The organism is Desulfonatronum parangueonense (assembly GCF_054656975.1).
In genome coordinates this window covers 226805-284475 of the sequence record NZ_BAAHXH010000003.1, presented here as the reverse complement: position 1 = coordinate 284475, position 57671 = coordinate 226805, and the positions used below count along the sequence as shown (strand labels likewise).

Below are 57671 nucleotides of genomic sequence, written 5' to 3'. Positions count from 1 at the left end.
ATTGAGGCCTTCCGCCATCTGGGCGTGCTCTTCGAAGAATTTGGCGACCGGGGTCTCACCCAAACGGAACCCCTCCTCTGTGGCCCTCTTGAGGAGTTTTATGGTGGCGTCGTGGTCCGATGCGAGCTTGAAGCGATCATCCGTCTCCATCAGTCGGCTAAGCACCTGGGTCGGGTAGCTCAGGCGCACCTTGCGCGCCATGTCTTCGGTGTATGCGTGGAGGCGGACTTCAGCTTTTTCGGCGGCATAGGCGGGCGGAATCAGGCCGTCGATCTTTTCTTTGTCCGCCTCGCTCAGTTCATCCCGCCGGTCCGCATCAATCCCGGCCTGCTTGAGCACGTCCGGGCGCCAGGTCTTAGCCAGATGATAGTCCTGTTCTACCAGTCGCACGGGATCATCAATCTCGTTTTTCAGCAGCATTTCGGTCATTTCCGCGCTGTAGCCGGTGAGAAAGGCCAACTTGCCGTGTAGTTGCAGTCTGCCGATCTGGTCTTCGGTCAAACCGGCCTGACGAGCCTTCTCCCACAACCGGCCAGCATCACCGCGGTGATTGAAATAGATGGGAACAAACTTGTCTAGCGCGTCCCGGGGCAGGCCGGCCGCTTTAAGCAGTTTTCCATAGGTTGAACGTGATCCCGGGGCGGCAATGTTCAGGCGAACCTTATGGCTGAATGTGCTAAAAAGCTTCTTGAACTCACCGATCTTTGCGTCATTATAATCGACAATGCCCGCGTTACGCACCTTCTTTAGCGCTTGTTCGACCACATCCGGATCGACCATTGCAAGCAACTGCTTGTCCGAAGGCAAACCGGCACGGAGCAGGCCGTACACTGCTTCTTCCGGTAACTTCAAATCTTCATCGCTGCTGAGACGCTGGCTGATGGCGGCCAAAGCGATCAAGCGCGCGTCCCAGCCGGTGGCTCCGCTAAGCACCGTCAAATCCTGACGTTCGTCATTTTCTTTGGCATCGGCCAAAGCCTTCATATCCCCAATTTGAGGCTTCAGATCCTCCAACAGGCGTTTATACTCGTAGTCAAAGGACAACGCCTGATCAGGCGCAATAAGATTCAGTGTAATTTTCCGTTCGCCTCCAACGCCGTGAATTGTTTTGGAGAGCTGTAATTCATTATCCCCTATAACAGCCCACACCTCCAGACTTATCGCACGAAGCTTGGCGTCAAACTCAATGTCGAAAGCGTATTGCCCACCAGAAAGTGTAATGGTCTCCTGAAGCTGATGGAGCTTGCCTCCAAAACCTCGTCGATATAGTCGAAGACGTAGATCACTCACAGCCGTGCCATTATTCAGCAAAATTCTGCCCTCAATCCGCAAACTCGATGATAACGACACATCCATTGGCACCATCAGGTCCAAGACTTCAAAGGGACTCGCATTTTCAATTAAATCAGAGGCCTGCAGAACCAGGCCCTTTTTATCTAGTACAGCCAAGCGCAGGTTGATTCCTTCCATATTGGGCAGCAGTTCGTATTGGATGGTGAATTGGCCTTTCGCGTCGGTGACGTCTTCACCCAACCGGATAAAGCGTCTGTCAATTTCGTGGTGCGCTTGAACATGCAATCCGTTCAATGGATAACCATCTTCACGGACCACAAAACCGCTGACTATACATCGTCTTTCTTTATTTACTTCAATTTCATCCTCAATATCTGGTTCAGGCTTAATCGGGATGATCTTGATACTGATGCCGGAACTAGCAAGCAACGAACTAACTTTATCTTGCTCTATGGCGTGCTTGAATTTTGTTGCCTCTTTTTCAGAGAGCTTTATACTGATGGAACCGATTTTGATGAGGCTTCGATACTGGTCCTTACTCAGAATCTTGAGAAGGAGTTCACTTAAATCTTTATGTATTTTAACCTGGCCATGGAACCGACTATCCACAGTGATTGTGACATAATAATATTTAGTTAATCGGGGCTGATTTTGCATCTCTATAGCCTCCTTTAATTAATTTACCGGCTCCAAGCAGCAATTTTTTGTTTTATTAAAATATTCGTTTTTTTTGAAATGATTGAATCGGATTAAAGCAGGTTCATGATAATTTTTCTCATCCAACATAGCACAAACTGGCAATGCAAAGTTTAAACCGGACAACATTGCGGCAAATTAAAACTATTTGACATAAGTGTGTTCCCAACCACCGCTCTGTCTCTGTTTGAACGGCCTCTGCTTTATCGTGATGGTCCCCCTTGTATTACCTAGCTGGCCGTATAAAACCACTCTGTTCCTAACCTCTTCCATATAATCATCTAACGGTTCTATCTCTTGAGAGAGGGTCAAATCAAAACCGATAGATGGTCCCCATCCAGCTTTCCAGCCGATTACGCTAAAATGTGTTGTCGTGGTATGATCATCACCAAATTCAAAGTCAAAAATAAAAAGTTTGATAGTCAAACTTTTTGATACTTCCCCAATTATGTCAACTTCACTAGTGTATCCCAAACCAAAAAATCCAATTGAAAACATCCCTGAAGTCTTTTGCGCTATTTGCGTTTCACAAATTTCCCATGTACAACTATGAGGCTCCTGAACAGCCACATAAAGTCCCACTTTGTGCCCGAAAATTACCTTCTTTCCCCCGAAGAAGCTTATATCAGTAAACTCGAGATTAATACTAGATGGCTCTCCCAGGTTAAGATCCATTACCTCAAAGACAATTGGTTCACGAAGATCCATCGCCTCAAAGACAATTGGTTCACGAAGATCCATTGCCTCAAAGACAATTGGTTCACGAAGATCTTGTTGAGGTTCTTGGATATCCGCTTCAGGCAAGATATCAAATGAAACCCCAGAGCAATCTCCCGGTTCAATTGGCATACAAACAGCTCTGCTTTGCTCTGCCTGCTCTCCAATCGGATCCACATAAATAATCGGATTATTCTGCACAAATGCAAACATATTTAATCCATCCACCAACCCTGCCGGATCGCAACTAGTCCATCTCCCCAACCAGGATGCATAGTAGCGTGCGCCATGGTAATAGAGGCCGCTCTCCTCATCCCGCTCCTTGCCGGTGTAGCGGTATCGCTTGGCACTAACTTCTATGTGGGTGGTAACCGCCTGGTAGGATGTGCTGCCGTAGGGGGTATACTCTTCGTAGGAGATGATCCGGCTCTTATCGTCCAACTCCAGGCTGGCGGAGCCGAGGTGGTTGCCAAGCTGGTAGCGCTGCAGGGGCGTAAAAGGGTTAACCGCTGCGCTTTCTTTGACTGTCTGTGTTTCTACCAATGCAATTCGCTGCTGATCATCCGTGATGTGAACTGTCTCACGCTCCGAGGCTGCTGTCTTACCATCGTTTTCATATTTCCGGTAAATCTCGAAACCTCCCAGGTAGATGTGTTCTTCTTTCTTTGTCGGAGTTTGTCCGGCCTGTGCCTGACGGTCGGTTATCTTTCGCACCCTCTGTCCGGCAGAGTCATATACGTACCAGGTGCGCTCGCCTTGGCGCTGTGTCCCTTCTATATCTTCGTCATTCACCTTCTGCCGTTGGGTCATCTGTAGCTGATCTCTGAAATCCCACTGCATTTCTTCAAGGTGCGGCATGCACAGCATGTTGCCGTGAGCGTCGTAGGTGTAAATCTCTGGCGGAGAATTAATTCCATTCCCGAGCTGCGAACTCGAGAGACGATTACTTTTTTTACCTGTTTCGAGCAGACTATTCTCGTTATAGGTGTAACGTCTCGTCCAGCCCGGATGTTCCGGGTCAATGCCGCGATGCTGCATCTCCAGAAAATTGCCAACTGCATCGTACACGTAGCGCTCCAGATAGTTGCCCATAGCTTTGCCATCGCCGGGATGGAGCAAGCCAACGTGCGGAGCGTCGTTGTAGGAATGTGAAATCGGCGCACCGCCGACTTGCCCCAGGTGTTCCCTCCCGGTCGCTTCGATCAGCCGGTAGATGGCGTCGTAGGTATAATCGGCGCTGGGCTCAACGCATTTGTTTCTGAAGAAAACAGTCTGCTGTGCATCATCGTGAATGTGGGTGATGTTGCCTGTCGGATCGTAGGTGTAATAGAGGTTTTGTAAGGCTTTGCACCTTGGTTGAGGCTTGGGGCATTCCCGTTGATTTCGGTCGCCATCGCTCAATTTTGTTTCGCACGCCTGCGGGAATCCGGCGCCCCTTGTGGTAAACAGATGTGTCAAGCGGAAGGTAAACGGGTCGTATTCATACCGGGTTATTGCCTCATTGCCGTATTCAATAAGCTTCCTTTGCCCTTTGGCATCGTAATCAATGTTTTTTACAAAGGGTGTCCATACCGGCTTATTGTTTTTAGTTTTGCCCTGCAGATTTGTATCTACCTTTTCCAGTAGGTTGGCATCGTTGTATGTGAAGCGGACAATGCTTTTATCGGGCGCGGTTGAGGAAATCACGCGATTGAGGGCATCATAGCTGTTTGCCTGAACAAACACCTCCGGTTCAACATCCTGATCGAACTGCCAGTCAGATTGTTTTTTATAGTTCTTCAGCAATTGCCGCTGAGACCGGAGTAAATTGCCTTTGAAGTCATATCCTTCATCCTTGCCGCTTACCAGATTTTTAACCATGAGAGTGGCAATTCCGGCCTCGTCATACTGTTTGATTACGCGCGTGCGCAGGTTCAGATGTGTATCAATCAGATTGCCGCTTTCATCCGTGACGTCTTCACCGTACTTCATCTTTTCGCACAATAGTTCCATGCCAGGATTGGCGGGATCTGCGCCAGTTACATACAATCCAAGCGGGCGGCGAAGCTTGTCGTAAGTCATGCGGCGCACAAAGCCACGGCTGTCCCATGCGCGGATGGGATTGCCGTAAATATCGTTGAGCATCCAGCGCTCCCCGGCTTCCATGCTATGCTGATGAATCAGGTTGGTGGGACCGTCTTCCTCCTCCGGAGGACCGGCCATCATATAATCGTACTTCATGACCACGCGGCCCAAAGCGTCGGTGATGCTTCGCTGATTGCCTTCGATATCCAGTTCTACGCAAGTGGGGATATCCTCTTCTTTGCCATCCGTGTGATTGGGGCAGGTCACCCTATTTTTGACGCTGGTAAGAAAGGGTCGCCCCAAGGTATCCAGATGGGCAGTGGTTGGGGTATTGGCATGGATGGCAGCTTTCTGGGCGGCCTTTTGCTCTTCTGTCCCCAGTGCTCCGCCGTGGCGTTGCTTGTACCAGGTCTGCCATGGTCTAGAAGGATCATTCGGTAACGCATTGAAATACGCGTCTACATAACCGCGAATATCCGGATCGGTACGAGGATCGCCGGTCTGCTGGTTTCGGGCGGCGCAGGTGTCGTTTACATCCCAGGTGGTCTGCTTCCAGGGATCAAAAACCACCTTCTCGTAGGTATGATTCGGGTGTAGAGTGGCGATGACACGCTCGGCCGGGTCATAGAAGAGCACCGGACTGACGCCGACTGCCGCGCCGAACTCAAAGCGGTGATCGCTGAAGAGGGTGCCGTCCGGCCGCAGCCGCTTGCTGAAGAAGGGCTCGTACTGGCGAACCGGGTTCCCCTTGTTGTTAAAGATGATCCAGCCGCTGCCCACCCAGCGTGGGTTGGCTGTCGGCGAATGCGGATCATCGACGTCGAACGGTCCGGGTTCGGTCTGGATCTTCTTCTGGACCTCACGGCCAAAGCCGTCGGAATAGCTGAAGCTAATCTGCAGCTTGCTTGCTTCGTCGTCCTTCAGATCGCTGACGTGGGTTTCGCGGGCGATGGTGGCGGCGAATACGGGCTCGCCGAGGCGCACGAAGCGGTCGAGGTCGTAGACGTTGCGTGTGGTCGCCTGCTGCAACATGTCGTACATGGTCGGCGCGGCTTCGCTCTCACCAGGTTTCGCGCCGGCACGGCGGGGCTCTGCCATGAAGCGGTCCAGTTCGGCTCGCGTGATATCGGTCACAAAGCCGGTGAGAAGGTCGCCCTCCACGGGTGCCGGCTCCGGCTTCCCCATGACTGCCGTGCCGACGACCATACCGAGGGCGTCGAAGGCGACCTCTGTCCGGTTTCGGTTCGGGTCACTGACCAGGCTCGGCTGCAGGACGCGGTAGTCGTTCTCGCCTACCGTGACGCAGTTACCGAGTGCATCACGGGTTTCGACCATCAGCAGGTCGTGGTCGTCAAAATCGACAAAGTTGTGCTGGCCGAAGGGGTCGCGATAGCGGCGCGGCAGGAAGAAGTTTGCACGGGCCTGGGCCTGTTCGGCCTCGGGGCTGGCGTCCGGATCCGGGCTGAATAAGACCCGGCCCGAGGGAATCCACCAGTGGTCATTGCTGTCGAGATCGACATAGCCGCCCTGATCGCCGTCCGTTCCGCCCAGCACTGAGGGTGCATCCGGCAGCAGCGGCGTGCCGTCGCGGCGGAAGACCCTGTCGAGCAGGCCGGGGGTGAAGGCGAGCTGGTAGCTTTCGCCGGGCAGGGCCAGCGATTGAAGTTCGCCCAGTGGCAGCAGCGCCAATGGATCATTCTGCGACACGCCGCAATCGTTGGGCCGGTACAGCGTACGTATCCGTTCAATGAGGCGGCGGCAGGGATTGGCAGTGACGTCTTCCTCGTAGGCGACTTCATCGGCCAGCGTAGGGCTCAGGCGGCCGGGGTGATTCGGATCGGGCTCCACAAAGTCGGCAGAACGGAATCGGCTGGCCGGTCCGGTAGGTGTAAAGCCGGTCAATTCGTAAGTCAGCACCTCGCAGGGCAACGGGGAACGCCAGGTGTCCGGCGTGTCAAGGGCGTTGGTGACGCAATGCTCAGTGTAGGTCAGCAGCGCGGTGGTCTGTTTGGCCTGGTCGTCCTCACCAAGTTTAGCAAGCTCGGCAAGACCGGGGTTCGGTAGCTGCCGCACCGTGCCGTCCTCATCCACCTCGCGGATATTCTCGCGGCGGCCATAGCCGATAGCAGCCTCTTTCAGCACATTGCCGTAGTCATCCACTTCCAGCGTCAGCGCGTGCTGGATGCGCGGGTCGGCCGGATTACGTTCGTAGTGGTAGGTGATGACCTCGCGCGGGTGGGTGAAGAACACCGCATGGCGATTGTCGACGCGGGCTTGCAACGGGCGGATGGTGAAGTCCTGCTCGACGACGCTGTAGGGCCTGCTGGCGCGTTCCTTCGCCTCCTCGGATGCGTCAGGCCCGGCATCGTCGGCGTAGACCTCCTGACGCAGCATCTGGCCCTTAAGCGCCCGGCAGGCCTCGCGCTCTTCTTCCACCGTGAGACCGTCGGGAAGGTGCGTGTCGGGCAACAGCAGGGCGCGGAGCTCTTCAGTGTACAATCCCGGTTCGCGGAAATATTCGGCCTCGAACTGCCGCGAGATGTGATCCCGATCAAGCCAAACCCCGGTGTGGAACCAGGTCTTGGTATGTACCGGCGGCATCTGGAAGGCAGCGTCCCAGTTGCTGGCCTCTTCTTCGCCGTCGGGAACGAGCGCGCCGATGTCCTCCGTATCCCACTGCTCCACCCGGCCGAAGCCTCGGAACTCGCGCTCCTCGCCGTCGAAATAGCCATGGTGGTAGGTGTAGCGGGTGACGAAGCGGTTGCGGCTGATGTAGTCATATGTTTCGACCCGCTCGACCACATGGACCGGGAACGGCAGTCGTGTGATCCAAGGTTGCCCGTCCTGCTTGTCTTGCAGGTAGAACCTTGTGGAGGGCGCATAGTGGATGCGTGTCTCGGCGCCGAGGTTATTGGTGGTGCGGATCAGCAGGTGCGGCTTACCCTCGGCCAACAGCTCAACATAGCGCAACTGCCGCCCAGCATCACCGGGTAACGGCGATGACCAAACCAGGCAGGCGGTGCCGTTACCCAGTAGATCTACGGGCATGATCCTGACTAGATCGTCCACCGGGGGAAAGATTTTGAGAATTTGCGGTTCGCTCCAGCTGTTGCCGGATTGGTTGAAGTAGAGGCGTACGCCGTCGCGGTGCAGATAGATGATGTCGGTGGTCCCGGTACCGTCAATGTCAGCCAGGCGTATGCGCTGCTGACCGAACTGGTCGGGATTGTCGAAGTGCGGCGCGTGATCCATGGTTACTTTCGCACCGAAGCGGCCGTAGCCAAGATTTGGCCAGTAGCAGACTTCACCGTTGCGAATGCGCACCAAGTCCGTCAGGCCGTCGCCGGACAGGTCGGCCAGGTAGACTGATTGGGTTGCGTCGGCAAAAACCAAGCGGGGGCCTTTCTCTTCATCGAGTGCCTGGGCAACACGACGGGCCGGGCCAAAGCCTTCCTCGGCCAGTGAGGCATGCCAGACAAAAGCTTCATCTTCGGTGATCAGCACATCGGCGTGGCCGTCACCATCCAGGTCGATAAATTTCAGGTTGGGATCGCGCATGTCCCGGTTGAGCCGGGCCGTAAACGGACGGAAAGGCTGCCATCCCTCATCGCCGTCGTGTTCGTACAATCCCGACATGGGGCCGTCCATGACGACTAGATCCGGCAGGCCATCGCCGGCCAGGTCCATGAACTGCGCACCCTCGGTCAGGGCCAGGTTGGGCTTGACTGCGACGGCTTCCACTGGGCTGAAACGGGCCTTGACCGTCTCCGGGCCGTTGCCGGGGACAGGCAGCGGGCTGAGGTTGCGCTTGTAGAACCAGGCGCCAGCCTGCTCTGTCAGGATGCCCGGGATGCCCTCGCCGTGCAGATCAGTCCACTGGTAGTCCACGCCGTCGAGGCCGACAGGCAGATTCTCCAGGCTCTCGCCCGTCACCTCCTTTACGATGTCTTGGAGAACTGGATCGCTGTACTTGAATTCCAGTTGCGGCAGCGATTTCCTCAGATAGCTGCCATCCTCCTGGCGATTGTATCCTGACTGAGTGACCGCCACGAGCCGGGAGTAGACCGGGTTCTTGGCATGCATCCGGTCCCTTTCGGGGCAGTACTCAAAGCTGGTCGAGCGCACCAACCCATCGTAGCCCTTCTTACCGGTGGGAAGATCAGGAATGTGATGAAACATAAGCACACGCTGGCAGAGACGGTATGTCCGCACTTCGAAGCCGGCGCGATAGGACGAGAAGGGGTCAGGACGATCCGCCCAGGTCTGTCCCACCGATGGAGACGCATGGACAAACCGGTGTTGTTCATCCTCAGCCAGGGCGGGATCGAGAGGGAGTTCTCCGTAATGTCCTTCATCGTAATCGAGGACCATCTCAAACATCCAGGTCTCGTCAGGAAGCTCATCCGGGTTGATGACCTGCCAAGTGTCCACCTGACGGTTGGGCCTGCGATTTCCGTATTTGATGCGCTTCAGATAGCGATTCGCTGTCCGCACCCGATTACGCTCGTTCGCCTGGCTGCGATCCACGTTCCGGTCGTTCTCCTCCGCGTATTCGTAGACCATGGCGTTGCCCTTGTCGTCATAGCTTTGGCAGATGAGCCAGGAAAAGATACGCGTGGGATGGGCAGGATCAGGGTCGGCGGGATCGGAGATGCGGGAGTTGTTGTCCTTCCCGTACAGTGTTGTAACATTCTCCCGGCTGATCGAACGCCAATGGGTTTCACCGGTTGCGGAATTGGTCCAACGCTCGATGCGGGCGAAAAGGCCCTCGATGCGAGGGCGATATCGGTGGATTTCGTAACCGTGAGCGGTGGTGTTGTCACAAAACCGCGAACCGTCCGTCTTTAGAACGGGCACCAGATCTTCAGACCCCGAGAGAATAAACACGTCGGACTCAGTGGCGTCGTTATACAATGGAAGACCTTTTTCGGTCTTGCGAGTGATGGCAGGAAGAGAGAGGCTCCAGCCCAAACCGAAGGGTCCGTTCCCGGAGCCGGAATCGTAGGAGAGCGATAGCTGGGGCCCGAATTCCGAGCGTCCGGGACTGGTGGCGATTGGCACCGACAACGAGCCTGTGCCCGTGACCGGGTTGGCAGCAAACTTCTCCCCGATGCCGCGGATCGCGCCACCGCCTTTGGGCAACGAGATGGAAGGTACAGCAGGCTGCTGCTCGCCGTCATTCTGATTCTTTGCTGTGCCCTGTTGAGTCATGGTTACCTCATCTCATTCCAAGGTTATGGCAAGCAGCTCTTCGCCTGGGATTAACGTAAGTCCGCTGACACCAACAAGGCTCTGGGTGATGATTGCACAGGAAAAAATTAGTAATCAAGACTAATGCAAATCCTCATGGAGAATTAGAAAGGATAGATCCAGGTATTATTCAAACTCCAATCAATCTGTGATTTTTTTGTTCATTGTAAAATTTTAAAAATTAAGTTTGTCAATACAGCGAAGACTGTATTTTGCTTTTTTTTGATAAAGAACAAAAATCAGGTTTAAATCTGACGTTAAAAATTCAAGCAACTCAGCTCGGCCTCTACTCTATTCTTCGAAACCGGCTTAAACTCCTTAGATTTTGGATGCTTCGAGACGTGCTTTCAGTGGTTTGGTAGCTTGCAGGCGAAGTAGCGGTCCAGCTTGGTGCAACCTTGGGCATGGAAATGATCAGGTGATCGTCGGCCATCAACCGTGTGTCGCGGTTGGGAATGATTACGTTCTGCCCCCGAACGATCGTGTCCACCAGCAGGCCACGGGGAAAACCGGCTCGGAGACCTTCTTGCCCACAACCTTCGCCGAAGCCGGCAGGACCTGCTCCTTAGTTCCGGCAACTTCGTCCTGGAGCAGGGAATGGACCAGGGCATTCTCTCATCGGGTGTACTTCAGGATCTTGAGGATGGGATCAGGTGGGAATTGATGGTTATGGCGATTAGCGTTTCCAGAATGCAGGCATCAGGAAGATGATCATGGCGTAGAGTTCCAATCTGCCGAGAAGCATGCACCAAGCGAGCAGCCATTTGGCTGCGGTGGGAAGATGGGCGAAGTTTTCCGCGGGACCGACGCTGCCGAAACCGGGGCCTATATTGCCCATGGCAGCGAGGGACGCGGTGAACGCGGTTGTCATGTCCAGCCCCATGGCGGTCAAGAGCAGAGACGCCGCCAGATACAGCACCGCGAAGAGCCCTAGAAACCCCCAGACTCCCGCCAGCACGTTCTCCTCCACGACCTTGGCGTCCATTTTGACCTGGACAACGGCATGAGGATGAACAATCCGGAAGCATTCCCGAAAGATTTGCTTGAACATCAACTGAATGCGCATGCATTTCACGCCGCCGGATGTGGAGCCCGCACAGCCGCCGACGAACATGGCCAAGAAGAGAATGCCCTTGGTCAGGGGCGGCCAGGCTTCAAAATCCGCCGTGGCAAAGCCGGTGGTGGTGATGATCGAGACCAGATTGAAAGCGCTGGACAGCAAGGCGTCCAGCGGCGAGGCATATATTTCGACGAGCCAGAGGTGCAGCGCGATGATCGCCACGGTCGTCAGGATCAGAAAGAAAAAGAACCTTGCTTCGGAATTACGCCACAGCGCCAGAGGTTTTCCGCGCATGGCCTGGTAGTGCAACGCAAAGTTCATCGCCCCAAGGAACATGAACACCGTAACCACGAGATGCAGGTATGCGCTCTGGTAGTGGCCCATGGACAAGTTCTTGGTGGAGTACCCGCCGGTGGCGATGGTGGTGAAGGTATGACACACCGCGTCGAAAACCGTCATCCCGCCCAGAAACAACAGGATCGCCAGCACCACGCTGAAGAGCAGGTACACCTTCCACAACGTCAGGGCCGCGGCACGGACCCGGGGCTTGATCCGGTCCTGCCTGCCCCCGGAAAATTCCGTCCGGTAAAGATGCATTCCCCCCACGCCCAGAATCGGCAACACCGCCACTGAAAGCACGATGATTCCCATGCCGCCCAGCCATTGAGTCGTGCTGCGCCACAGCAGCAGGCTCGGCGCCACGGCTTCGATATCCATGAGCACGGAGGAGCCTGTCGTGGTGATTCCGGAAACGGATTCGAAAAAAGCATCGGTGAACGTGTCGAAGACATCGCTGAAATAAAATGGCATGGCTCCGAAAAAACCGGCGCTGATCCAGCACAGGGCAACAATCATGATGGCCTCTCTGCTGGTTACGGTTTCCGGTGCGTACTTGCGCCACCCGAGGAAAAGCGTCAGTCCCAGTACGGTGACGCAAACCATGGACGCAAGCAGCGAAACGGTTCCAGAATCCTGAAAATAAAGGGAACAGAGCAGGGCCGGGAACATGAACAGTCCCACGGCGGCAATGATCGCGCCGGTAAAGGCAAAGATGCCTCGCCAATGCATGCTAGAAATGTTTCAATTTCACTGCCAGGGACCGCTCCACCCGCTCGATGGTTCGGCGAGTGGAGAGAATGACGATGCGGTCCTGGGGCAGGATAATGGTTTCGCCGGTGGGGATATGCACGTCCTCTCCCCGGATCACGCAGAGAATCAGGGCGCCTTTGGGAAAATGCAGATCCTTGATGGGTTTGTTCACGATGCTGGAATTCTCCAGAGCCACGGCCTCCAAGGCCTCCGCCTCCTCGCCTTTGATGGGCACCGAAGAAATGACCTTGCCCCGGCGCACATGGCGCAGGATGGTGCTCACAGCGGAGATCCGCTGGCTGATCACGTTTTCCAGGCCGATGGCTCTGGCCAGGGGAACATAGGCGTACTTGTTGATTCGCGTGATCGTTTTTTCTACGCCAAGGCTCTTTGCCAGCAGCGAAATCAGGATATTGGTCTCCTCGCTGCTGGTCAAAGCGATCAACGCGTCCACGTCCTGGATATTCTCTTCCCGCAGCAGGTCCACTTCCGAACCGTCTCCATGCAGCACCATGGTCCGGTCCAATTCTCCGGCCAGAAAACGGCACCGCTCCAGATTCATGTCCACAAGTTTGACCGACAACCCTTTTTTCTCCAGCCTCTGCGCGGCCAACAGCCCGATGCTGCCTCCCCCGACGATCATCACCTGGCGGATTTTCTTGGTGCATGGGTTGAACAGCGGCATGACATTGTCCACCTGCTCGCTTTCGCAAATGAAATAGACGATGTCCCCTTCCTGGATGCCGTCTTTTCCCGCCGGTATCAGCAATTTTTCCGCCCGGACAATCGCGGCCACGATGAACCGGACATCTCGGTAGCGCTCCGGGATGTCCATCAGTCGAATGCCCAGCAACGGACTTTCTGGACAAACGCGGGCGCCGACCAACCGGACCCGCCCTCCCGCGAACTGGTTGACCTCCAGGGCACCGGGAACATCCACCATTCGTTCCAGTGAATGGACGACCTCCTGATCCGGGTTGATGACGTGAGCGATGTTCACGATTTCCCGGGTCAGGGCGGTCTTGAAGTGCATGTATTCCTGATTGCGGATCCGGGCCAGCTTGGTGACGCCCGGAGCCAGATCCCGCGCAAAGAGACAGGCCGTGAGATTGATTTCGTCGCTGTCCGTGACCGCGAGAAAAAGCTTGGCTTTTTGTAGTCCGGCCTGTTCCAGCACCACGGGACTGCTGCCTGACCCCAAAATCGTCTGCACGTCCAGATGATCGTTGATCCGCTTGATGGCTTCCGGATTCTTGTCGATGATCACCACGTCCTTGTTTTCCGTGGAAAGACGCTCAGCTACCCTGAAACCGATCTCACCCGCTCCGATAATCACGATTCGCATCAGTCGGTCCTCCCTTCATCGACTCGACAACATCATCCTTGAAGACGACATCCTTCCAGAGCGCTCCGCGCCAGACCCGCGCCGGCCTGCTCGTACATGTTGCAGGCCGTGCAGACGCCGATTGCGGAAAGCTCTTCAACTTCCTCTGGAAAACGCGCTTTTGCAGCGACTTGGCATTCAAAACAAAAACTCAGAAGTTGATGTGCCGCATACATGTTTCATGCCTGCGCATAGGTAACTATTCAGCATGCTACTGCCCTGCGGACCTTGGCAACGCAGTCGGCGTCAGCGTCGGTATCGGGGAACACAGGCGGAGCCATGTGAACGAGGCAATACGGAACGCAGCTGATGGTCACGAGTTGGGAAGGTTTAGCCAAACGCATACATATACTCATACGCAGAAACCCCGTCCAGGAACCCGAACAGACCTGGAATATTTTACCCCCTGGCCCTCCGCGATCCGTGTTCTCTCCAAAGAATAGTTTTTTCTATCATGATCACTCAAAAGCATTAATATTATCTATTTGACTTTTTAATCGGGAAAACGTTTAAAGCATTAGTTGTCTTGCGCAGAAAATGGCACATGCTCAGCACCATCGCAACATCATCCTGTTCTTTGTTATAAAAATAACAAGTGGTTTTTTAGAGTCTCGGCAGAGCATTATGAAAATCCACCTCTTTTCCTGCCATAAGCCATGCCGATCCTCAACCTGAAACATATGTTGGAACTTCATTCATTCTGTTCATCCTGTACGGGAAGAAGCTTCGTTTCGAATGCCTGGCATGCAGAGTCGTATTTTTTGCTCTCCAATATGTCTTCACATGGACCTCAAGCAAGACTCGTTCAACTCTTTAGCCGGAGGTAAATTATGAAAATCAGTGTCGGATTGGCGAAGGAAGGGGCCGTGGAACGGCTCGAACGCCGCGGCGTGAGCCGGCGCGACTTCATGAAGTTCTGCGCCACTGTCGCGGCTGTGATGGGCATGGAGGCCTCGTTCGCCAAACAGGTGGCCGCTGCGCTCACCAATCCCCGAAGGCCTTCAGTCGTTTACTTTCATTTCGCGGAATGCACCGGTTGCTCCATGGCTGTGGTTCGGACGACCAATCCTTATATCGATGAACTGCTTCTGGACACCATTTCCATGGATTACCATGAAACCTTGATGGCCGCGGCCGGCGACGCCGCCGAGGACGCCCTGGAGCAGGCCGTCACTTCGCCCCATGGCTTCATCGCCGTGGTCGAGGGCGCCATCCCCACCAAGGACAACGGCGTCTACGGAATGGTCGGCGGACACACCATGCTGGAAATGGCTGAAAAGTACCTGCCCAAGGCCCAGGCCGTGATCGCCATCGGCGCCTGCGCCAATTTCGGCGGCATCCAGGCAGCGGCTCCCAATCCTACGGAATCCATGGGCGTGAACGAACTGATGAAACACCTCAACCTGCCGGTGCAGGCCATCAACGTGGCCGGCTGTCCGCCCAACCCGTACAATTTCGTGGGCACCGTGGTCCATCTGCTGACCGAAGGCATGCCTGCTCTGGACAACCTGAACCGTCCGAGAATGTTCTTTGGCGAGTCCGTTCACGAATTGTGCGAGCGCCTGGATCACTACTTCAACTACGAGTTCGCCATGTCCTTCGACTCCGAAGAGGCGCGCAACGGCTGGTGCCTGCTCGAAGTGGGCTGCAAAGGCCCGGACACGTTCAACAACTGTCCCAAGGTCAAGTTCAACGAGACGAACTGGCCCGTTGAAGCCGGCCACCCGTGCATCGGCTGCAGCGAACCGCAGTTCTGGGATCAGCTGAGCCCGTTCTATGAGCCCACTTTCAGCATGGTATCCAATAATTCAAGCAACAAACGAAGGAGGACATAAACATGTCAGGCTGTAAGCCCCAAGCCGCACCGGCCGTTGCCGCAACCCCCCAAAGCACCTATTCCGGCCCCATTGTCGTCGACCCGTTGACCCGAATCGAGGGTCACCTGCGCCTGGAAGTCGAAGTGGACAACGGCAAGGTCGTCAATGCCCGTTCCAGCTCCCAGCTGTACCGCGGCCTGGAAACCATCCTCAAGGGGCGCGATCCCCGTGACGCGCAGCATTTCACGCAACGGGCCTGCGGCGTCTGCACCTATACCCATGCCCTGGCCTCCGTCCGCTGCCTGGACGACGCCGTAGGGGTCGAGATTCCGGACAATGCGCGACTCATCCGGAATCTGGTGCTCGCATCCCAGTTCATGGTCGACCATCTCATCCATTTCTACGTTCTGCACGCCCTGGACTGGGTGGATGTGACCAGCGCTCTGAAAGCCGATCCGGTCCAGGCCGCCAAGATCGCCAACAACATCTCCCCCCGCCCCACTTCCGCCGCCGACCTCAAGGCCGTGCAGGAGCGGCTGACCGCTTTCGTCAATTCGGGACAGTTGGGCATCTTTACCAATGCCGACTTCCTGGGCGGCCACCCGGCCTACTATCTGCCGCCCGAGGTGAACCTCATCGGCACGGCGCACTACCTGGAGGCTCTCGGCCTGCAGATCAAGGCTTCCCGCGCCATGGCCGTCTTCGGCGGCAAGGTTCCGCACACCCAGTTCACCATCAGCGGCGGCGTGACCTGTTACGATGCCCTTCGCCCGGAACGGCTGGAGGAATATCGCGGCCTGTATCGGGAAACCCGCCAGTTCATCGAACAGGTCTACATCCCCGACCTGTTGGCCATCGCCTCCTATTACAAGGATTGGGCCGGCATCGGCGGATGCACGAACTACCTGAGCTTTGGGGAGTTCCCGAAGAACGAACGGGATCTGGAAAGCCGGTGGCTGCCTCCGGGCGTGATCATGAACCGCGACTTGGCCAACGTGCAGCAGGTTGATCCGAACGCCATCTACGAACACGTGGCCGCCAGTTGGTACGAAGGCAACCAGGCCCGCCACCCGTTCGACGGCGTGACCGAACCCAAATACACCAGCCTGGACGACAAGCAGCGCTATTCCTGGTCAAAAGCACCCAGATACATGGACGAACCCATGGAAGTCGGCCCCCTGGCCTCCGTGCTCGTGGCCTACGGCAAGGGACATCCGGAGACCAAAGCTGCCGTGGACATGGTCCTGAACCATCTTGGCGTTGGACCGGAGGCTCTGCATTCGACTCTCGGCCGGACAGCCGCCCGCGGCATCAAGGCTTTGACCGTTGCCCAGAAGAACGAAGACTGGCTGGATGAACTGGTGGAAAACGTGAAGAGCGGCAACACTAAGCTCGCCGAAGATCATGAAATGCCCGATGAAGCCGAAGGCGTCGGTTTTGCGGACGTTTCCCGCGGCGCCCTGAGCCACTGGATCAAGATCAAGGGCGGCAAGATCGAGAACTTCCAGCTGGTGGTGCCCTCCACCTGGAACCTTGGGCCGCGTTGCGACAAGGGCAAGCTCGGACCGGTGGAAGAAGCCTTGATCAACACGCCCATCGCCGACCCGAAGCGCCCCGTGGAACTCTTGCGTACCGTGCACTCCTTCGACCCCTGCATCGCCTGCGGCGTGCACGTCATCGACTCCAGGACCAACCAGGTCCACGAGTTCAAGATTCTGTAACCGTCATTTGCTGCTGAGCCGGCTTCCGGTATTCGCAACCGGCATGACACCTGAATGGAGGGATCTCCATGATCCCTCCATTCTCAGATGGGGTAAGTCGTCGAATGGCATAGACTTAATGGAGATTCTCTGACGTATCTTTTTTTACCGCTCAGCGATGAACATGTGCTTTTCTGAACATGCATGAGCAGATTCCGCCTATCCCTCCGGCCCGGATCGTTCGGGTCGGTTATCACCTTAAAGGAGCTGCTCATGACCAATGATCGTTCGTCGGCCACTTTGGACAACAAAAAATTTCAAGACCTGGTTGTTCGGAAGTGGAAAGTTTCACTCACCCTCGCCGCGATCCTGTTGATCGCGTATTACGGATTCATTCTCGTTCTCGCTTTTGCCAGCGACCTGTTGGCCGTGAAGGTCGGGGAGCACATGACCCTGGGGATTCCCGTGGGCATCATGCTGATTGTCTTGGCCTGGATCCTGACCGGGGTCTACGTCTTCTGGGCCAACTCATCCTATGACAAGTCCGTTCAGGATGTGCTCAAAAGCATGAGGAGGAAGTAGAATGGATTCCGTCGTCACTTCCATCGGCCAGCCCAATGCCACCTCCATCATTTTCTTCCTTCTCTTCATCTGCGCAACGCTCCTGATCACCTATTACGCTGCAAAAAAAAGTCAGTCCGCCTCCCAGTTCTATGCCGCCGGCAGAAGCGTGACCGGCATGCAGAACGGCCTGGCCCTGGCCGGCGACTACATGAGCGCGGCCTCCTTTTTGGGCATCGCCGGACTGGTTTCCCTGCGGGGTTACGATGGCCTGATCTACTCCATCGGTTTTCTGGTGGGGTGGCCGATCATCATGTTCCTCATAGCCGAACCGCTGCGCAATCTTGGAAAATATACCTTCGTGGACGTGGTGGCCTATCGGCTCTCGCAGAAACCGATCCGCATCGCCGCATCCGTCGGTTCGCTGATGACCGTGTGCTTCTATCTCATCGCCCAGATGGTCGGTTCCGGTTCGCTGATCACGATGATCTTCGGCATGCCGTATGAAATCGCCGTGGTCATCGTCGGAGCAGTCATGATGATGTACGTGCTTTTCGGGGGCATGCTGGCCACGACCTGGGTCCAGATCATCAAGGCGGTCCTGCTTCTCGGCGGTGCGACGATAATGGTCTTCTTCGTCATGCTGCATTTCGGGTTCAGCTATGGAGAATTGTTCCGGCAGGCGGCCATCACCTACGGCGGCCAGGTTCTGGAACCCGGCGGTCTGGTCACCAATCCCTGGGACGCAGTTTCCCTGGGCATGGCCCTGATGTTCGGCACGGCCGGCCTTCCGCATATCCTGATGCGCTTCTACACCGTGCCCGACGCCAAGGAAGCCCGCAAGTCCGTGTTCTACGCCACGGGCTTCATCGGGTACTTCTATATCCTGACCTTCACCATAGGTTTCGGCGCCATGGTCATTGTCGGACAGGATGTCATCGCCGCCATGGATTCCGGCGGCAACATGGCCGCGCTGCTCCTGGCCGAAGCCACCGGCGGAACCATCTTCCTTGGATTCATCGCGGCCGTGGCCTTTGCCACCATCCTGGCCGTGGTGGCCGGGCTGACGCTCTCCGGAGCCAGCACCCTGTCCCACGACCTCTTTGTCAGCGTCTTCCGCTCCGGCAAGTCTTCCGAGGAGGAAGAGGTCAAAGTGGCCCGAATGGCCACCCTGGCTCTTGGCGTCGTGGCCATTGCCCTGGGCCTGGCCTTCAAGGGGCAGAACGTGGCCTTCATGGTCGGCCTGGCCTTCGCCATCGCGGCCAGCGCCAACTTCCCGGCCCTGATCATGTCCATCCTCTGGCGCAATTTCTCCACCTTCGGCGCGGTCCTGAGCATTGCCACGGGAACCACGCTGGCCGTAGGCCTGATCATCATCAGCCCCACGGTCTGGGTTGACATCCTCCATAATCCCATGGCTATCTTTCCGTTGCGAAATCCGGCCATCATCTCCATGACCGGTGCATTTGTCATGGGATACGTGGGCTCGAGACTTCGACCGGATGCCGAAGCCTCACGCAAGTACGAGGATCAGAAGATCAGGAACTACCTGGGCGTTGGAGCTGAATGAACCGCGAACTCGTTGCCTTTCTTGCCAAGATCCATCCTTTTTCCGACCTCCTCCAGGAAGAACTGGAGGAGGTCGGACTTGCGACACGGTTGGAGACTGCTTCGGCCGGAGCAGTCCTGGTTCCAGACCGCGAAGGCGAGAGGTCGCTGTACGTCGTCCGGGATGGGACACTGCGGGTCACGGTGGACAACGAGATCATCGACACCCTGATCCGGGGTGACATTTTCGGCCACGTCCAATTGTTTTTTCCCTCCCCTGGAGGCGAATCCGCCACCGCCCTCCAGGACTGTCTTCTTGTCGTCCTGGACCCTCCCGCGTTGCAGGTTCTGCAGCGTCACCAAAGCATCGACCAGCATCTTCGGCGCAAGGCGGAAATCTTCCGAAAGAAGATCGACGACATCCGCCACCGGCGCGACGTTTCCCGTCTCGATCCCTACCTGCGCTTGACCCTGCGCGATGTGAATATCAAAACGCCGGTCTTTGTTCCCGCCGAGGCCACCGTGTCCCATGCGGCCAAGCTCATGCAGCGCGATAATGTCGCAACCTGTCTGGTCGGGCAGGAGCAGGACGTGCGGGGTATCGTGACGGAGCATGACATTCTGAAAAAGATCGTCGCCCAGGATATTCAACCCGACACCGCAGGCATCCGGACCATCATGTCCAGCCCGTTGATCACCATTGCGCCGGACAGCTTGTTGTTCGAGGCTTTTTCCAAAATGGTGCGGTCAGGCATCCGCAGACTGGTTGTCCGGGATGGCCAATCGAAAATTTTTGGCATCATCGAGGAGCGGGACCTGCTTTCCGTAAAAGGGGAAAATCCTGTCTATCTGGCCGGAGAAATCAGCAGGGCTGAGAATCTGGCCGCCCTGGGCAAGGTTTTTGATCAGGTCCAGAAGATGGTCGCCCGCTCCGTGGTCGAGGGCATCGGAATCCTGCAGATCGGGCGATTGACCAGCGACATGCGGGACCAGCTCCTCGCAAAAGTTCATCACCTTGTCCTGACCGAAATGGACCCCCCGCCTCCCGTTTCCTTCTGTCTGGCGGCCCTGGGCAGCGAGGGTCGCCGTGAACAGTATCTGGCCACGGATCAGGACAACGCCCTGATCCATTCGGGAACGCAAGAGGAAGATGTCCGGCGCTTCTTTGAAGTCTATTCCGGGAAATTCATCCGGGCCCTGCTGGACCTCGGGATCCCTCCCTGCCCGCACGGGGTCATGATCACCAATCCGAACTGGCGGATGAGCATCGAACAATGGCTGGATACGGTGGATGCCTTGATTCGTGGAACGGATCAGAACACTGTCCTCAAAACTTCACTGCTGGCGGACTTACGGCCCGTTGTCGGCGATGCGCAACTGGCCGGCAACCTGAAATCATATCTCTTCAAACAAATCGCCCAAAGCCCCTTCATCTTGAAATACATGGCCCTTGAAGCCGTGCGGTTCAAGCCTCCCGTAAGCTTTTTCAACAAGCTCACCCCAGCCAGGCGCGGCAAGCACAAAGGCGCCGTGGACATCAAGAAGGGCGGCGTCTTCCCCATCACCCAGGGCGTCCGAACCCTGGCCGTACAGCATGCGGTCCTGGAAACATCCACCGAGGAACGGATCAGGCTTCTGCATGACGCCGGCGTTTTTTCAGCCGGCTTCAGCGCCGGCCTGCAGGAAGCCTATGCCTACTTCCAAACCCTGCGTGTCCGCTTCCAGACGCAACAATTTCGCTCGAACCACCAACCCGACAATTTCATCTTCCCGGATCGACTTTCGGCCATGGAGCAGGACATGCTCAAGGACGGCTTCAAGGTCGTTGCCGATTTTCAGTCCCTGCTGTTCTCCAAATACAGCCTGCACCTGCTGACCTGACCAACTTAAGAAAATTTACCACGAAGAGCACGAAGGGCACGAAGGAAGCAAAAGATGAAATTTGATGACTTGACATGCCGGGTAATTGGTTGCGCTATTGAGGTTCACCGGGAACTTGGTCCAGGGTTGCTTGAATCCACATATGAGCAGTGCCTGGCTCATGAACTCAATCTGAGCGGAATCACATTCCGACTTCAGCACCCGCTGCCCGTGAAATACAAAGGCATTCGGTTGGACTGCGGCTATCTCATTGATGTTTTCGTTGAAAACACGCTCATTCTTGAGTTGAAGAGCGTTGAAGAAATCAAGGGAATCCATTCGGCGCAACTGCTGACATACATGAAGCTGGCCAACATCAACACAGGATTATTGATCAACTTCAACGTCTCCAGACTTAAGAGCGGCATCAAACGTTTCGTACTCTGATCCCTTCGTGCTCTACGTGTCCTTAGTGTTGAAATATCTGAAGAAATTGCATGAATTACACCACGAAGAGCACGAAGGGCACGAAGATGTCGGTGATTTCCGAGCCGATGATTTAGCTGCGACATCGGGATTCACAAAAACATCAATATGTTTCCTCTCTTCCCCCTTCGTGCTCTTCGTGTCCTTCGTGGTAAAAATCTGAAGCAATCTCATGAAATTATACCACGAAGAGCACGAAGGGCACGAAGATGTCGGTGATTTCCGAGCCGGTGATTTAGCTGCGACATCGGAATTCACCAAAACTATCAATACGTTTCCTCTCTTCCCCCTTCGTGCTCTTCGTGTCCTTCGTGGTAAAAATCTGAAGCAATCTCATGAAATTATACCACGAAGAGCACGAAGGGCACGAAGATGTCGGTGATTTCCGAGCCGGTGATTTAGCTGCGACATCGGAATTCACCAAAACTATCAATACGTTTCCTCTCTTCCCCCTTCGTGCTCTTCGTGTCCTTCGTGGTAAAAATCTGAAGCAATCTCATGAAATTATACCACGAAGATCACGAAGGGCACGAAGATGTCGATGATTTCCGAGCCGGTGATTTAGCTGCGACATCGGGATTCACAAAACATCAATACGTTTTCCTCTCTTCCCCCTTCATGCTCTTCGTGTCCTTCGTGGTGAAAAATAACGCAACCTAATTTTGCCTCCCATTTCCGGACATGGTAATATTCGGTCATGTTTGCACTTCCTGCTTCCGTTTTCCCAGACTCACCACTTTGCCGCCTGCGCAAATGGCTTGATCGGTTCCCCGCACCCGAGGGCGGGCTGTTTCTTGTGGGTGGTGGCGTGCGGGATTTGGCTTTGGGCAGGCCGCTCAAGGACCTGGACCTGGTCTGCCGGGGAGCCGCTGAATTCTCCGCTCTCATAGCCGCGGAACCTGGAACCCGCTTGGTCCCCTTGGGCCAGGACCACGACCCTCCCAGCTACCGGGTGGTTTTTCGAGACGACCTTGCCAAACAACTGAACATTCCCTCCAACTTCATGGATATCACCGAGGTTTTCGGGCGCGACATCATCGACGATCTGAAGCGACGCGACTTCACCGTCAATGCCATGGCCTTGGAGCTGAAGAATTGTTCCGCACCCCATTCGCCAAACGTCATCGACCCCCACGGCGGGCTCGCTGATCTGCGCAGCGGCCTGGTCCGCCGCACCGGTCCGCGAACCATTCAGCAAGACCCGGCACGCATCCTGCGCGGCTTCCGCATGCGCGCTCAACTTGGGTGGCGAATTGATCCTCAAACCTTCAACGACTTTACTGACCATGCCTCGGCCTTGTCCGCAATCGCTGCAGAACGCGTCCATCCGGAACTTCGGCTGATTCTCGAGTGTCCGGGCGGCGGCAACCTGCTTTCGGAAATGGACCAGGTCGGGGTGCTGCCCGTGCTCTTCCTGGAAATCCAGGCCATGCGCGGTTGCACCCAGAATCACTTCCATCACCTGGATGTACTCGGTCATTCAATCTTTGCCGTGGAACAGCTGGAAATCTGTCTTGCCGAACTAGAAACGCTTTTTGGCCCGCTGCACGATCCGGTCCGCCAAAATCTGTCGGGGTGGCGTTTGCCTTGGCTGAAACTGGCGGTCTTTCTGCACGACGTGGGCAAGCCCCAGTCCAAGGGCCGCAATCCGTCCACAGGCAGAACCACGTTTTACGGCCATGATGCCCTGGGAGCGGAGATGGCGCATGCCATGGCGGGTAGACTGCGCCTGTCCGGCGCAGAACGCGATTATATCGCATCTCTGATCCGCCACCACATGCACATCGGCACGCTGCTGCGACCGGAAGCCAAGAAAAAAGCCCGCCTGCGCTGGATGCGCCGCCTGGGACCGGATCTGATCCCCGCCACGCTGCTCTGCCTGGCGGACATCCGCGCCACCCTCGGCCCAGGCAGCCTGCTCCAGGATCGTCAGGAGCAGGAAAAACAATCCATCCGTCTGGTTCACGAATACCTGGAAGAGGCGCAAACAACCCTGACCGCCTCTCCCCTGCTCACCGGGCGCGACCTGCTGGCCCTGGGCATGCTCCCGGGCCCGGCTCTGGGCCGGACCCTCAAACTGCTCCAGGAAGCTCAGGACGCCGGTGAAATCATGAATCGGGAACAGGCCCTGGAGATGGCCCAAAGGATCATGCAGCCAAGCCTGGATATCAAGGCGAACAGTACCACGAGAGGGTAACCGGGGCCCGCCCTACGGAACCGATGAAGCGGGTTTGCGTAACTGCTCAAAAAGATCGGTCAACGAGGTTTGCTGTTTCCATCGACGCGGAGTTTCGTCACCAGGCTACAGGGGCCGGATTCCAGCCGGACCTTTACCCTTTGTGCGTTACACCGTTGCCGCACTGGGGTGCGGCGCTCCCGGGATTTATCCTGTTGATTGAGGTTTGCTGTTTCCATCGACGCGGAGTTTCGTCACCAGGCTACAGGGGCCGGATTCCAGCCGGACCTTTGCCCTTTGTGGCGTTACACCGTTGCCGCACTGGGGTGCGGCGCTCCCGGAATTTAACCTGTTGATTGCCACAAGTTTTTGAGCAGTTACGGGTTGGCCTTGTAAGACGGACCCGGAACCGTTAATTCCCGCTCTGCGTCCAGTTTCGTTATTCCTGCAACAGAGACTTTCCATGCAATTACTCAAGACCGTGTCCGGCGTTCTTCAATCCGCCCTGCTGTTCCTGCGCCGAAACATCATCGATGCCTTTGGCGTCTGCGCCGCGCTCTTCAAGATCATGATTCCGGTGATGATTCTTATGAAAATCCTCCAAGAGCTGGGACTGGTGGCCGAACTTGGGCATTACATGGGGCCCCTGATGCAGCTTTTTGGACTCCCCGGCTCCATGGGGCTGGTCTGGGCCACGGCTTTGTTGACCAATCTTTATGCCGCGGCCGTCGTCCTGATCACCCTGCTGCCGGACACGCCGCTGACGTCGGCCCAGGTCACGGTCATTGCGACCATGATGCTCATTGCCCACGGCTTTCCCGTGGAACTGAGCATTGCCCGCCGCACAGGGGCCCGAATCCGTGCGCAGTTCCTGATTCGCATAATTTCGGCCATGCTTTGCGGCTGGCTGCTGTACATGATCTATGCGGGGCTGAACTGGGGCACGGGCCTTGTTCAGCCGGCCTGGATTCCCGATGCGCCGCCTTCCGGACTTTCCGCCTGGGTGCTCCGCGAGATCCGCAATCTTGCCGGCATTGCGACGATCGTCCTGATCATGCTCATGTTGCTGGATATCCTGAAACGCCTTGGAATCACGGACCTGATGATCCGCCTGCTCTCTCCAATATTCAAATCCATGGGCATCGGCCGGGAAGCCGGAACCATCACCATCGTCGGAGTCACCCTGGGCTTGTCCTATGGCGGCGGATTAATTATTCATGAGGCCCGCTCCGGCCGCATTCCGGCAAAAGACGTTTTTCTGGCCCTGACCTTCATGGGCCTTTGCCATGCCCTGATCGAGGATACGCTGCTGATGGTTTTGCTGGGCGCGGATCTTGGGGGCATCCTTCTGGGCAGGATGGCATTTTCCCTGGCCTTTCTCTGGGTGCTCGCCCGGGTTGTGGCACGACTTCCGGATTCCACAATCAATGCCTTGCTGTTTCGCCAAAGTGCTGTTCAGCAAAAAACGCCACCTTTTGTTTCCGTATAGTCACTTCTCAAGGAGACGAACATGTTCCATTCATTACGATCACTGGAAGGGTTCCGACTGACACTTATCACGTTGGCGCTTGCCCTGCCCGTCGTGGCGGCAGCCTTGTTCTTCCACCAGATGGCGACGTGGATGGTTCTGGCGTGGCTGGCTATCGGCTCCGCGGCAGTGGCCTTTTCCGCTCTCCTTTTAACCCGGGAATTGTCGAAAGTTTTGCGGTCAAACATCCAGTGCGCGCAGGATATGGCTTCCGGAAAGTATGGCACGGCTTTCGAGTTTGCGGCTCACCCCGGCCTGATTGGCCGCAACCAGGCGGCGCTGCGGGAAATGCTCGTCGACCTGAAGCATAAATTGAGCTTGTCCCAGGGAGTCATGAACAGCATGGTCACCCCCTGCGTGGTCACGGACGTGAACGAGGTCTTCATTTTCGGCAATCCGGCGCTGATCAGGATGCTGGAGCATGAGGGCAGGCCGGAGCAGTATTATGGACAGGACGTATCCATGTTCTTTTACGGTGAAAAGCGACAGACCGTGCTCGGCCTGGCCATGAAGGACAAAAAATCCATCAGCAAGGAAGTGGAGTTTACCGGCCGCAAGGGCGGCAAACGCAACATCCATATCGACGCATCTCCGTTGTTCGACATCGAAGGCAACATGATGGGTGCCCTGTGCATCTATACCGACCTGAGCGATATCCGGGCATCCGAGGCCAAACTCTGCACGCAAAACGAGATGATTTCCAATTCCGCAACCCAGGCCACGGACATTTCCGATGCCATGGCCACGGCCGCGGAAGAGTTGGCCGCCCAGGTGGAGCAGGCCAGCCGGGGCGCCGAGGAACAGAGAAACAGAACCGCGGAAACCGCCACGGCCATGGAAGAGATGAACGCCACGGTCCTGGAAGTCGCCAAAAACGCTTCCCAGGCGGCTGAGGCATCAGCGCAGGCCAGCATGAAGGCCCAGGCTGGAACCAAGGTTGTCGGCGAGTCCGTTGCGGCCATCAACCAGGTCCAGAAGCAGTCTCTGGAGCTGAAGAACAACCTGGGCAAGCTCGGTCAACAGGCGGAACAGATCGGCCGGATCATGAATGTCATCGAGGACATCGCGGACCAGACCAACCTTCTGGCCCTGAACGCGGCCATCGAGGCGGCCCGGGCCGGTGACGCCGGACGCGGATTCGCCGTGGTGGCCGACGAAGTGCGCAAACTGGCCGAAAAGACCATGAATGCCACCAAGGAAGTCGGACAGGCTATTTCAGATATCCAACTGGGTACGAAGACCAACATTGAGAGCATGGACCAGGCCGCCGCGGCCATTGCCGAGGCCACGTCCCGTGCCAACGCTTCCGGTGAAGCGCTCCAGGAAATCCTGCGCCTCGCTGAAATGGCCGCGGATCAGGTTCGCTCCATTGCCACGGCGGCGGAACAGCAGTCCGCCACCAGCGAGGAAATCAACAGAGGCGTGGAGGATATCAACCGGATCTCAACCGAAACCAGCGACGTCATGAACCAATCCGCCCAAGCGGTCTCCAATCTGGCCCAAATGGCCGTCCAGTTGCACACGATTATTGATGCGATGAAAAAGCACTGAGCAAGAATCAAGAAAACCCGGTGACGACGGTCACTATCAGCATACGTTCTTCTCCGGTAATCGGGGTCGGGGTCGGAATCGGTATCGAAAACAATGGATGCCCTTCCACATGACTTTGCTTCGATCCCGATACCGACTCCGACCCCGATACCGATACCGACCCCGATACCGATACCGACCCCGATACCGATACCGCGGGAAGAGCACACAATGCGTGCTGAGTAATTTACCCGACAATAAAAAAGCCGCCGGACAAAGTCCGGCGGCTTTTTTATAGATCAATCTTGAGTGCTGAAAAACTACATGTCCAGCAATCTGAACTGGGCGCGACGATTCTGGGCCCATGCGGTTTCGTTGCTCGCGGGATTCAAGGGACGTTCCTTGCCGTAGCTGACGATTTGCATCCGGTTGGGGCTGACGCCCAAAAGGACCAGGAATTCGTAGGCAGCCCTGGCACGGCGCTCTCCCAGAGCCAGGTTGTACTCCGAAGTGCCACGCTCGTCAGTGTGACCCTCGATCAGCAGCCGAATCTCCGGATTCTGCTTCAGCAACTCGGACTTGGTCTGGAGGGTTTCCCTGGCATCAGGGCGCAACTCATAGGAGTCGAAGGCAAAATGGATCATGTTTGCCGTGATCATCTCCGCCACCTGGGACATTCTGGCACGCTGCTGCTCGGTGCGCTCCCTGGCCAGACGTTCCTCCTCCAACTGTTGCTCCCGCAACCTGGCCTCTTCCCGAAGCCTGGCTTCCTCGGCGGCTCGTTCCGCATCAATTGCGGTGACGCCGACCGGTGTGGAATCCACCTGCTTTTTTGCGCAGCCTGAGCTGAAAGCCACAAACATGGCCAAGATCAGCCCCAAAACAACAATTCCATTCCACCGCATACAGTTTCTCCTTAAAAATGTTGATGCCAAATGAACAAGTTACGGTTGTCGGCTCCAAGCCGGTGATGTAAGTTGTCCTTCTCCCAGGGGCGCCATCCGGGCTTCATCACCGTGTCGAGTCGTCAGATAAATCTTGCTTTCTCCACTCCGATCCGAACTGAACGCAATGAAAAAATTATCGGGCGCCCAAGCTGGACTGACATCATTTCTTGGCCCAAATGTCAACTGTCTCTCGCGGCCGGAAACCAGGTCATGCAAAAAAATGCGATGTCCTTCGCTGGTTTGGCGTGAGAAAACAACCATTCTGCCATCCGGGCTGAGGCTGGGATTCGTGTTGTACGTACCCTCGAAGGTCACCCGGCGGGTATCGCCGGTAGCCGTGTCCATGATAAAAATATGCGGATTTCCAAGCCTGCTTGAAACAAACGCCATTTTTGAGCCGGTTGCGTCAAAACTCGGTGAAATGTCGATGGCCCAACTCTGGGCAACCCGCGGTCCCATTCTCAGGTCGTCGGTCAGTTGATAGATATCCGGTCTGCCTTCGGGGTTCAGGCTGACGAATATCCTTCCATCGTGATTGAAGACCGGCGATATGACGCTGTTCCCGGGCAGCTGCACCCGGCGGACATTTCCGTCGTTCTTGTCCAGCACCCCCAGATAATGCCGCCCGTCGGCGATCAGCGTGAACGCGAGACGCTGACCGTTCCTGGACCAGGCCGGACTCATGCTGATTCCATCCAGTTGGGTGAGCTGGCGCAGCCCCTGTCCCAGGGGAGTAGCCGCCCAAATCTCCTTGTTCTCGCCATGCGCCCTTACAAAAGCCAGGGTTGAACGGAAAAAATCCCCCTGTCCGGTCAGTTCGACCATCAGATCCGCGCAAAACCGGGCCGCCACCTCGGGCAGCTCTTCCTGGGTCACGCCGGAATAGGCCTTGCCCAGGACCAGACGCTGATCAAATGTTTCATAGACACGCAATTCCACGGTATTCCCGTCGCTGGTCCAACCGGAGGTCAGCACCAGATCAATGCGCTCCAGGCGAAAGCGCCGAAAATCGATGTCCGGAGCCGTGACACCGTCCAGGACGTCTCCGCCAAGGACCTGAGAGCCGGGGACGAGGCGGAGAAAAGGCATGAAACCCAGGTTTTCCCGCAAATGCTCCGCAAGGATGGCAGCCTTGGCAGGAACCGGCTGCCCCGCCGGAATACCGAGGGGTGTGGCGGCGACAAGGTTCAACTGGGTCTGTCCCGGGCCGTAAATGTCGATGCTCAATGTTTGTTGCGCCCGGACATCCGATGCAAGAGCCCAAGCGCAAAGAAAAAATGCGATTATGAAAATTCTCCACCGGAGAATTGAAATATGTGAAAGAGACATGGGTTGTTACAACTCCTGAAGATTAAACGTAATGCGGATTGTGCGCAGGTCGGGGCGCGGCGGCGAAGGAAGCTGACCTGTTTCCTCCACGGCCCGCTCGGCGGAAGCGTCAAAGTCCGCGCGACCAGAGGAACGAACGATGCGACTTCCAAGCACCCGACCGTCCCTGTCCACCGAAATATCCAGGGTCGCGCTCAGATCCTGGCGGGATCCGCCTTTGGGAAAACGCCAATTTGCCTTGACGCGATTTTCAACGATCTGCGCGTAAACCTCCACCAATCCGCCGAAGCCGACCTGACCCTCCGCACCTCCGGCGCCTGTTCCCTGGTCGGCGGTCGGACTGCGCTGGGACACGTCCTTCTGGACCGCGCCGAGCGCCTCGGCCAGGATCTGCTCACGGGTCGGCTCGGTACGCTGCGGCGGTGTCGGAGTGGCCGGCTTTGGCGGAGTCGGAGCCGGCGCGGGCGGTTCCGGTTTTGGGGCCGGGGCGGGTTCGGGCTTGGGTGGTTCAGGGGTCGGCGCGGGCTTGGGTGGTTCCGGTTCCGGTTTCGGGACCGGCTTGGGAGGCGCCGGAGTGGGTTTGGGTTGTTCCGGAATGCGGACCTCGGCCTGGGGTTGCGGCGGAGGAGGCGGGGGAGGAGCGGGCTTGGGCGGCGTTGGTGCCGGCTTCGGCTGCTCCTGCACCACCGGAGCCGGCGCAGGGGGAGCAGGTTGGGGTGCGGGCGTCACCGGCGCGGGACGCCCCGGGGCCGGCGGCTCCAGGCGGACAAGATCAACCTGATAGACCACAGGCTGATCCAGCCGAACATGAATCGGCTTGCTGGAGGACAATTGGGTCAAACCCAGCCCCGCCACGGTGATGTGCAGGAGCAGGGATAACCCGAAAACACGTACTTGCGTGGAAAAACCCACAATTACCTCTTCAATCCGTTCCCAATTACTGTTCCCGAGGTTCCGCTTCGGCCACGATGCCCAGGCGATCCACCCCGGCTTCTCTGGCCTCGGCCATGACCTGAACCACGAGTCCGTAGGGAACGTCCTTGTCTGCCCGGAGATACAATATCTTGTCGCGGGTCTGGATCAGACGGGCGACATGCGATCCGAGTTCCTCCAGGGCGACCTCGTATTCATCCAGAAGAATGGAGCCGTCCCGACGCACCGTCAGCACCAGCGTATCCTCATCCTGAGGCAAGGTCTGCACGGTCCGGGTCTGGGGCAAATCCACTTCCAGCCCCTCCGTCATGAACGGCGCCGTAACCATGAATATGACCAGCAGCACAAGCATGACATCCACGAATGGGACCACGTTCATCTGGTCCATATATCCCTGACCGGAATGGGATTCCATGATTTAATCCTTTTTAGCCGATTCGCAATCAAATATCCTGGTCCGTCAGCCCGTTTTCCTCGGGCTCGATCTGACCGGAAATCCAAGGCAGCTCACGCTGCACGCGGTTCAAAAACGCACCGGCGAAGTTGATCAGTTCCACCTCAATGCTGCCCAGTTGACCGCGAAAAAAATTGTAGGCAACGGACGCCGGAATGGCCACGGCCAGGCCGATGGCCGTGGCCACCAAGGCCTCGGACAGGCCGGGAGCCACCGTGGCCAGGGAAGCGCTGCCCATCAAACCGATGGCATGAAAGGAATGCATGATGCCCCATACCGTGCCGAACAGGCCGATAAACGGGGCGGAACTGGCGCAGGTGGCCAAAAAAGAAAGTGATGAAGCCATATTGCGAAGCGAGTTGCTCACGTTCTGGCGCAGGACGCGCCGCAGGTTATCCATGGCAACGCGGCTTCTTTGGGCCGCCGGCAGGGAGGATCCTTCCAGCCGTTTCAACTCCGCCACGGCCTGATATGCCAGAGGATACAAGGGCGAATCCGCGCTGCGGGCCAGAATGTGGACGGCCGAACCAAGATCCGGGGCGTTTTGAAAGCGTTTATAATCCACAAGAGCCTGTTGCTTTGCCCGACGCAGGATGATGATTTTATAAAAAATGATGCTCCAGCTGGCCAATGACATGCCCACCAGAAGCACCATGACCAATTGCACGACAATGGTAGCCTGACGCACCAGATCCCAAATGCCTGATTGAGGAACAAATTCCATGGAAATCCCTATGGTTCAAACGTTGACGACATATGCAAAAGAAAACGCCATGAACGAAGCGCTGAAACAATGAGCCGCATTCAAGCGAAACGCAGCCATCCTGCATTTGCTGAACAATTCGAAAAAAAATCAATACCCATGGCGTCGGGAACGCGAGCCGTTCGACTGTCTCACCTGCTGAAGAACAATGGCACAACTATTCAGCTCATCCGGGAAAAAACTGTAACTGCTCAAAAAGATCGGGCGAGAAGGTTTCCTGTGCAAGGGGCCCATCCTGCGCGGAGTTTCGTGAACCGGCTACCGGGGCCAAGCTCCAGCTGGAATCTGTTCCAAGTGCATTACACCGCTGCCGCACTGGGGTGCGGCGCTCCCGGGATTTGCACCGATGATTGCCGCAAGTTTCTGAGCTGTTACAAAAAAATGCCTGGACACCCGCCTCCGCGGGTATGACTGACTTGGTAGACGGCATCGGAAAAGTCATTCCTTCCCGCGAAGGCGGGAATCCAGGTCATGCTTGTCCCAATTTTTGAACAGCCACCTTTTTCCTGCTCAAACTGAGTAGTCACCCAATGGCTAAGATCCGCCTTGCATCAACAGATCCGCCAGTACCGGCAGGCATTCCTCCGCCGGAAGGTCCAGACGGACATCCGCAAGGTTGCCGTAAGCGGTCCGTCCCAGATTGATCTCCAGAACCCGCCCTCCCTGAGCCTTGATCTGGTAGGGAATGACGTTGGCCGGCGCCACGTCGCCGGAGGTACCGATGATCACGACCATGTCCGCCTGTTCGCACCAGTGCCGGCTTCGGTTCAGGGCCTCGCCGGGAATGGCCTCCCCGAAAAAGACCAGGGTCGGCCGAATGACCCGGTTGCAGCCGTCGCAAAGCCAGGGCAGGTCGGCTTTACGCAGATTAACCGCCGCGGCGGCAGGATATTCACGCCGGCATCCGTTGCAGTAGAATCCGCGACAATTGCCGTGGAACTCGATGACATTTCGCGTGCCGGCCTGCTGATGCAATCCGTCGATGTTCTGGGTGATCACGCATCCCAACGTGCCGGCCTGTTCCAGTCGAGACAAGGCCAGGTGGGCCGGGTTGGGTTTGGCCTGTTTAAACATCTCCAAAGCGGACAGCAGAAAATCCCAGACCGCTTTGGGACCATGCTCCAGCCCCCATGTGCTCGCGACCACGCTGGCATCGAACTGGGACCACAATCCCCCAGGGCTCCGGAAGTCCGGAATACCGCTGGGCACGGATATCCCGGCGCCGGTCAGGGCGATGACGCGACGGGATGTTCGCCAGATTTCGGCGGCCTGTTGCAACATAAGGCTCATGTGGTGTGGTGAATGCGGATCATGAAATTGATGACAGGAAGCACAAAGGAAAAATCAGCCGAACTCAAGGCTTCGGGTTGGATGCATATCCGGATTTCCTTTTGCGATCAACCAGGGCCCAGGAATTGGCTTCGGCCTGAAGATACTCGTCCTGGGTCATCCCCGCTCCGAGCGCGATACGTTGGCGAAGCTCCCGGGAAACCATGTCTCCGGCCCCGTGAGCATCGTTGTTGATGACCAGTTTGGCGCCGAATTCCCGGGCCATGGCCGCGACATGTCCATTGGTCAGGCTGTGCCCCTTGCGGGTAGTGATCTCCAGATGCACGCCTTTTTCCGCCGCCAGTCGGGTTTCCTCGGCGCTGATCAGGCCGGGGTGGGCCAAAATGTCCACCCCGGCCTCGACAGCCGCGAGATTCGTTCCGGTTTCCACGGGTTCGACAATGGTTTCGCCATGCACGACTACAAGTTCCGCTCCATTCATCCGGGCAGTTTCCGTCATCCGGCCGATCAACCCGGGGGGGACATGGGTCAACTCCACCCCCAGCAGAATGTCCAGGCCGTAATATGCGGCGCCCTGCCCGGCCACCCGGTTCAAATTCTCCAGCAACAGAAACAGGTTGCTGGCATCCGCATGGTCGGTGAAGGCCATGGCCTGGTATCCGGCCACCTTGGCCCGCCGCGCCGATTCCGAGGGCAAAAAGGCCCCGTCGCTGAAGATGGTGTGGGTATGCAGATCAATCATTAATCACATCTTGTACTTTGTATCGTCGACGGAATACTTTTCCAGAATCTCATTCCATTGTTGGGCGTCTTCGGTCTTGAGCACGGCCTGATACTGGTTCTCCCGCACCTCGACAATCTGGGCCAAAACATCCTCGCTAACCCGTATCGGCACCTGGGCCCGCAATCCCAGAGCGATGGCATCCGAAGGGCGGGAATCGATCCGCTTCAGGGAATCCCCCTGCAGGACCTCGATTTCCGAATAGTATGTGTTCTCATGCAGCCGGACCACGTCCACGAAACGGATTTTTCCGCCCAGGGCCTCGATGGCCTGAAGAAGCAGATCATGGGTCATGGGGCGCGGCAAGCGAACGTCGTTGAGCACCATGGAAATGGCCACGGCTTCCATGGCGCCGATCCAGATAGGCAAAACCTGTTTCTCCGCCTTGTCCTTGAGGATCAAAACAGGCACCTGACTGTCCTCGTCCAATGCCAGTCCGTAAATTTGCATTTCAATCATGGGACCTCCTCCATGCACCCCCAAAGGGAATGCTTTTTGGCTTCCAGGATGCGCACGGATACAATCTGTCCTGAAAAATCAAGATCCGAACCGGAAGGCGAGGCAAAATTCACGGTTCGACCGAATTCGTCGCGACCGCGAAAGCACGGTGTCGCCGCAGAGCGTTTTTTGCTCCGCCCCTCGACCAGCACTTCGGCCCGCTGCCCGACCCGCGTCCTCAGTGCAGCCTGGGACATCTCATTTTGCAGATCCTGCAGCGTCTTGAGCCGTGCGGCCTTGACGTCCTGGGCGATCTTGTTCTCCATGGATGCGGCCCGGGTTCCGGGTCGGTCCGAGTACATAAAGGAATAACTGCTTTCAAAACCCACGTGACGCATGGCTTCCAGGGTTTGCTCAAAATCCTGATCCGTCTCTCCGGGGAAACCGACGATCAGGTCGGTACTCAAGGCGATCTCCGGCCGCTCCCGGCGCAGGAGTTCCACCTTGTCGAGATAATGTTCAAGTGTATATTTTCGGCCCATGGCCCGCAATACCGCATTGGACCCGGATTGCAAGGGCAGGTGCAGTTGGGGGCAAAGATTCGGAAAGCGGCCGTATGCGGCAATGGTTTCAGACGAGAGATCCTTGGGATGCGATGTGGTGAAGCGCAGCCTGCGCAGATCGGGCAATTCGGCAATATTTCGCAGCAGATCGGAGAAAACCGGTTCCCGGCCATTTGTGTCCAATCCGTAACTGTTCACGTTCTGCCCCAGCAGGGTGATGTCCCGCACGCCGCGGGACAGCAGGCTTCGACATTCCGCGAGGATCGCCTCGCTGTCCCTGGAACGCTGTCGGCCCCTGGTCAATGGAACGATGCAGTAGGCGCAATAATTGTCGCAACCCTGCATGATGTTGACAAAAGCCTGGCTTTGCACGCCCTCGTCCGGCAAGGCCGGGTCGCGCTCGGGGAAGGATTCCGAGAAATCCAGCAGGCTCAGGCGCAGGCCGGGTTCACGGGACAGGCGGGCCAGGGCTTCGGGAACCATGGGCAGGCCGTCCGGCCCGAAAACGAGCCGCACATAGGGAAAGCGGGCGAAGAAAGCCTCCCCCACCTGCTGGGCCACGCACCCCCCCACGGCTACGAACAGCTCCGGGTTCCGGGTCCAGTAGTCCCGCAGTCGCCCCAGATGGCTGTAGACCTTCTGCTCCGGCTTGTCCCGGACGCTGCAGGTATTCAGGATCAAGACCTCGGCCCGCCCCTCGTCGCTTTCTTCCCAGCCCTTGTCCCCCAACATTCGGCCAAGCCACTGGGAATCATGGACGTTCATCTGACAACCGAACGTCGTTACGTGAAAACGCATTGTGCTCTCATATGGAAGTGCTCTAATTTCTCTTGGTTCAACTTGGCATTTATTGTCAGCATCGAAATCTTATCGCAATCGCAATCGAAATCGAAATCGAAATCGCAGCAAGCTGATAATCTATTTGGTTTTCATTTCGATTTCGATTGCGATTTCGATTGCGATTGCGATTTCGGATAAACCCGGGCTTGGGCTGACTGGTCGAGCTACATCGTTGGCCACTTTTTCAAAAAATCCAGGACCTGGTCCCTGGCTTCCACAACGGAAAGCTTGCTGGAATCCACCACGCATTCCGCCTGGGGATCCTCTTCAAAGGGCACGTCTACCCCGACCACCTGTCCCAGTCCGGGATAATCCCTGCCCGTGCGTTGCCGGTCCAGGGCCTTTTCGTACAGTCCGGCCATGACCAGCCCCTCGGGTCGGCCTTGTTCCCTGGCAATGGCAATCTCCAGCGGACAGCGAACATAGACTTCGGCAAACTTGGAGATCCGGGCCCTGGCCTGGCGGCGCATGGCTGCCTGGTAGGCCGTGCCGTCCATGATCACGCCCCGTCCCTGGGCCACGACCTGTTCTGCTTCCTGAAGAAACAGCTCGTAGGCCCGGGCCCGTTCCTCAGCGGAATAGGTCGGGTCGGGAAAGTATGCCTTGCGCCGGGCATCCATCTCCAGATAGGTCACCTCCATCCCACGTTTGCGCAGGGCTTCCATAACCGCTTTGGCAATGGAACTTTTGCCGGAACCGGGCAGGCCGACAAACCACATGGCCCAGCCGGGCTTTCCAGAATGCGTCATGGGAGAAAGACTCGTTGCGAGGTGATCTGTTGTCGCTTCAGCGCATGTAGGAATTGATCCGGTCGTAGGCGAAAGATTCATCCGCGAGCACGTTCTCCATGAACCGGAACAATCCTTCCCGGACGTTCACCGGATGATTGGGATACCACTCCGGCGAGGCAATGACCAGGGACCGGAAAACATAAAAGGGACCAATGACCTCCAGGATCTCACGGTCATTGGTCAACTCCAGGTATTCATCCCAAAAGGTCAGGTACAGCTTTTCGAAGGGACCGGAAAGTCTGGGCTGGTCATAGAGGCCGAAGAGCAGGTAGTTGCAGCTCATGGTGGAAATGTCATCCGCCGCGTCACCCCACTCGCCGCGACTGCGGTCCAAAACCCGAAAATCCCCGTCCGGCAGGATCAAGACGTTCCAGGGATGAAAATCGCCATGCACGGCAGCCAGGCGATGCGCGTAGTTCCTGAGTTTCCAGCGCCGGTCAATGAGCCGGCATTCGAGGTCCCGGAACCGTTCCGGCGAAAACATCTCATAGGGATGGGGATAGGAATCCACCAGTCCGAAAATGCACTCCGAGGCGCCGATGAGATTTCGAATGCGCCGCAAGTAGAGATCAGGGTCGTCTTTCTTTTCCGCATGCATCCGGGCCAGCCAGCGGGCAAAGGACCTCGCCCTGTCCAGGTCCTGCTGCTCCAGTCCCGTCTTCCGGATTCGCTCCAGATCCCGGAAGTAATCATACCCCTGAACCATTTCATTGAGAATGAAAAACTCCCGGGGCTGGTTCACGGGGATCATGTCCTCGCTTTGGTTCACGTAGCCCAGGGCCAGGGGGCGAACATGCTTCTCCATTCTGGCGCTGGTCTCGTGCTGAAACATCAGAATAGCCGCCCGATCCCAGTAGAACTGATGGCCGTATTTGTCTCCGCGCATGGTGGAGAGCACGGCTTCCCTGGTTTCGCCGTCCTGCTCGAAACGGATGAAAACCGGCTTGCCGTACCCGAAGTCCTTCATGCCCTGGGTGCCCTGTGCACCGATCTCCCGCGCATCCAGTAATCGGACGCCGGAGCCGAACTGATCCCGCAAGTAGGCCTCGAGCTTGGACATGTCCATCCGCAAGGTCGGCCTTTTCTGGTTCCGCATCGGCATAGTGGCACCTCCTGAACAGTTTCATCAGGCGTAACTACTCAGCACTTTTCATGACAAACTTGGATTGTTCCGGTTTGTCTCAATTTTTTGGCATCGCCTGTCTGACTGAGCCAGGATTCGTTCATCGAACCATTGCCAAACGCCTGAAGCGCCCATGGATGTTTATTCGAGCAATGGTTCGATGTTACGAAGCCGGCGAAGAAGTTGCGAGGCCGAAAAATCGAGACAAGCCGGAACAAAGCTGAGTAGTTACATCTTTGTATCTATTCAGCAAATCCGCGAAAAAGATCTGGATAGCGATAGCGTCGGCGTTCGCCGGCATGACTGTATAGACGCAGCTTGCCACGACAAGTCATTCCGGCGAAAGCCGGAATCCAGTGCAGGTGAATGACCATTCTCCGGATATACTGAATAGTTACCATCTTTTATTGACTATGCTGAACAGTTACCCGGCATCAGCCGTAGTTCTCGTTGTACCGGCTCCAGTATTCGTCCAGGGTGTAATGGTGTTCCTGGGTGCCATGGTGTTCCACGGCATAGGCGGCGCTGGTCATGCCCATCTTGGCGGCATCGGCAACGCTGCGCCCTTCCACCAACCCCTTGACCAGTCCGGCCCGGAAGGCATCTCCTGCGCCGGTGGGATCAACCACCGCGGACACCTTGGCAGCGGGAAGTTCGTTTTCCGTCTCCGGCCCCTGGACCATGCATCCGTTTTCTCCCAGCGTGGTGATGATGGTTTTGGCCCGCCGCAGCAATTCATCCCTGCCTGCTCCGGTATTTTTCATGATCATTTCCAATTCATAATCATTGGAAATGAGGATGTCTGCCCCGGTGAGCATTTCCAACATTTTTTCGCCGGAAAAGGCCGGGATGTTCTGTCCCGGATCAAAAATGTAACGTACCCCTTTTTCCTGGTACATTCGGCTGTAGTTGTACATGTCGTCCAGGTTGCCCGGAGCCACGACGGCCAAAGTATTGTCCGGAGAGACCTTGGAAAAGTCGTAGTTCGAGGAGTGGTTCATGGCGGCCGGATTGAACCCGGTGATCTGGTTGTCGGACTGATCCGTGGTGATATAGGCCGAAGCGGTCAGTTCATCAGGAATGATCCGGATGGTTTCCTGGGCCAGCCCAAGTTTCCGTAACCACTGTTCATAGCTCCCGAAATCCTTGCCCCCGGCCGCGGCCAAAATTTGCGGCTTTTCGCCCAGCAGACTCAAGGAATAGGCAATGTTTCCCGCCGTGCCGCCGAATTTTTCATTCACCCCGTTGACCAGAAAGCACACGTTCAGGATGTGGATCTTGTCCGGCATGATGTGGTCGGCAAAACGGCCGGGAAACGGCATGATGCGGTCATAGGCGATGGATCCGGAAACAAGAATGTTCATATTGACCTCTTGGGAGCGGGTTTGAGCGTTAAAATAGATACGCAGGCCGCAAAAGCTGAAAACTCTTACGGACTGCGTTTCACTGACGGTTGTTGATCGAGACGTGAGGATGGGAGTGGCTGATTTTTTCGATTTACTCCGCTGCTCCGGTTTCCTGGCCGATCCAGTCCAGAAAGGGCTGGTAGCCGCCGGTTAGGGGCCATGAAACGATGCATGGACAATCATAGGAATGAACCTCTGTAACGCGCCGGGTCAATTCGGGCAGCAAATCCGCTCTTGTTTTGGCCAGAACAACGACTTCCCGACTTTCCTCAATGCGGCCTTCCCAATGGTACATGGAACGCATTCCCTCCAGCACGTTGACGCAGGCGGCCAAGCGGTTCTCGATCAGTTCCCCGGCAATAACCTTGGCCTGATCCAGACTTTCGGCCGTCATGTAGACCATGACCGGTTGCATGTTCAACACCTACATCCTGGTCAGGTATTCCAGCACGGCATCACGCTCGGCACTGTCCAGCAGATCGCTTCGCCTCCCGATCATGCGATCAACCGTGCGCTCCCACCAAGGCATGTCCTGACCTGCCCGGCGGTGAACCCGTTCCAAATTGTGGCATTGGGTGCATCGTTCCTGGACCAGCGCTTCACCATTTTGAGCTTCAGCGGAAATGACCACGGCCGAGAAAATCAGCACGCACCCCAAAAGCAGAATACCGAACACCATGATGGATCTTTTCATATTTTTTCTCCTTAATAGAGGATAATGGCATTCACGGATTATGGATCAGAGAATTACCGATGGAAAACGTAACTATTCAGCACATACGGTGCATGACCATTCCCCAGCACTGGATTCCGGCTTTCGCCGGAATGACGTAACGAGCCAAGCCGTTTCCATGTTAGTCATACCGGCGAAAGCCGGCGCTATCGCTACCCAGATCTTTTTTCTGACTCTGCTGAGAATTACTGGATAACAAGCTATGTCCTTTCCGCCAAGAATGCAATGAAGACGTGTCAGGGCAATTTGTTCTCAGCTGGCTACCTGAGATACTCAGCTGTTTGACCCTGATTATGGTCGGAGTAAAAAGCTTAACGCTGGACTTTGCCATTGTTGTTCAGGTTCTCGTAGATTCTGGAAAGCATGCCCTTGAGCTGGTCGATCTCTTCCCAGTTCAACCCCTGGTAGGCCTGCTCAGCCAGTTGACCGGCAAGACGCTGTATCCCCTCCTGCAGGGCGCGTCCCTCGTCGGTCAGATAGATTCTGCTGCAGCGTCGATCATGCTCGTCACGCCGGCGGACCACCAATTGACGACGCTCCAGTCCGTCCAGAATGCGGGTCATGTTGGTCATATCCTTGAATGTGGTGGAGGCAAGTTCACGCTGCACCCCACCCTCGTGATTCCAAAGCTGCCAGAGAACGACGCACTGCTCGGGGGTCACGGCATATCCCTGTTCGTCCAGCAACCGATGAAACTCCTTTTTGATCCGCAAGGCGGCCCTGTTTACCAGGAAACCCGGCGAGTCCTCCAACTCCATCCGCATCATTTTCTCTACCCATGAACTCATTAGTTGCCACTCCAATTATTTGTTGACTTTTTCCATTCTCGGCAACATACGCAGGCCTGTCGATTTATTGCAGGATTGGTAAGTCTTTGCAAGATGGATCGCGGACAGCGGCAGGCCGCGCTAAACAAGCACCAGTCAGGTCGAACCATCCATCAGCTCATGGCGGTAATGCACCAGTCGGCAAGACCTGGGGTGAAACCGCGAGCAGCAAAACGCCCTGCTTCTGATCCTGAAGCAGAACCACCAATTTGTCGCGGAGGCGTGTTCGTATTGTTAACTGAATTATTGTATCTGGAGGAAGTATGGTACGCATTGCAGGATTGACGATTTTCTTCATGCTCATCAGCCTGGGATCGGCAAATGGAGCTGGATTCGCGCTGTATGAGTTCGGAGCCCGAGGCACTTCCATGGCTGGAACCATGCTTGGACGGGCTGATGATCCTTCGGCTGTAGCCTACAATCCCGCGGGAATAACCCAATTGGAAGGCACCCAGACCATGATCGGCCTTTCCGTGGTCGCACCCAGCGGAAAAGTGCGGACTCCCGGGGAAACCACCTCGATCGAGAGCAATTACTGGGTTCCGCCCCACGCCTATCTCACCCGCCAAATGAGCGACAAGGCGTGGCTCGGGCTGGGTCTTTACACGAGATTCGGACTGGGAACCGAGTTTCCTAAAGGTTGGCCGGGGGAATACAACAATATCTACACCCGGGTAAAATCCCTCTCCTTCAATCCCAATCTGGCGTACAAGCTGACCGACACGGTATCCGTGGCCGCGGGAGCCGAGGTGATGTGGTTTGATTTTTATCAGAAAAAAATGGTCGGCAGGCCGCTGGGCGGCATCGAGGCCGAACTGAGCGGAGATTCCTACGGATTTGGAGGAAACGTTGCTCTCCACTACAAGCCGAGCGACACTTGGGCACTGGGCCTCACCTACAAAAGCCGCGTCAAACAGAGCATCAAAGGGGACGCGACCTTTCAGCGTACCCCCACGGCCAGAGCCCTGGGATATTTCAACGACACGTCGGCCAAAGGCGACATCATCTTGCCTGACTCATTCGGAATCGGTCTCATGTTCCGACCGCATGAGCGGCTGAGTCTTGAGGCGAATGCCATCTACACCTTGTGGAGCACGTACGACAAACTGGAGATTACCTACGGCGAAGCACTCACTCCCGGCGCACCGACCGGAAACTCCAAGGTATCGTCCATGGCAAAAAACTGGAAAGACGTCTGGCGGTTTCAGGTCGGCGGAGAGTACAGCCTGAACGATTTCATTGATCTCCGGCTCGGTTACGTTTTCGACCAGATCCCGGACAAGGATGAATATGCCGATTACATGACGCCCACCAGTAACCGACACATTGTCACCACCGGCATCGGGTTCTCCGGCGAGAGATTCAGTGTCGACTTTTCCTACTCCTATCTCTGGTTCGCCGATCGCAATATTATTGCGCGCCCCGCGGACCATGTCCTGGACAGCACATTCAAGGACGGGCACACCCATCTCACCAGCATCAGCCTGGGTTACAAGTTCTAACCCGGCGCATCCCCGGAGCCTGCCCACGCCCATGGCGGCAGGCTCCGCTCCTGAGAATAGCGCACGTCAGGTCTGAAAGTCACCGGATCGCTCCGGCTGATAGACCACCTCGATAATCCGAACGCGCATCATCCCGCCCCCGGGTCGGGGCCATTGAATTTCATCTCCCTGGGAAAGCCCCAAAAGTGCGCTGCCAACAGGTGCAAGAACGGAAATTTTCTGTCCGCTCGCATCTTCGTTGCCGGGATAAACCAGGGTCATCCTGAATTCTTCGCCGGAAGGCTCCACCCTGAACTTCACCGTGGAATTCATGGTCACCACGGTGGATGGCACCTGGTGAGGCTCCACCACTTCTGCGCGCTCCAACTCCTCTTCCAAATCGGCCATGCCGGGAAACGAATCCGGCGCAAGGGCATCCAAAAGGGTCTCCAGTCGCTGTACATCCACCGTCGACAGAATGATCTTCGGTTTTTTGTTCATTCAGTCCTCCCCTCGGCTATGGTTGACATATGAATCATTCGTTATCAGCCCGTGAAAACTCTCAAGTGTCCGATTGTCGCGTTGCGGCAAAAAGATCAATTTTGGTCCTTGTGCTTGCGGCTTGAGGTTTTCAACGAGCTTCCGTGAGTTGTATTTTCACAGCGACGTTTCAAAATGGCGTCGCGCATATTCTGAGAGGAATCTTCATTGGCCTGGACAGAGGCCAAACGAAGGCTCTTATATACAAAAAAGGTATCTATTCAGCACATCCGCTAAAAAAATCTGGATAGCGATAGCGCCGGCGTTCGCCGGTATGACTGTATAGATGCAGCTTGCCACGATAAGTCATTCCAGCGAAAGCCGGAATCCAGTGCAGGTGAATGACCACCCTCCGGATGAACTGAATAGTTACCAAAAAAGGTTACTATTCAACACACGTTCTTTCTCCGGTAATCGGAATCGGGGTCGGGATCGGAATCGGTATCGAAAAAAAACCGAATGCCCTTCCACATGGGTTCGCTTCGATACCGATCCCGATACCGATATCGACCCCGAATCCGAGCCAAACCCGGCAACAGCATTTAGTATCGCTGAGTAGTTACCAAAAAAGTAACTACTCAGCTCATCCGGGATAATCGGACTGGATACCGGCCTTCGCCGGTATGACTGAACTTGGAAAGGATGTGATACAATATGTCATTCCAGCGAAAGCCGGAATCCAGCGCTGGCAAGCCAACTATAAAGTATGTGCTGAGAAGTTACCAAAAAAAAACCCCGCTGATGCGGGGTTTCTGAGCAAATCAGCAATTTGAACTAGATTTTTTCGACATTCTCGGCAGCCGGGCCTTTCGGTCCATCGACAACGTCGAATGTAACCCGAGCGCCTTCGGCAAGGGACTTGAAGCCTTGTCCCTGAATGGCGGAATGGTGCACGAACACGTCGTTGCCTCCATCCTGCGCGATAAAACCATAACCCTTGGAATCATTAAACCACTTAACTGTACCTTCCGCCATCTGCTACTCCTTGAGAATACGGCTCCCTTATGAAGCCACGTGAAAACGATCCGGTCCGCCGTCTGGAAAACCGGTTGGCAGCTTACTTGTTCAGCATAAAAAAGCCACACGACCCAACGGGGAATTGTGCGGCGAATAAGTATTTTTTTATACTTCAAACAGGTACTGCACACATGAGAAATACATATACAGGAGATCTCGAAGTTAGGCAACCTGAATTTTTCAATATTCCAACGGCAGTGTTTCCGGGAATCCCAAGCCGGATACATGACGCATGAACCGTCTTGGCCCGGCAGATCCAGCCAAATCACGGCGCCGCGACAACACCGCCATAGGGACGTAGGGGAGGATTTCCGCAAAGATGCATGTTTCCCGAAGGCGAGCCTTACCCAGCCGCTTCCCTTGGCCGAGGCTGACCGGGCTTCGTTCCGGTTGCCCCCTCACTCCGCCTCGCCCGCCAGTTCCTGACTCACGCCGCGGAACTGTTCCAGGGCCGCTTCCAGGTTCTCGACGATGGCGGCCGCGAGCACCTCGTCCACGATGTCCATCCCGGTGAAGGCGTCGTGGCGCAGGACGCGCAGCCTGTCCCGGTCCCGGGTCTGGGTCTTCATGTGGTCGTAGGCCGCGAGCAGAAAGCCCCCCGTGCCGCAGGCCGGGTCGCACACGGTCTCGCCGATTTTGGGGTCAACACATTTGACGATGGCCTCGATCACCGGCCGCGGGGTGAAGTACTGCCCCGCCCCGGACTTGACCTCCGAGGCGTTGGGCTCCAGCAAACCCTCGTAGATCTCGCCCTTCACGTCCACCTGCAAACCCACCCAGGGCCCTTCCTTGTCGATCAGGCTGACCACGCGCTTCAGCTTGGCTGGATCGGAAAGCTTGTTCTGAGCCTTGCGGAAGATCGTGCCGATCAACCCGTCCTCCCGGCCCAATGCTCCAACGTATGGCGGTATTGCAACTCCAGCGCGTCGCCGTCCTTGTTCGCCAGTTGCGCCCAGTTCCATTGCGGCGGAATGGCCGACGTCTCGCCCAGCAGTTCCTCGCGCTCCAGGTCCATTTTCAGGAACAACAGATAGGTGATCTGCTCGATATAATCGCCGTAGGAAATGCCCTGATCACGCAACACATGGGCGTAGTTCCAGACTTTGGAGACGAGTTGTTCGTTGCTCATGGGCCTTACACTTCCTCTTCAGCGATGCCTGCCTGCTTCATGATGGCGCGTTGCACTGTACGACTCCCAAAACTGTCAATATTTCCCTCTCACATAATATTCCCCGCACCCCCTTGACGGAAACAGGGAGTGCTATTACCCATTTCGTCTCTACATTGGCTAAACATGGAGGGCCGACATGGAATCGAATATCACCTTTGAGGGAACTGTGCAGCAATGGGGGAACAGCCTGGGGTTGCGCATTACGCGAACTGTCGGCGACTTGGCGAGGATCAAGAAAGGGACCAGGGTGCGCTTGGAAGTGACCGAGGATGGACTGCTGGTTCGTCCCATTGTCGATGACGCGAGGACATACTCGGAAAAAGAACTGCTGGCCGGGCTGACGCCCTTTAAGGCCCATGCGGATGAAGTGCCGAACCTGCTCGAGACGGAACAGGACGCTTGATATGCCGCAACAATACGTACCAGACCGCAACGACATCGTCTGGCTGGATTTCGAGCCGACCAAAGGCAAGGAAATCGGCAAGTACCGGCCGGCCTTGGTTCTTTCCAGCCGGGCCTACAACAAACAGACCGGCCTGCTCATCTGTTGCCCGGTAAGCACCAGCATCAGGGGCGCCCTGACGGAAGCGCCGGTGCACAACCTTGAGCAGCCATGCGTTGTGGTCGCCAACCTGATCCACACTCTGGACTGGCGGGAGCGGAAGATCAAAAAAGCCGCAACCGCGGAACCGGGAGTCTTGGAAGACGTGCTGGCGCGAATCGTCCCGCTGATCGGGGCCGGCGGATAGTCGAGTCTTTCCGCCGCATCAAAGTCCGCCACTCTCATCACAATGATGTTCCCTTGAAGATGGTCCAGAATTGTTTGACGTTTGGTTATCGGCACGTATCCCAAGGCGGGTCTTTATCGGTTTTGAGGTCTGCCGTAGGGGCGATTCGCGAACCGCCCCTCCACCGGAATGACGAGGCCGAAGAGCGTATGTTGCTTTTGGCACAGAGCCGCCGCTGACGCTACCCTGGGACCAGCGTCGCGTCTCCAACGCCAACCTCAAGGGGAATTGCGCCCCCTGCGAGCATTCCTTTTCTTCGGCCCAGCCCCACGCTCGGCCCGAATCCGGGCCAGCAGCTCCGATACCGGTTCGTCGTTCGGATCTTGCGGCACCAGACGACCCGCGAAGGCGTCCTTGAGGATGGATTGGCGCAGGGGGCGGGACGAATGAGTTCGGTGTTGCACCAGGCCTGAAAGCACTTTCGTATCAGGCAATTATCAGCTTCTTCCCACAAACCGCATCCTGCGGCGAACCCTCAACGTGGAGAGGAGAAGCATCATGATGACCGACTCGTACGAACAATCCATGCGCGCACTGCAACTCTCAGGCTAGGGCGAGCGGACTCAGGAAGCCTACACCCGATCCGTGCAAAAATTGGTCAAATTCTTCGACAAAACTGCCGACCAGGTCTCCGAAACCGAACTGCAGGATTACTTTCTCCATCGGCGAAACGTCGAGACCACAAGGTCTTCATCCGCTATCACGTATTTGGGTCAGGTCTTGCTATTTGATGTACCGCGTTCAATTTTTAATGAATTTACGATATTGTTGTGTAAAATCATCAATAAATGATCTGTTCTGCATGGGATAATCTTTATAGTAGTCGACAGTTTGCCTATCCTCCGGTGACAAACAGCCACCTTCCGGCAACTCATCAACAGTGATGCGATTCACGATGGCCGGTTCATATTCGGGGTCGATTTCAAGGGCTTTGTCAAAGGCTTCAAGAGCCAACTCTTTTTGTCCCAAGAATCCATAGCATAAGCCAATATTCCCATGTGATTGCGGATGCCTCGGTAAAATCGCAAGGCTTTTGCGAAACCACTGGATCGCCTGTTCCCAAGATTTTTGCGTAAGAGAGGCCAAACCTCGCTCAAAGTATGTGTGCCCCTCTAAATAGCGGTCAAGTGAAACGCTATCTAATTTCATGACGATACTCTCAAAGTCGTCCAGTATTTCCCGAGCCTGACAGACACAAGCATCCTGTGGATCGCCAATGGCAATCACACCGCGAAAGGCCTCGACCATATTGCGGAAGTCAAGCTTTTTCTTATACGTCACCGCTTTGTTGAATTGAGCTTCGAGGAAGTAAGGAAAAATCCTCGTGGCTTGTTCGAAATGCTGAAGAGCACGATCCAGGTCTTCTTGTGTTGCCGCAAGTGTTCCGAGTCCATAGTGCACAAGGTGGCTTTGGGGATGGCTGAGCTGGAGGTGCTTCAAAATTTGTTCTGCCTGCTGATATTGCTGATGTTCAATGAGTTCAAGGGCACGATCAACAGTATCTTCAACCTCTTGATTGACTTCAATGATAAAATGACCAGGATCAGTCGATTGAAGTTTCTTCTGTTGGTATTGTTGAGCCTGAATGTAATACTGACAGTCTGCACACTCTTGATTTCTATGTGTGGCGCAACAGAGCGGACAGATTCTGGTGTTTTCTCGAACGAGACAGATACGCTTCCCTTGTGAGCCTTGACAGAGATTGCATTTCTTTTTCATGGCATTTTCAACCTTTTCGTTTTCGCGAGTTCTTTAATTTGCTCTCTGTAGATCCTCCCATCATGACGTATGATTTTGGAAGGAAGAGATGTTAAACGCTAGGACTGGCATCTTGCATGCCCACACAGGAAAGATGCCTCGCGGCAATCGCCTCTATCTGGAATGCGAATTGTACCAGACTTACGCTAATTCCAAATCAAACGTCGAAGATCCAAACGGGAATATGGTAGATACCGCCTTTTCCATATTGCCTTGTTGCCCCAGAGATGGTCAATTCGATCATGCCGGCCAGAACGAATCCGACTTGCGCCGCATGAGCATGTTCCGGCAGTTCGGCATCTTTTGCAAACTGCATAAATACCAGTTGATTGTCCTCCCCTGCGAGAAACACGCATCGAGCCTTCAACGGGTATGTCGACCTTTGGCAAATTCCTGATCTGTTCCGGAAATAAGTTCCTGCCTTGACCATCGATCTGTTCGCGGTTGTTCACGAACAGACCGCATCGCCACATGGAGGTGACAATACCGCCATACGAATTCATCATGGTTCCCTTGCTCGTATCAAGGTTGCGAAACTCCGGCAACTGAACGTCTCAAGCATCGAGCAAGGTAACTATTCAGTTCATCCGGAGGGTGGTCATTCACCAGCACTGGATTCCGGCTTTCGCCGGAATGACTTATCACGGCAAGCTGCATCTATACAGTCATACCGGCGAACGCCGGTATCCAGACCTTTTTCACGGATTTGCTGAATAGATACCGAGCAAGTACTGCAACATCCGTCCAATGAACAGGATTTTCGCAAGATAATCCTGGCCGGCCCTCGCGAAGCAATCCGAGATCATGAAAAAAAGTGGCCGGACTGTGGCGGCCAACGGTCTGGACATTGTCTCTTTTTTCACACTATTTCACTTTCAAATCGGCATTATCGGGAAGCTGTACACAAAAAAGATTATCCAAGAGTGCCACGAACCCTTCAATCTTTCGTAACTGCTCAATAAGGCAGGGCAACCAACCACCGCGGATCCGTGCTGCCTGGATACCGGCCTGCGCCGGTATGACGGAGTGGAGTACCTCGAAAGCGAGTTCTCTCGGTCGTCACCCCGGCGCAGGCCGGGGTCCAGGTGTTTTTTCTATGGTTCACTGCCCGGAGTTATTGAGTAGTTACAACCTCTCCCTGATTTATGTCCCTGGCCCTTGTTCTTGACCCACAATACAATCGTGCTACAAGTGTAGCCATGGGACAATGCCTGTTGAGCCCCCATTCATCTGCTGCAGTAATCAAACCGACAAGCAACAAGAGCCCGACCACATTGAAACAGCACATCAAGATCTTGTAAGGAGGAACGCTTGATCTTCCATTTCAAAGGAAGAACATTAGCCGCTCTTTTGCTCTTTCTGCTTTCCCTTCTTTCTCCGGCCTGGGCTGATTCGTCCCGGCCCAACCCGTCCACGCCTTCCGGAAATCCCAAGGTCCTGATCCTGGTCGGCCCGCACTACGGCCTGCCCTTGTCGGAGTCCATCATCCCGCCGCTAATGCGGACATTGACCGACGGCGGGATTAGCCTGAACGACATCTTCCTGGAATACCTGGACCTGTACCGTCATGACGATCCCGACTATCGCTCCACTGTCCTGGCCCTGCTCCGGCACAAGCTGACCGGCTCACGCAACGGCCTGATCATCGCCATCAATCAAAAGGCCGTTGATTTTGTGATCCAGGACGGTGCGGACCTCCTGCCGGAGGCGCCCATACTCGTCCCTATCATGTCAGGACAGCCCAATTTACCGATACTTTCCCGCCAGGTGATCACCTTGACTTCTCAACCGGACCCCCAGGAGACCCTGCGTCTCGCCCTGGCTCTTTTTCCCGACATCAGGCGGGCGGTGCTGATCGCGGGCAAAGACGACAAAGCGGCGCCTTTTCTGGATCCCCTCGCCGAGGCCATCAAGGCACTGCCGAATCAGGTCGAGGTCAAAACCACAAAACATCTGCCCTGCCATGAAATGCTGGAACTGGTCGCGAACCTCCTCAAGACGCCATTGCCTTTTTCGGCACCTACCATAAGGACGTCACGGGCCGTTCTTTCATACCGGCCGAAGTGGCGGGCTGGGTGGCTGAAAAGGCGGATGTTCCCGTATTCGCCTTTCGCGATGTGTATATCGCCCAAGGCCTGACTGGTGGCCCTGTGGTGGCCGCTTCCGAACTGGGCCTGCTGGCCGGGGATATCACCCTGAATTATCTTCAAGGCCGTCTCCAGTTGCCCCACCACGTGACCACGTTCGACGTTCCCAACCTTCCTCAGTTCGACTGGCAGGTATTGCGGCGCTGGGGCGCGAATGTCCGCAAGCTGCCCGAACACACGATTTTTCTGAACAGGCCCCCTTCCATGTGGGATGAACACAGGGCGGCTCTGATCCTGGGGACAGGAAGCAGCACCGCTCTGGTTCTGTTGGCGGCGGCATTGATGGTCGTCAACCGGCGGCAGAATGCCGCCCTGGGCCGGCTCAAGGAGACCGAGGAAAGCCTGCGGGACAGCGAGGAACACCATCGCCGACTGTTTGAAACCATGGCCCAGGGCGTGATTTACCAGGACACCGACGGGGCCATCATCTCGGCCAATCCGGCCGCGGAGCGGATCCTGGGTTTGACCGCGGACCAGATGCGCGGCAAGACCTCCATGGACCCGCGCTGGAAAATGATCACGCCCGATTACGACGATGTGCCCGGAACCGAACACCCGGCCATGATCGCGCTGCGCACCGGCGAAACAGTTGGACCGGTGGTTCGGGGCGTGTTTCGCCCGGAAAGGAATTCCTACACCTGGCTCTCCATCACGGCCATCCCCTTGTTCCAGCTGGGGAAAAGAGTCCCCTTTCAGGCGTATGCCACGTTTGAGGACATCACGGAGCGCAGGCAGGCGCAGGAGGAACTGCGAAAGAGCCTCGAACGGCTGCAGAAAGTCCTGGAAGTCGAGACCGTGGGCGTCATGTTCTGGGACCTGGCGAGGGGCGTCATGACGGATGCCAATGATACCTTTCTCACAATGACGGGCTACACACGCAAGGAGATGGAAGAGGGCGCCCTGACCTGGCGGAAGCTGACTCCGCCCGAGTTCCACGAGGTGAGTCTCGCGGAAGTCAGGAAATTACAGGAAACCGGACGCGTCGGGCCCTATGAGAAGGAATATCTGCACAAGGATGGGACACGGCAATGGATGGTCTTTGCCGGCAGCTCTCTTGACGAAAACACCTGCGTGGAATTCTGCGTGGACATTTCCGACCGCAAGAAGGCAGAAGCTTCCCTGCTCGAAACGAACAAACGCCTTGCCGCATTCCTGCAGGTCAGCCAGGCCGTTTCGTCATCGTTTGAACGACATGTGGTCATGCAGTCGCTGGTGAACAATGCGGTCCAGGCCATGAACCTGGCCAGCGGGGCTATTTATCTGCGGGAGGGTGATTTCATCCGGGTGACTGCCGCCACTCCCGCTCCGCCGATGGATCTCCCTGAACAGTTCCGCCGCTCATCGCTGCACGACCATCCCCATATTGCCCAGACCCTGAATACCGACAGCCCGGTGATCATCTCCGACTCAGCCATGACAAACCTCTCGCCGGAAGAACGGACTGTCGTTGAATTGCTGAACCTGCATTCGATCCTGTATCTGCCCATTCATCTCGGGAGCCAGGCTATCGGCGTGTTGATCCTCTCGGACACGAAACCGCGGACGTTCCACCCGGAAGAGGTCGCCCTGCTGCAAGGGTTTGCCGATCAGGCTTCCCAGGTCATGGACAACATCCGCCTGTTCGAGGAGGTCCAGAACCACGCGGTGCAATTGGAGCATGAGATCGGCCAGCGCAAGGAGGTGGAAGAAGTGCTTCGAATGCTCAATCAGGACCTTGAAGAACGCGTTCAGCAGCGCACGTTGGAACTGAAGGATGCCAACAAGCAGCTCGAGGCGTTCAGCTATTCCGTGTCCCACGACCTGCGCGCGCCGTTGCGGGGAGTGACCGGACTGGCCAGCATCCTGCTGAACAAGCATTCGGCCGCGCTTTCCGAGGACGGCAAAAAGCTGTGCGCCATGATCAATCATAGCGCCAGGACCATGGGCCTGCTGATCGACGATTTGCTGGCGTTTTCCCTGGCCGGGCGCAAGGCCCTGCATGTTTCCTCCATCGACATGACGGCCATGGTGCATGAGGTCATTGCGGAACTGGCGGAGACCGGGGACTGGGCCAGGGTGGATTTCCAGGTGGGGGACCTGCCGCCCGCCGTGGCCGACCCGAGCCTGATCCGCCAGGTCTGGGTGAATCTACTGGCCAATGCGGCCAAGTTCTCGTCCATGAGAGAACAACCCGCGGTCCGGATCAGCGCACAGCGGCAAGAGGACGGTGACGTGGTCTACCAGGTTCAGGACAACGGGGCAGGATTCGACATGCAGTTCGCCCACAAACTTTTCAATGTGTTCCAGCGCCTGCATTCCGCCAGGGATTTCGAGGGAACCGGCGTCGGGCTGGCCATCGTCCGCCAGATCGTGATCAGGCACGGGGGCCGGGTTTGGGGCCAGGGCGAACCGGGCAAGGGCGCGACATTTTGCTTCACGCTGGGCGACGGGCAGGATGAGTAACGTTTGTAACTGCTCAAAAACCTGCGGCAATCAACGGATAAATCCCGTGAGCGCCGCACCCCAGTGCGGCAGCGGTGTAACGCACTCAGGCAAAATTCCGGCTGGAGCATGGCCCCCGTAAACCTGGGCACGAAACTACGCATAGTCGGGAATCCTTGCACAGGAAACCTTGTCGCCCGATCTTTTTGAGCAGTTACTAATGTTTTTCACAACTACTCGTATCTTCTCAAAAACTTGCGGCAAGCATGATCTGGATTCCCGCCTTCGCGGGAATGACTGACATGAGGAACATTGAAAAAATGTCTTGCCTTCGAAAGCCTGAATCCAGTCCGTATTTATTGACGACCTGCTGGTTACAAATGACAAGGAGCAACCATGCTTGAGCAGACAAAGGTCTTGATCGTCGAGGACCTGCCCACGGATGCCGTATTGGCGGAGCATGAAGTCCGGGAAGTCCTGCCCGAATCCACCTTTCTGGTCGTGGAAACCGCCCCGGATTTCCTGGCGGCCCTGGAGTCATTTGAACCCGACGTCATCCTCTCCGACTACTCCATGCCCCAGTTCGACGGACTCACCGCGCTCAAGCTGGCCCTGGAGCACGTTCCGGACACGCCCTTCCTGATCATCACCGGCTCCATCAACGAGGAAACCGCGGTGAAGTGCATGAAGGCCGGAGCCTGGGATTACATTCTCAAGGAGCGGATCATGCGGCTGGGTCCGTCCGTACTGGCCGCTCTGGAACGGCGCAGGGAACGGCTGGCGAAACGCTCTGCCAGCGAGGCCCTGGAGCGAAGCGAACAACTCTTCCGGAACCTTTTCGAGCAACATGCCGCGGTCAAGCTGCTGGTGGATCCGGACAGCTCGGCCATCGTGGACGCCAATCAGGCCGCGGTGGACTATTACGGATGGTCCAGGGAGCAGCTCAAGGCGATGCATGTGCCCGACATCAACACCCTGCCCCCGGACCTGATCAAATCCAAGATGCGGGAGGCTGCCAACGCCAAGTGCATCCGGTTCGAGGCCCAGCACAGGCTTGCGGACGGTGCTCTTCGCGATGTGGAAATATTCAGCAGCCCAGTCCAAACCGGCGAGAAAACCCTTTTGCACTCCATTGTCCACGACATCACCAGTCGCAAGGAGGCCGAGCGGGCCCTGGTCGCGGCCAAGGAACAGGCCGAGGCGGCCAACATCGCCAAGTCCGAATTCCTGGCGAACATGAGCCATGAACTGCGTACACCGTTCAACGGGATCATGGGCATGATGCAGCTCTTGCAGACCACTTCCCTGAACGAGGAACAGCAGGAATTCGTCACCGCGGCCCACGAGTCGTCCAAACGGTTCACCCGTCTGCTCTCGGACATCCTGGACATTTCCAGCATCGAAGCGGGCAAAATGACCCTCGTCAAATCGGAGTTCGATCCCGTACAGGCCTTGGAATCCATCATGGACCTGTTCGCCCTCCACGCCCGGGAAAAGGACATTGCCCTGGACATTTCCGCTGACCCGGGCATGCCGCGAAACATTCTGGGCGACACGACGCGGGTCAAGCAGATCCTGTTCAACCTGACCGGCAATGCCCTGAAGTTCACGAAAAAAGGTTCGGTCCAGATCAGGCTGCTCCCCCTTTCCGCGGCCAAGGGAGGCGATCTGCGGATCATGTTCTCCATTACGGACACCGGCATCGGCATCCCGGACGACAAGCTGCGCAACCTGTTCAAACCCTTTGTCCAGGTGGACGGCTCCTATACCCGGCCCTACCAGGGGGCCGGTCTGGGGCTCTCCATCGTCAAGCGGCTCATGGAACTGATGAACGGCAACGGCTGCGTGGAAAGCGTCGTCGGCCAGGGAACCACCGTCCACGTGGTCCTGCCCTTCAATCTTCCGCCAGGGACCGTCAAGAAAATGGTCCATGCCGTGCCCGGCGTGACCAGAACACACCTGAACATCCTTCTTGCCGAGGATGACTCCCTGAACCAGATGTTCATGATCCGCGTGCTGAAAAAGCTCGGACACGCAGTAACCCTGGCCAACAATGGCCGGGAAGCCGTGGATCTGTTCCAGACACGAGACTTCGACTGCATCCTGATGGACATCCAGATGCCGGTGATGACCGGGGTGGAAGCAACGCGTCGCATTCGCGACATGGAAAGCGGAAGCCGGAAGCAGGAACCAGCAGATCAGACTCCTGACCTTCAGGTCTCAGGTTGCATCCCTCCGCCCTCCAAAACTCCTCCGCCCTCTCCTCATATCCCCATCATCGCCGTAACCGCCCATACCCAGTCCGGCGACCGGGAAACATTCCTGGCCGCGGGCATGGACGACTACCTGGGCAAACCGGTGAGTATCGAGGAACTGGAAAAGGTGCTGCGCAGGATTCATACATGAACGAGTCGATTTCGCATGACAGGTAGGCGGACAATTCTTTTCGCCTACAGCGACGGGGCCTTTTTTTGTAACTGCTCAAAATCTTGTGGCAATCAGTGGGTTGAATCCAGGGAGCGCCGCCCCCCAGTGCGGCAACGGGGTAACGCACCCAGGACAAAGTTTCGGCTGGAGCGTGGCCCCAGTAGCTGAATCGAAACTCCATCCCGGAAACACCCCTTGCACGGTAAACCTCATCGCCCGACCTTTTTGAGCAGATACCTTTTTTTCACTCGGAATCGGCGCGACGGGCCAAGGTGGCCGGTTACCAGGATGGCCTTTACCGACCATGCGGATGCAGGCAAACAAACTTGTGGCAAGCATGATTGTGCATTGCGGATAATGTGCTGTCCTACAACTGTTGAATCACGGTCATTCGCCATGCGTCTCTTCGCCCCGTTCCTCAAGGTCCGGCTGGACAGCGGCCGGTTCACACCCGTCCGCGCTCGACGTCGAGAATGAACTGTACAAGACCGCCAAAGTAGACCTCCTGATCATCGTACAGCGCCATATGACTTCCATTCGGACAGTGCAAGTAGCGTGACTTGGGGATCTGGCCGGCCATCCATGCCATGTGGTCCGGATCCATGGTGTCATGCCTGGATCCGATAACAAGTGTCGGCACCGCAACGCTCTGGAGGTCTGAACTCCGGTCCCAGCTTGCCAACTTGCCGCTTGCGCCCAGTTCGCTCGGCCCCTGCATGGGGACATACACCTTTGGATTGAGGTGCCTGAACGCGCGGTTCACTGGATCAGGCCACTGGTCATGCGGCATGCGCAGGACGTGGTGAACGTAATGGTGCTGCATGAGCAGTTCCATGTAGCGGGGATTCTCGAAGTCGCCCAGCGCCTCCAAACTCTTGATTTCGGCCACCGCTGCTTGATCCATGGCCGGGATCAACACCTGCGCGGCGTACTCGTTATAGCCCGGCATGCTTGACATCATGTTGGAGATGATCAGCCCCTTCAGGTGATCCTGGTGCTTCAGCGCATATTCAAGAGCCAGGATACCGCCCCATGATTGCCCATACAGATAAAAATTCTCCTTGTGGAGTCCAAGGGCCTGACGGACTTGTTCGACCTCGTCCACGAAACGCTCGACATCCCAGAGTTCCGGGATGTCCGGCTGATCACTGTAGTACGATCCCAGTTGATCGTAATAATAGTACTCAATGCCGGCGGCAGGGAGATAGCTGTCAAAAGCTTCCAGATACTCATGTGTTCCGCCCGGCCCGCCATGCAGGAGGAGCAGTTTGACGTCCGGATTGTTCCCCACCCGCTTTGTCCAGACCCGAAATTTCCCGCCTGGCGTGTCCACAGGCACCAGTTTCACGCCTCCACTCAGCACATCGTCTCGACCTGTGTAGTCCAAGTATGCCGAAAAGGTCCCGATTCTGTTCATTGTCGATTCATCCTTATTCATGATGTCAGCCTCATGCGTTTGCTGTGGGAACCGATGGCCGGGTAAGTGTTTCTACAAAAAATTGCGGTAGTCAGAGACATTCAACGCCTGCGCCAGCTTCCGAGCCCGTTCCTTGCCTATAGACCGTTTGCCGTTCTCCATCTCGCTGATTTGATGTTGCGCAATCCCGGTCATCCGCGACAATTCCTTCTGGGTGAGATTTTCCCGATGACGGTACGTTCGCAGTGCTGTCTGGGCCTCTTTACCTTGGAACTCGGTAAAGACTTCTGCCATTGAATAGGTTCGCTCGTCGCCGGACTCAATAATCCTGGCGTATTCTCGTATCTTTTCTACATGTTCGCGATGGACCCGCAAACGCAACGTGACCATTTCAGCATCAGTACGGGGCTTTTTCGTGGCTGCCTGCATAGTTTACCTCCACCAACCGGACATTGCCGGCATGCTCCTTGACATACTGTCCAAGACGTGAGTCAAGATATACCCGTAATGGGTATTTCGTCAATGGTTCGGTTTGCACCAGTCTGCCTACTTGCAGAGGGTGTAAGTGGCGAAACTACAGGAATGCGGATGAAGAAGCGACTGGAGGTAAGACAATGAGAAAACGGTTCACAGCAAATTGCGCGGGATGCGATGATTCCAGTTCTTGCTCATGATGCAACTGCCGTTTTCATAGGCGTCCAGTTCGGCATAAAGTCGAAAGTTCTCTACATCCGAGGTCATCACGGTGCGCGTAATGGTGCGGATATGCCAGTCGCCGCGCTTGAATGCCATTACGCTACGCACTTCGCCGCGTACTGAATCGAAATCGTCGGCCTGGGACGAATAGTACTCTCTTGTGTCTTCCTCCACTTCGAGGTCGATTTCCGCTATGTAAAACACCCCCTTGTTGTTGATCACTTCAAGCGTTGCGCGCTCGGCGCCCAGGTCGCGGGTTATCAGCCAATTTTGCCGGGCCGGAGTTCGTTGTTGAATGATCGGGGCTGGAGCACCCTCGGCGGGAAGAAAAGCCTTCATGCCGCGGTCCCCCGTACTGCGCACCCGCACGGGCAGGAGGACGCGGCTTACACCGGTTTGGACGGTCAGGCATGCCGGCCGTGGCGCGGGCCAGGCAACCGGCCAATAGGAGGTGGAAATAGAGATGCGCAAACGGTTTCCCGCGGGAAAGACCTGGGCCGTGTCATTGAGCTTGACGTTCACTTTATAGTTTTTTCCAGGGATCAATGGTTCGGGAAATTCATGACTCTCGCGGTGGCTCAGATTGAGAAGACCGTATGTTGTCCGGGTTGCCTTGCCGTCAGGGGCAACGTCGGAAAGACGCACTGCCACCATAGCCATGGGCTGGTCCACGGAAATACTCAGCTCAACTTCGACCTGCCCGAGTATTTCCAAATTTTCGCGCAATGGATCACTCTCAAAGACCATCGACCCGCTGTCGTCTTCGCGCTGATCCCAAGGCAGGTCCGGCGACTCGAGATACGAGCACCACTTGCCGCCCGCAAGCCCGACGGTGAGCGGCGAGCTGATGGTTCTCTCGGCCCTTGGCCAGTCCTCGATTCCCGGAACAAGGTGATTCCCTTGCAGCGTAAACGCTTGCATCTCGATATTCGGGCTCGGCCAGCTCGGTTCGCCGATCCAGCGCCCAGGTCGGTAGTCGTAGCTGGCCTTGGGAGGGACGCTGTCCTGCATGTAAACTCGCAGCATCGGCTCGTCCATGATGCCGGATTCCCTGCCCTTGAGCCATTTGTCCCACCAACGCAAGGATTCCTGCAAGAAACCGATGGCCGGACCCGGTTTGCCAAGATGCGGGTAAAGATGGCTCCAGGGGCCGATCAGGCCCTGACGCGGCACATCGAGATTCGCAAGCAGGCGCAGTACGGCATTGCTGTAACCGTCGGCCCACCCGGAAACGGCCATCACCGGAACACGTATCGCGGCATAATCCTCGCAGATGGAGCCGTGCTTCCAGTATGCGTCGCGCTGCTGATGGCGCATCCATCTATCGAGCCACAGACCGCTGTCGGCGAGTCGCTTCAGCCACATCTCGCGCCACTTCTCTCCTACAATCTGCGGATCAGGAGGAAGGGAATTCAAGGCATGCATCACCGCGGACCAGGAAAGATTGTCTCCAAGGAGACAGCCCCCCATGAAGTGGATGTCGTCGGCATAGCGATCATCCGTAGAGCAGACGGTAATGATCGCTTTGAGTTCCGGTGGGCGGCGGGCGGCAATCTGCAGACCGTTGAAGCCTCCCCAGGAAATGCCGATCATGCCGGCATTGCCGTTGCACCATGGTTGGGCGGCGGCCCATTTCAGAATCTGTTCGCCGTCAGACTGCTCGATCTCCAGGTACTCATCCGTGAGAACTCCTTCCGAATCGCCGCTGCCGCGAATGTCCACGCGCAGGCAGGCATAGCCGTGGCCCGCGTAGTAATGATGGATTTGCGCATCCCGCAAACGGCTCAGATCCCGCTTGCGATACGGAATGTATTCCAGGATGAGCGGTACG

44 protein-coding genes and 1 pseudogene (2 of these 45 running past the window's edge) are annotated in these 57671 nt (G+C 56.3%); 16 read left to right on the top strand and 29 right to left on the bottom strand.

The features are described from left to right. The 4 genes from ACYQ15_RS01825 to trkA form a co-directional block, all read right to left on the bottom strand. Positions 1–1950, bottom strand: partial view of a neuraminidase-like domain-containing protein gene (locus ACYQ15_RS01825; RefSeq protein WP_459935827.1) — the 5' end (the start) only. Its footprint begins 6549 nt before the window's first position; 1950 of the gene's 8499 nt are visible here — the first part of the coding sequence; the start codon lies at positions 1948–1950; its stop codon lies off the left edge, out of view. Between the two features lie 183 nt (positions 1951–2133). Next, the gene (locus ACYQ15_RS01820; protein WP_459935826.1) at positions 2134–9981 is read right to left on the bottom strand and encodes a SpvB/TcaC N-terminal domain-containing protein; all 7848 of its coding nucleotides are present in this window, start codon (positions 9979–9981) and stop codon (positions 2134–2136) included. 715 nt (positions 9982–10696) lie between these two features. After that, positions 10697–12148, bottom strand: coding sequence for a TrkH family potassium uptake protein (locus ACYQ15_RS01815; protein WP_459935825.1), 1452 nt, complete (start codon positions 12146–12148; stop codon positions 10697–10699). A gap of 1 nt (position 12149) precedes the next feature. Further along, positions 12150–13514 (bottom strand): Trk system potassium transporter TrkA, encoded by a 1365-nt coding sequence (gene trkA / locus ACYQ15_RS01810; protein ID WP_459935824.1) that lies wholly within the window; start codon positions 13512–13514, stop codon positions 12150–12152. A gap of 869 nt (positions 13515–14383) precedes the next feature. Between trkA and ACYQ15_RS01805 the strand changes: the two genes are divergently transcribed. The 9 genes from ACYQ15_RS01805 (at position 14384) to ACYQ15_RS01765 (ending at position 26780) form a co-directional block, all read left to right on the top strand. After that, positions 14384–15388, top strand: a complete 1005-nt coding sequence (locus ACYQ15_RS01805) for a hydrogenase small subunit (protein WP_459935823.1) — start codon at positions 14384–14386, stop codon at positions 15386–15388. Positions 15389–15390: 2 nt separating this feature from the next. Further along, positions 15391–17091 carry a nickel-dependent hydrogenase large subunit gene (locus ACYQ15_RS01800; protein ID WP_459935822.1) on the top strand — a complete coding sequence of 567 codons (1701 nt, stop codon included), beginning with the start codon at positions 15391–15393 and terminating at the stop codon, positions 17089–17091. A gap of 252 nt (positions 17092–17343) precedes the next feature. Further along, positions 17344–17652, top strand: coding sequence for a DUF485 domain-containing protein (locus ACYQ15_RS01795; protein WP_459935821.1), 309 nt, complete (start codon positions 17344–17346; stop codon positions 17650–17652). 1 nt (position 17653) lies between these two features. Next, positions 17654–19201: a sodium:solute symporter family transporter gene (locus ACYQ15_RS01790; RefSeq protein ID WP_459935820.1), complete on the top strand. Its 1548-nt coding sequence runs from the start codon at positions 17654–17656 to the stop codon at positions 19199–19201. Continuing rightward, complete coding sequence (locus ACYQ15_RS01785) at positions 19198–21060, top strand: putative nucleotidyltransferase substrate binding domain-containing protein (protein WP_459935819.1); 1863 nt, start codon at positions 19198–19200, stop codon at positions 21058–21060. The genes ACYQ15_RS01790 and ACYQ15_RS01785 overlap by 4 nt, the downstream gene beginning before the upstream one ends. Positions 21061–21114: 54 nt before the next feature. Beyond that, positions 21115–21486, top strand: coding sequence for a GxxExxY protein (locus ACYQ15_RS01780; protein ID WP_459935818.1), 372 nt, complete (start codon positions 21115–21117; stop codon positions 21484–21486). A 736-nt stretch (positions 21487–22222) separates the two neighbouring features. Then, positions 22223–23722 (top strand): HD domain-containing protein, encoded by a 1500-nt coding sequence (locus ACYQ15_RS01775; RefSeq protein WP_459935817.1) that lies wholly within the window; start codon positions 22223–22225, stop codon positions 23720–23722. Between the two features lie 442 nt (positions 23723–24164). Next, entirely contained in the window at positions 24165–25190 is a 1026-nt protein-coding gene (locus ACYQ15_RS01770; protein WP_459935816.1) for a nucleoside recognition domain-containing protein, read from the top strand. Between the two features lie 21 nt (positions 25191–25211). Further along, positions 25212–26780 carry a methyl-accepting chemotaxis protein gene (locus tag ACYQ15_RS01765; RefSeq protein WP_459935815.1) on the top strand — a complete coding sequence of 523 codons (1569 nt, stop codon included), beginning with the start codon at positions 25212–25214 and terminating at the stop codon, positions 26778–26780. Positions 26781–27079: 299 nt separating this feature from the next. Here ACYQ15_RS01765 and pal read toward each other — a convergent pair whose 3' ends face one another. The 15 genes from pal to ACYQ15_RS01690 form a co-directional block, all read right to left on the bottom strand. Further along, the gene (pal, locus tag ACYQ15_RS01760) at positions 27080–27664 is read right to left on the bottom strand and encodes a peptidoglycan-associated lipoprotein Pal (RefSeq protein ID WP_459935814.1); all 585 of its coding nucleotides are present in this window, start codon (positions 27662–27664) and stop codon (positions 27080–27082) included. A 39-nt stretch (positions 27665–27703) separates the two neighbouring features. Next, entirely contained in the window at positions 27704–28933 is a 1230-nt protein-coding gene (locus tag ACYQ15_RS01755) for a hypothetical protein (protein ID WP_459935813.1), read from the bottom strand. Between the two features lie 108 nt (positions 28934–29041). After that, positions 29042–29947: a cell envelope integrity protein TolA gene (tolA, locus tag ACYQ15_RS01750; RefSeq protein ID WP_459935812.1), complete on the bottom strand. Its 906-nt coding sequence runs from the start codon at positions 29945–29947 to the stop codon at positions 29042–29044. 25 nt (positions 29948–29972) lie between these two features. Beyond that, positions 29973–30383 carry an ExbD/TolR family protein gene (locus ACYQ15_RS01745; RefSeq protein ID WP_459935811.1) on the bottom strand — a complete coding sequence of 137 codons (411 nt, stop codon included), beginning with the start codon at positions 30381–30383 and terminating at the stop codon, positions 29973–29975. Between the two features lie 28 nt (positions 30384–30411). Next, positions 30412–31146, bottom strand: coding sequence for a MotA/TolQ/ExbB proton channel family protein (locus tag ACYQ15_RS01740; RefSeq protein ID WP_459935810.1), 735 nt, complete (start codon positions 31144–31146; stop codon positions 30412–30414). 573 nt (positions 31147–31719) lie between these two features. Next, entirely contained in the window at positions 31720–32475 is a 756-nt protein-coding gene (locus ACYQ15_RS01735) for an NAD-dependent deacylase (protein WP_459935809.1), read from the bottom strand. A gap of 64 nt (positions 32476–32539) precedes the next feature. Then, positions 32540–33217, bottom strand: a complete 678-nt coding sequence (locus tag ACYQ15_RS01730; protein WP_459935808.1) for a histidinol phosphate phosphatase domain-containing protein — start codon at positions 33215–33217, stop codon at positions 32540–32542. A gap of 3 nt (positions 33218–33220) precedes the next feature. Next, positions 33221–33715, bottom strand: coding sequence for a bifunctional nuclease family protein (locus ACYQ15_RS01725; RefSeq protein ID WP_459935807.1), 495 nt, complete (start codon positions 33713–33715; stop codon positions 33221–33223). Then, a complete protein-coding gene (miaB, locus tag ACYQ15_RS01720; protein ID WP_459935806.1) occupies positions 33712–35055 on the bottom strand; it encodes a tRNA (N6-isopentenyl adenosine(37)-C2)-methylthiotransferase MiaB in 1344 nt (447 codons plus the stop codon). Before miaB ends, ACYQ15_RS01725 begins: the two co-directional genes overlap by 4 nt. Positions 35056–35261: 206 nt before the next feature. Beyond that, on the bottom strand, positions 35262–35846 hold the full coding sequence (locus ACYQ15_RS01715; protein WP_459935805.1) for an adenylyl-sulfate kinase: 585 nt from the start codon (positions 35844–35846) through the stop codon (positions 35262–35264). Between the two features lie 37 nt (positions 35847–35883). Next, on the bottom strand, positions 35884–36990 hold the full coding sequence (locus tag ACYQ15_RS01710) for a phosphotransferase family protein (protein ID WP_459935804.1): 1107 nt from the start codon (positions 36988–36990) through the stop codon (positions 35884–35886). A gap of 455 nt (positions 36991–37445) precedes the next feature. After that, a complete protein-coding gene (locus ACYQ15_RS01705; RefSeq protein WP_459935803.1) occupies positions 37446–38375 on the bottom strand; it encodes a carbohydrate kinase family protein in 930 nt (309 codons plus the stop codon). A gap of 133 nt (positions 38376–38508) precedes the next feature. Next, a complete protein-coding gene (gene cutA / locus ACYQ15_RS01700) occupies positions 38509–38832 on the bottom strand; it encodes a divalent-cation tolerance protein CutA (protein WP_459939536.1) in 324 nt (107 codons plus the stop codon). Between the two features lie 9 nt (positions 38833–38841). Continuing rightward, positions 38842–39111 carry a hypothetical protein gene (locus ACYQ15_RS01695; RefSeq protein WP_459935802.1) on the bottom strand — a complete coding sequence of 90 codons (270 nt, stop codon included), beginning with the start codon at positions 39109–39111 and terminating at the stop codon, positions 38842–38844. 350 nt (positions 39112–39461) lie between these two features. Continuing rightward, positions 39462–39938 (bottom strand): MarR family winged helix-turn-helix transcriptional regulator, encoded by a 477-nt coding sequence (locus ACYQ15_RS01690; RefSeq protein ID WP_459935801.1) that lies wholly within the window; start codon positions 39936–39938, stop codon positions 39462–39464. A 302-nt stretch (positions 39939–40240) separates the two neighbouring features. Between ACYQ15_RS01690 and ACYQ15_RS01685 the strand changes: the two genes are divergently transcribed. Next, a complete protein-coding gene (locus ACYQ15_RS01685) occupies positions 40241–41479 on the top strand; it encodes an OmpP1/FadL family transporter (protein ID WP_459935800.1) in 1239 nt (412 codons plus the stop codon). A gap of 66 nt (positions 41480–41545) precedes the next feature. On the opposite strand, the gene rnk is transcribed toward ACYQ15_RS01685, so the two are convergent. From rnk to ACYQ15_RS01665, 4 genes are all read right to left on the bottom strand, one after another. Continuing rightward, positions 41546–41959 (bottom strand): nucleoside diphosphate kinase regulator, encoded by a 414-nt coding sequence (gene rnk / locus ACYQ15_RS01680; protein WP_459935799.1) that lies wholly within the window; start codon positions 41957–41959, stop codon positions 41546–41548. An 813-nt stretch (positions 41960–42772) separates the two neighbouring features. Next, positions 42773–42973 carry a cold-shock protein gene (locus ACYQ15_RS01675; protein ID WP_459935798.1) on the bottom strand — a complete coding sequence of 67 codons (201 nt, stop codon included), beginning with the start codon at positions 42971–42973 and terminating at the stop codon, positions 42773–42775. Between the two features lie 440 nt (positions 42974–43413). Next, a complete protein-coding gene (locus ACYQ15_RS01670; RefSeq protein WP_459935797.1) occupies positions 43414–43977 on the bottom strand; it encodes an HsdM family class I SAM-dependent methyltransferase in 564 nt (187 codons plus the stop codon). After that, entirely contained in the window at positions 43884–44144 is a 261-nt protein-coding gene (locus ACYQ15_RS01665; RefSeq protein ID WP_459935796.1) for a type I restriction-modification system subunit M N-terminal domain-containing protein, read from the bottom strand. The genes ACYQ15_RS01670 and ACYQ15_RS01665 overlap by 94 nt, the downstream gene beginning before the upstream one ends. A gap of 178 nt (positions 44145–44322) precedes the next feature. Between ACYQ15_RS01665 and ACYQ15_RS01660 the strand changes: the two genes are divergently transcribed. Together ACYQ15_RS01660 and ACYQ15_RS01655 are read left to right on the top strand one after the other, a co-directional pair. Then, positions 44323–44589, top strand: coding sequence for an AbrB/MazE/SpoVT family DNA-binding domain-containing protein (locus ACYQ15_RS01660; RefSeq protein WP_459935795.1), 267 nt, complete (start codon positions 44323–44325; stop codon positions 44587–44589). 1 nt (position 44590) lies between these two features. Then, on the top strand, positions 44591–44935 hold the full coding sequence (locus tag ACYQ15_RS01655) for a type II toxin-antitoxin system PemK/MazF family toxin (RefSeq protein WP_459935794.1): 345 nt from the start codon (positions 44591–44593) through the stop codon (positions 44933–44935). Positions 44936–45192: 257 nt separating this feature from the next. On the opposite strand, the gene ACYQ15_RS01650 is transcribed toward ACYQ15_RS01655, so the two are convergent. Continuing rightward, the gene (locus ACYQ15_RS01650; protein ID WP_459935793.1) at positions 45193–45408 is read right to left on the bottom strand and encodes a hypothetical protein; all 216 of its coding nucleotides are present in this window, start codon (positions 45406–45408) and stop codon (positions 45193–45195) included. Between the two features lie 133 nt (positions 45409–45541). Here ACYQ15_RS01650 and ACYQ15_RS01645 point away from each other — a divergent pair. Continuing rightward, positions 45542–45766 (top strand): annotated as a pseudogene (locus ACYQ15_RS01645) (hypothetical protein); the annotation flags it as partial. On the opposite strand, the gene ACYQ15_RS01640 reads toward ACYQ15_RS01645, so the two are convergent. Both ACYQ15_RS01640 and ACYQ15_RS01635 read right to left on the bottom strand, forming a co-directional pair. After that, on the bottom strand, positions 45716–46693 hold the full coding sequence (locus ACYQ15_RS01640; protein ID WP_459935792.1) for a tetratricopeptide repeat protein: 978 nt from the start codon (positions 46691–46693) through the stop codon (positions 45716–45718). The pseudogene ACYQ15_RS01645 and the gene ACYQ15_RS01640 sit on opposite strands and share 51 nt — an antisense overlap. A 196-nt stretch (positions 46694–46889) precedes the next feature. Beyond that, positions 46890–47084 (bottom strand): cupin domain-containing protein, encoded by a 195-nt coding sequence (locus ACYQ15_RS01635; RefSeq protein WP_459935791.1) that lies wholly within the window; start codon positions 47082–47084, stop codon positions 46890–46892. Between the two features lie 959 nt (positions 47085–48043). Here ACYQ15_RS01635 and ACYQ15_RS01630 point away from each other — a divergent pair. The 3 genes from ACYQ15_RS01630 (at position 48044) to ACYQ15_RS01620 (ending at position 53706) form a co-directional block, all read left to right on the top strand. Beyond that, a complete protein-coding gene (locus ACYQ15_RS01630; RefSeq protein WP_459935790.1) occupies positions 48044–48871 on the top strand; it encodes a hypothetical protein in 828 nt (275 codons plus the stop codon). Then, positions 48808–51321 carry a PAS domain-containing sensor histidine kinase gene (locus tag ACYQ15_RS01625; RefSeq protein WP_459935789.1) on the top strand — a complete coding sequence of 838 codons (2514 nt, stop codon included), beginning with the start codon at positions 48808–48810 and terminating at the stop codon, positions 51319–51321. The genes ACYQ15_RS01630 and ACYQ15_RS01625 overlap by 64 nt, the downstream gene beginning before the upstream one ends. Positions 51322–51696: 375 nt before the next feature. Beyond that, on the top strand, positions 51697–53706 hold the full coding sequence (locus tag ACYQ15_RS01620; protein WP_459935788.1) for a hybrid sensor histidine kinase/response regulator: 2010 nt from the start codon (positions 51697–51699) through the stop codon (positions 53704–53706). 466 nt (positions 53707–54172) lie between these two features. Here ACYQ15_RS01620 and ACYQ15_RS01615 read toward each other — a convergent pair whose 3' ends face one another. From ACYQ15_RS01615 to ACYQ15_RS01605, 3 genes are all read right to left on the bottom strand, one after another. Next, positions 54173–55144, bottom strand: a complete 972-nt coding sequence (locus tag ACYQ15_RS01615) for a proline iminopeptidase-family hydrolase (RefSeq protein WP_459935787.1) — start codon at positions 55142–55144, stop codon at positions 54173–54175. A 72-nt stretch (positions 55145–55216) separates the two neighbouring features. After that, positions 55217–55573, bottom strand: a complete 357-nt coding sequence (locus ACYQ15_RS01610) for a helix-turn-helix domain-containing protein (RefSeq protein ID WP_459935786.1) — start codon at positions 55571–55573, stop codon at positions 55217–55219. 198 nt (positions 55574–55771) lie between these two features. Continuing rightward, on the bottom strand, positions 55772–57671 hold the 3' portion of the coding sequence (locus tag ACYQ15_RS01605; protein WP_459935785.1) for a CocE/NonD family hydrolase. It continues 122 nt past the right edge of the window; the window shows 1900 of its 2022 coding nt (coding positions 123–2022); its start codon lies off the right edge, out of view; its stop codon occupies positions 55772–55774.

Coding starts and splice junctions, on each gene's coding strand:
- ACYQ15_RS01795 (WP_459935821.1), top strand. CDS start 17,344: ATGACCAATGATCGTTCGTCGGCCACTTTGGACAACAAAAAATTTCAA.
- trkA (WP_459935824.1), bottom strand. CDS start 13,514: ATGCGAATCGTGATTATCGGAGCGGGTGAGATCGGTTTCAGGGTAGCT.
- ACYQ15_RS01620 (WP_459935788.1), top strand. CDS start 51,697: ATGCTTGAGCAGACAAAGGTCTTGATCGTCGAGGACCTGCCCACGGAT.
- ACYQ15_RS01745 (WP_459935811.1), bottom strand. CDS start 30,383: ATGGAATCCCATTCCGGTCAGGGATATATGGACCAGATGAACGTGGTC.
- ACYQ15_RS01640 (WP_459935792.1), bottom strand. CDS start 46,693: ATGAAAAAGAAATGCAATCTCTGTCAAGGCTCACAAGGGAAGCGTATC.
- ACYQ15_RS01695 (WP_459935802.1), bottom strand. CDS start 39,111: ATGAAAAGATCCATCATGGTGTTCGGTATTCTGCTTTTGGGGTGCGTG.
- ACYQ15_RS01730 (WP_459935808.1), bottom strand. CDS start 33,217: ATGATTGATCTGCATACCCACACCATCTTCAGCGACGGGGCCTTTTTG.
- ACYQ15_RS01735 (WP_459935809.1), bottom strand. CDS start 32,475: ATGAGCCTTATGTTGCAACAGGCCGCCGAAATCTGGCGAACATCCCGT.
- ACYQ15_RS01780 (WP_459935818.1), top strand. CDS start 21,115: ATGAAATTTGATGACTTGACATGCCGGGTAATTGGTTGCGCTATTGAG.
- ACYQ15_RS01775 (WP_459935817.1), top strand. CDS start 22,223: ATGTTTGCACTTCCTGCTTCCGTTTTCCCAGACTCACCACTTTGCCGC.
- ACYQ15_RS01610 (WP_459935786.1), bottom strand. CDS start 55,573: ATGCAGGCAGCCACGAAAAAGCCCCGTACTGATGCTGAAATGGTCACG.
- ACYQ15_RS01820 (WP_459935826.1), bottom strand. CDS start 9,981: ATGACTCAACAGGGCACAGCAAAGAATCAGAATGACGGCGAGCAGCAG.
- ACYQ15_RS01765 (WP_459935815.1), top strand. CDS start 25,212: ATGTTCCATTCATTACGATCACTGGAAGGGTTCCGACTGACACTTATC.
- ACYQ15_RS01785 (WP_459935819.1), top strand. CDS start 19,198: ATGAACCGCGAACTCGTTGCCTTTCTTGCCAAGATCCATCCTTTTTCC.
- ACYQ15_RS01660 (WP_459935795.1), top strand. CDS start 44,323: ATGGAATCGAATATCACCTTTGAGGGAACTGTGCAGCAATGGGGGAAC.
- rnk (WP_459935799.1), bottom strand. CDS start 41,959: ATGAACAAAAAACCGAAGATCATTCTGTCGACGGTGGATGTACAGCGA.
- ACYQ15_RS01665 (WP_459935796.1), bottom strand. CDS start 44,144: ATGAGCAACGAACAACTCGTCTCCAAAGTCTGGAACTACGCCCATGTG.
- ACYQ15_RS01715 (WP_459935805.1), bottom strand. CDS start 35,846: ATGACGCATTCTGGAAAGCCCGGCTGGGCCATGTGGTTTGTCGGCCTG.
- ACYQ15_RS01685 (WP_459935800.1), top strand. CDS start 40,241: ATGGTACGCATTGCAGGATTGACGATTTTCTTCATGCTCATCAGCCTG.
- ACYQ15_RS01670 (WP_459935797.1), bottom strand. CDS start 43,977: ATGGAACTGGGCGCAACTGGCGAACAAGGACGGCGACGCGCTGGAGTT.
- ACYQ15_RS01770 (WP_459935816.1), top strand. CDS start 24,165: ATGCAATTACTCAAGACCGTGTCCGGCGTTCTTCAATCCGCCCTGCTG.
- ACYQ15_RS01690 (WP_459935801.1), bottom strand. CDS start 39,938: ATGAGTTCATGGGTAGAGAAAATGATGCGGATGGAGTTGGAGGACTCG.
- ACYQ15_RS01710 (WP_459935804.1), bottom strand. CDS start 36,990: ATGCCGATGCGGAACCAGAAAAGGCCGACCTTGCGGATGGACATGTCC.
- ACYQ15_RS01705 (WP_459935803.1), bottom strand. CDS start 38,375: ATGAACATTCTTGTTTCCGGATCCATCGCCTATGACCGCATCATGCCG.
- ACYQ15_RS01725 (WP_459935807.1), bottom strand. CDS start 33,715: ATGATTGAAATGCAAATTTACGGACTGGCATTGGACGAGGACAGTCAG.
- ACYQ15_RS01740 (WP_459935810.1), bottom strand. CDS start 31,146: ATGGAATTTGTTCCTCAATCAGGCATTTGGGATCTGGTGCGTCAGGCT.
- cutA (WP_459939536.1), bottom strand. CDS start 38,832: ATGCAACCGGTCATGGTCTACATGACGGCCGAAAGTCTGGATCAGGCC.
- ACYQ15_RS01615 (WP_459935787.1), bottom strand. CDS start 55,144: ATGAACAGAATCGGGACCTTTTCGGCATACTTGGACTACACAGGTCGA.
- pal (WP_459935814.1), bottom strand. CDS start 27,664: ATGCGGTGGAATGGAATTGTTGTTTTGGGGCTGATCTTGGCCATGTTT.
- miaB (WP_459935806.1), bottom strand. CDS start 35,055: ATGCGTTTTCACGTAACGACGTTCGGTTGTCAGATGAACGTCCATGAT.
- ACYQ15_RS01675 (WP_459935798.1), bottom strand. CDS start 42,973: ATGGCGGAAGGTACAGTTAAGTGGTTTAATGATTCCAAGGGTTATGGT.
- ACYQ15_RS01790 (WP_459935820.1), top strand. CDS start 17,654: ATGGATTCCGTCGTCACTTCCATCGGCCAGCCCAATGCCACCTCCATC.
- ACYQ15_RS01815 (WP_459935825.1), bottom strand. CDS start 12,148: ATGCATTGGCGAGGCATCTTTGCCTTTACCGGCGCGATCATTGCCGCC.
- ACYQ15_RS01655 (WP_459935794.1), top strand. CDS start 44,591: ATGCCGCAACAATACGTACCAGACCGCAACGACATCGTCTGGCTGGAT.
- ACYQ15_RS01800 (WP_459935822.1), top strand. CDS start 15,391: ATGTCAGGCTGTAAGCCCCAAGCCGCACCGGCCGTTGCCGCAACCCCC.
- ACYQ15_RS01805 (WP_459935823.1), top strand. CDS start 14,384: ATGAAAATCAGTGTCGGATTGGCGAAGGAAGGGGCCGTGGAACGGCTC.